This window comes from Brevundimonas mediterranea, assembly GCF_014196125.1.
Taxonomy (GTDB): Bacteria; Pseudomonadota; Alphaproteobacteria; order Caulobacterales; family Caulobacteraceae; genus Brevundimonas; species Brevundimonas mediterranea.
Map to the genome: position 1 here is coordinate 54856 of NZ_JACIDA010000004.1, position 57073 is coordinate 111928.

Consider the following 57073-nt stretch of genomic DNA (forward strand, 5'->3'; position numbering starts at 1 on the left):
GGCGGGCTCGCCGGTCTTCTGGGCGCGGTTGTTGCGCCGGTCACGGCCCTGTTCGCCTTCGTCGATCCGGGTCTGGCCGAGGATGCGAACTGCGGCCGGTTGATCGCCGGGGCGCGATAAATCTGCGAAGGGTCTGGGCCGAACGAGGGGCGACGACGTATTGGAAGCCATGGACTGTATCGCATGACCCGGCGCGGCCTTTTGGCTCCTATTGCGGGGCTGATGACCGCCGCCTGTTCGCCCCTGGGCCTGCTCAACAGTCTGGGGCCGAGGGACGGGGGCGTGCGACGGGTGGCGCGCGACATCGCCTATGGCGACGATCCCCGCCAGAGGCTGGACCTGTACGCCCCCACTGTGTCGGGGACCTATCCGATCCTCGTTTTCTTCTACGGCGGCGGCTGGGATTCAGGGTCGCGCGACCTCTATGGCTGGGCGGCCCAGGCCCTGGCCGCCCAAGGGTTCGTCGTGGCCCTGCCCGACTACCGCGTCGTGCCCCAGGTGGTCTTTCCCGCCTTCATCGAAGACGCCGCCGTCGCCACGGCCAAGGCGGCGGATGTCGCCGCAGCCTATGGCGGCGATCCGGAACGGCTGGGGGTGTTGGGCCATTCGGCCGGCGCCCATCTGGCCCTGATGATCGCCCTGGACCGCCGCTACATGCAGGCGGTCGGCCGTCCTGGCCTGATCAAGGCGGCGGCGGGTCTGGCGGGGCCCTATGATTTCCTGCCGTTCGATGTGAGTTCGTCCCGGAACGCCTTCGGCCGCGCCCCCGATCCGACCCTGACCCAGCCCGTCACCTTCGTTCGCGCCGACGCGCCGCCCATCTGGCTGGGTCATGGCACGGCCGACGTCGTGGTCCACGCCGAGGACACGACCATTCTGGACCAGAGAATGAAAGCGGTCGGCGGTCGGTCCGAGGCGAAGCTCTATCCTGGTCTGGACCACGCCGACCTGATTGCGACCTTCTCGCCCCTGTTCCGCAAGAAGGCGACGATTCTGGCCGATGTGACGGGCTTTTTTCACCGCGAACTGGGCTGATCGCCCGGCGGGCACTTTTCAAGAATGCGACTTAATGCCAATATGTCGGCTGGTCGGATTTTAGTATTCGTACCGATCATTCACGGCCCGTTCCGAACCTGTCTGGCTCCGGCGCCCACGCGTGCCGAACCTGCTGGCTCCGGGGCGGGCCGTCTTCGTTTCCGCGCCATATAGCGGCGGGAAGACTCACCGACAGGAAGGATGGTGCGGGCGGCCGGGGTCGAACCGGCACTCCTTTCGGAACTGGATTTTGAGTCCAGCGCGTCTACCAATTCCACCACGCCCGCAGCGGAGCCGGTCTCATGCCACAAGGGCATGAGCCGGGTCCAGAGGGTCTTCACCGTATCATGAAGTTTAGGCGGACGGCCGTCCTGTGCGGGTCGCAGCCTGAGCGCCGCAGGCGGATTTCGGGATCGTTGCAATGATGGGCCCCGATCAGGCCACCACCTCAACATGGCTGTCGGTCCCGCCGGCCAGCACCCGTCGGGCGCGGATGTACATCTCGACCCGCTGCAGGACGATCAGTCCCATGGCGAAGACCAGGAAGGCGTCGGTGACGGCCATGGCGTTCAGGCGCCAGTCGGCAGCGTGGGTCTCGATCAGGTCGCGTAGGCCGGCGCGGCCCGCGAACAGCACGACCAGCAGGATCAGGCCCAGCGGCGAAGCCTGGGCCATCAGCGAACCGTCCGGCTCCTTCTCTATGGTGACGGTCTTGCCCCGATACCAGCCGGCCAGGCCGCCCAGGACGGCGCCGACGGCCAGCACGGCCCAGGCGTCGGGGCCGAACGGCGCGTGGACGGCGCGAGGACTATAGGTCGAGCCCCAGACGCCGAGCCCGATCAGGGGCACGACGATGGCCGGCATGATCCACAGGAACTGCGGCTTCAACGGCCGCTTGCGCCGGTTCTTCAGCAGCACCAGGACCAGCACGACCGGGAAGACTAGCAGCGGTATGAGTTTCTCGGGCGGCATGTCGTCCTCCAGGCCTCCCCCGAGGCCGACATCGGTCAATCTAGCGTGGTCAGGCGCCGTGCGAAAGCGGCTCCACCGTCTGTTCGATGGCGCCGAAGATCGAACGATGCTGGTCGTCCATCATCTCGATCCGGACCGTGTCGCCATGGGCCAGGAAGGGGGTCTCGGCGGCGCCGCGCAGGATCGTCTCGACCGTGCGGACCTCGGCGATGCAGGAATAGCCCAGGCCGCCCTCGGCGACCGGCTTGCCGGGGCCGCCGTCGGCGTCGCGGTTCGACACCGTGCCCGAGCCGATGATCGTCCCGGCCGACAGGGACCGGGTCTTGGCCAGATGGGCGATCAGGGTTCCGAAGTCGAAGGTCATGTCCACCCCGGCGTCGGCCTTGCCGAAGTCAGCGCCGTTCAGCTGGACCGTCAGTGCGCCATGCAGCTTGCCGTCGCGCCAGCGGTCGCCCAGGGCCTCGGGCGTGACGAAGACGGGCGACAGGGCGCTGGCGGGCTTGGACTGGACGAAGCCGAAGCCCTTGGCCAGTTCGGCCGGGATCAGGTTGCGAAGCGACACGTCGTTGACTAGGCCGACCAGGCGGATGGCGGCCAGGGCTTCGTCGCGCGTCGCGCCCTGGGCCACGTCGCCGACGACCACGACGACCTCGGCCTCCAGGTCGCAGCCCCAGGCGGGGTCGGCGAGGGGGATGGGATCGCGGGGCGCCAGGAAGCCGTCGGAGCCGCCCTGGTACATCAGGGGATCGGTCCAGAAGCTGGCGGGCATCTCGGCGCCCCGGGCGCGGCGCACCAGCTCGACATGGTTCACATAGGCCGAGCCGTCGGCCCACTGATAGGCGCGGGGCAGGGGCGAGGCGGCGTCGCGTTCGTGGAAGCGGCCGCGCGGCACGGCCTCATGCTCGAGGCTTTCGGCCAGGGCCAGGAGCCGGGGTCCGCAGCGGTCCCAGTCGTCCAGCGCGGCCTGGAGGGTGGGGGCGATCAGGAAGGCGTCGGTGAACCAGTGCAGGTCCTGCGAGACGACCACGAGGCGGCCGTCGCGGCCGTGCTTGAGCGAGGCGAGTTTCATGCCCCAGAGGTAGACCGATTTCGCGGCGGGGGGAACAGACGCGCGATCAGGAACGGGCGCCGCCGCCGTGTCCCGACGCTTGGCCGCCGGGCCGAGGCGTCGACAGCTGGCGGTGGGCGGCGCGCAGTTCGCGGATCCGCTCGTCGCGGCGGCACCAGTGGTCGTTGAACTGGGCCACGGCTTCGCGCAGGGCGGCGAGCTGCTCCGGCTTGGTCATGTCGCGCTCGACCTCCTTGTCCGCCGGCTTGTCGGGCGCCGGGTGAGGGGCGGGCTTGGGCGGATGGGGGGCGTAGGCGGGCTTGTCCAGCACCTCGACCCCGTGATCCTTGTGGGCGTCCGGGGCGCCGTGTTCGACGCGGTCGCCCTTGATGACGACGTGGCTGTTGGAGACGACGGTCACATTGGCGGGGATGGCGAGGTGGCGGTGGTCCGGGCGCGGGGGTTCGCCGTGGCCGGGCTTGGCGCCGTGGTCATGAACGGGCTCGTCCTTGGGCTTCACGGCCTCCTTGATCCGGCCCTTCAGGGCGTGGTCGACGGCTTTCAGCGGTTTCGACGGTCCCTCGGCCAGGACAACGACGGCGCCCAGGCAGTCGTCCACCGTGGCGCGCAGGGTCTTGGCGGCGCCGGTCAGGGCGTCGCTGTTGGCGGTCATGGCCGCCTGGCAGGCCCGGTCGATGGCGCGCCAGATCGATTCGGCGGCGTCGGGTTGGGCGGTCGAGGCCCCCTTGCCCGCCCGGTAGGCCAGGACCATCAGGCCCAGGGCCAGGGCCGCCAACAGCAGGAGCAGTAGCGGATGGACGCCCAGAAACAGCGCAGAATCAACGGGCTCGAACCCTGCCGGATCGGCCGGTTGGAAGTCCTGCGGATAGTTGGTGACGCTCGCCGACATGCCGCACCCTGCCTGACCCGTTGTTCGCGCCCGCATGATGCCGCAGCGGCGAAGCTGGGCCAAGTGAAAGGTTAACGATGTTCGGTGAGCAGGGCCTTCGCCTCCGCTCCGGCGCGGGCGGCGGGATCGCGCACCTCGACTTCGACCACCACCCCGCCTGCGGGTTCGACCGCCCACAGATAGCGGCGCTCGACCTCGACCTCGCGGCCGGACGGCGCGAAGCCGACATAGGAGTCGCCCCAGGGGGTGATCTTCTTCAGCTCGACGAAGGGCATGGCGCAGGCGGCGTCCAGCTCTTCTTCGGCCATCACGGTCAGTTCGTCGTCGGGCGCGGGCATGGGTCAGTCTGAAAAAAAAAGGGGGGTATGAAACGTATGAATAGTCTGAAATCGGGGCTCAGGGTTCGTCGGCGTAGATCGCGACGCGCGCGGCGGCCGTCGAAGACACCGCCCCCCGATACATGCCCGAGGTGTTCATGGCGAAGGCCGGGGCGCCGGTCAGACCCATGACGATGACCCCGCCGTCGCCGCCGATGGAGCCGACGTCGGCGATCTCGGCGTCCGCCGCCGTCTGGACGGTCGCGCCGTCGGCGGTGCGGCGGCAGATGTCGCGGGCCACGGTGGAGCGGATGAAATACTCGCCCGAGCCGGTGGCCGAGACCGCGCAGCCGTCGGCGTTGGAGGCGTAGGTGCCGGCCCCGATGATCGGCACGTCGCCGACCCGGCCCCAGCGTTTGGCGGTCATGCCGCCGGTCGAGGTGGCGGCGGCGAGGCGCCCCTGGCTGTCCAGGGCCACGGCGCCGACGGTGCCGAACTTCTTCTCGTTCAGCGGCGGGGCCCCGCTGGCGTGGGGGGCGGCCGATTGATCGCTGGGCGCGGGGGCGCCGGCGGGGCGGGCGGGCAGGGGCAGGCCGGCCTCGGTCAGGGCCTTGATCAGGCCCTGCCAGCGGCGTTCGGTGAAGAAGAAGGATGGATCGACCTGTTCCAGCCCGGCCTGGGCGGCGAAGGCGTCGGCGCCGGGGCCGATCAGCATGACGTGCGGAGACTGTTCCATCACGGCGCGGGCGGCGGCGACCGGGTGGCGGGTGGTGGTCAGGCCGGCGACGGCGCCGGCGGTCAGGTCCGCGCCGTTCATGACGGCGGCGTCAAGCTCGTTGCGGCCGGCGGCGGTGAAGACAGCGCCGCGCCCGGCGTTGAACAGGGGATCATCCTCCATGACCTGGACGGCGGCCTGGACCGCGTCCAGCGCCGCGCCGTCGCGCGCCAGGACGGCCGATCCCGCTTCCAGCGCCCGTTGCAGGGCGGCGCGATAGGCGGCGTCCTGTTCCGGCGTCAGGCCGGCGCGCTCGATCACGCCCGCGCCGCCGTGGATGGCCAGGGACCAGCGGGGGGCGGCCGGCTCCTGGGCATGTCCCTGGGCATGGACGAGGCCGGCGACGATGGAAAAACAGAGTGTAGTTAGTGCAATTCGTCCAGATCGCATCATGGTCGGTCCCTCCGTCGGTGGATTGTAACCCGACCCCCGGCGATGTCAGGTCGATGGGTGCGACAATTTGAAAAGCCGTGCGTTTTCAAGCACGAGGTAGATGAAATTGTGCGGGGACAAGCCCGAGAGTGACGGGAGTGGGGGCAGACGCGGCCCATCACTCCCGATGGTGCAGCCGCTTCCACACCCGATAGGCGATGATGGGGGCGAAGCCGCAAATCAGGGCGGCGAGCAGGACCGTCCAGAACCCGCCGCCCAGCCAGAACTCCCCCGCCAGGGCGCCGGCGCCGGCCGCGAGGGCCGGGCCGAGCCAGGGCAGCCAGGTCGGCGGCCGCATCCGCATTCAGGCGTCGACCTTGATGACGCCGCGACGGATCTGGTCCAGTTCGATGGAGTCGAAAAGGGCCTGGAAATTGCCGTTGCCGAAACCCTCGTTGCCCTTGCGCTGGATGATCTCGAAGAAGATCGGACCGAAGGTGTCCTGGGTGAAGATCTGCAGCAGCAGGCCCTCTTCGTCCGAACCGTCGATCAGGATGCGGTTCTTGCGCATCCGCTCCACGTCCTCGCCATGGTTGGGCAGACGTTTGTCGATCAGTTCGAAATAGGTCTCGATCGTGTCCTGGAAATCGACGCCGCGGGCACGCATGGCCTCGACCGTCTCGAAGATGTTCTCGGTGGTCAGGGCGATGTGCTGGATGCCTTCGCCGTTGTAGCGGCGCAGGAATTCCTCGATCTGGGAATTGTCGTCCTGGCTTTCGTTCAGCGGGATGCGGATGGCGCGGTCGGGCGCGATCATGGCTTGCGAGAACAGGCCCGTCGCCTTGCCCTTGATGTCGAAATACTTCTGCTCTTCGAAGTTGAAGACCGAGCCGTAGAAGCCCGACCAGGTGCGCATCTGGCCGCGACGGACATTGTGGGTCAGGTGGTCCAGGATCTCGAGACCCATCGAATTCTTGCGCTCGGCCTCTTCCCAGCCCTCGATCTCGTCCCAGGCGTCGTACAGCGAGCCGGCGTCGCCGTACTGGTCGATGACGTACAGCAGCGAACCGCCGATGCCCTGGAGGATATAGGGATAGTCGCCCAGCGCCCCGCCGTTGGCATCGGTCGCGGCCACGGCGCCGCGTTCCAGCGCGCCCTCATAGGCGGCCTTGGCGTCATTGGTGCGGAAGGCCATGCCGTTGGCCGAGGGGCCGTGGTCGCCGGCGAAGGCCTGGGCCTGGCCCTTGGGCGTGCGGTGGACCAGGAAGGAGATGTCGCCCTGTTTCAGGCGCACCACGTCGGTCTTCGGGTTCACATGGGTCTGGGTGAAGCCCATCAGTTCAAGGCGCGCAATCATCGCCTTGGGTTCCGGGCCGGTGAATTCGACGAATTCGAATCCATCGACGCCGAGGGGGTTTTCCAGGTTGATCTGTTCAGCCTCGGATAGGGTCATGTCATTCATGGCGCGTCTCCCGCGTAGCTTTTGTGGCGGGCTTAACCGAAAGGGGCCGCCGATTGGGGCGGAACCTAGTCGCGGATGACGACAGAGCCAAGGCAGACCCACGGGGTCGTGATGGCGACAGCCCCGCCCGGCCTATGCGATCAGCGCAGCACGGTCTCCACATCCGCCAGGCGCACATCATGCATCTGGTCCAGATAGGCGTCGTAGTAGCCCTTGTGCGCCGCGCCGACGATGGTCAGCATCCGCGTGCCCGGATAACGGCCCAGCACGTCGCGCATGTTGGCGACCATGCGCAGGTTGCGGGTTTCCCAGAAGCCGACGTACCGGCGACCGAAACCTTGGGGCGACGGTTCCGTCAGAGCGGCGCCGAAGTCCGACTGGTAGACCAGCGCCGGCGCATCCGGGGCGTTATAAGTGCGATACATCTGAAGGACGCCGTCCGGTTCGGTCAAGGCGGCGCCGAGGCGGATATCCGTCGCCCTGCGGGCATGGCTGGCGGGATTGTCCCACGCGCTCATGATGGCCGCGCCATAGGCTTCCACTTCGGCGGGATCGGCGCCGTCCGGCGTGTCGGCGGAATGGTCGTCGACGCTCCACAGGCGTTCCAGGCCGAGTTGAGCCGCAAGGGGCGCCGCGATCAGATAGGTCTCGTTGTGCTGGCTCTTGATCCTGTTCAAGCGCGTGACCAGGGCCGCGTTCAGGCCGTCTTGCGCGATACGCTCCTCCGGCTGGAGGCGAAGCCACTGCACGAGCGCGGATCCGTTTTCTCCCGCCGCCATGAAGACCGCCGCCAGACGGCGTCGCTGGGCGGGCGTGGGTTGAGCGGGCCAATCCGCCAGAAGACGCTCGGCCTCAGCATTGGCGGCCGGCACGTCCAGGCTCAGGGCCGCATTGGCGGCGGTGGTGTCGTCGCAATAGGTCTTGACCGTCTCGGCATAGCGCGACGGGTAGCGACGCAGGCTGTCGCATTGCAGCCCCGACAAATCTTCCGTTGCGATGGCGGTGGGCCGCCAGGCGGCCAGGCGATCCATAAGCGGCGTCAGCAAGGCCGGCTGGAAGCCCTCGTCGAGGTTGGAAAGGTGCGGCGTGCCGAGCACCAGAACTTCATTCGGCGCCCCGGCGGGCGGTCCCTTCAGTTCGGACGGATGGAAAGAGGGACGAAAGGCGGGCGACGTCGCATCCTGGGCCATCACCGTCGATTCCGACACCAGGGCCAGGCAGACGGAAGACAGGATCAACGACAGGAAACGGCCGGAAGAATGGGACATGAGGCGCCTCGAAGCGAAAACCACATCGCTCCATAGCGACGCTGGTGTCTTCTTCCGACGAAACACAGTTCGGCGCCCGTTAAATTTCTGACATCCCGGGACGCGCTTCAGCCTGGCAGCCGCTGCGTCGAACATAAGCCCGGTGGTGCAACCAGGAATCATGATCTGTTCCATGGAACGCAGGGTTGATGCGACGGGGAATGCGATGAACAAGACGGAAACTCCCGACGGAATGGAGGAAGGGCCTGCTCCGTTGTGGGCGCTGTGGCGGCGGTTGAAGGCGCTGTTTCCGATCTGGAGCCTGATCCCGTCCAGCTTCTATACGCCCGGCGCCTGGGGCTATGCCGGGGTGGATTTCATCAGCGGGTTTCGCCGCAATCCGTCGACGCTGAAGACTTTCGCCCTGCTGGAAGGGGCGGACGCGGCAGAGTTCGAGGCCTTGTCGGCGCTGGCGAACCTGAACGCGCGGCGGCAGGACCAGATGTTCCGGTTCGTCGTCGTCTGCTACCTGACCATACCGCTTTCGATCCTGGCTCTGTTGGCCGAGCTGGCCGGCGATGGTCTTCTGAGCTTTACGCGGGACCATATGTCGTTGGTGGCCAGCACCTTCGTGCTCATGGGCCTGGGCCCTCTCGCCTATCTGATGAGCCAGTGGCGATCGCGTCAGATCATCGGCGTGCTGGACCTGATCCGGATCGAGCGGGGGCGGGCGACGGATCGCCGCGACGATTAGGGGTCAGCCCGGCAGCAGCCGCGTCGCCCATTCCGCGCCCAACAGCAGCCCGGTCGCCACCACGCCAAGGATGGTCAGCCAGGCCGTGGTCACCGCGGCGCCGGCGATGACGAACAGGCCGTCGCGTTGGATCAGGCCGACCGCCAGCAGGGCCAGGGCGACGGAGGGAATGGTGTTGGTCATCGGCAGGACGATGGTCAGGGTGGCCAGGATCATGAAGGCCGCCGCCAGCTTCTCGCCCGGTCCGTCGGCGAAGCGACGCAGGCGGGGGCGGGAGAACCGGTCGATCCAGCCCAGTTTCGACTCGGCGAAATCGGCCATGGCCTTGAGCCACGAGGCCTTGGCGCGCAGGTTCAGTAGCCAGCGCGGCAGCCAGGGTTCTTCGCGCCCGACCAGCATCTGGCCGGCGAGCAACAGGATAGCGACGCCGACGACCTGGGGCACACCGTAGAGGCCCGGCACCAGACAGGGTATCGACAGCAGCAGGATCAGCAGCCCATAGGCGCGCTCGTCCAGGCGGTCGCGAATTTCTTCCAGGGTCAGGCCGGCCTCGCCGCCGTCGTCGGACAGCCGACGCAACAGGCGAGCGATGTCGTGGCTGACGTCGTCGGCGTGGCCGGACGGAGAGGGGACGGTCATGCCGCCTCCTTTAGAGGCGTCGGGAACGGACGGCGAGGGCTGCGATGTCGCGGCGGGTGACGTCGGACGCAGGTCTTGCTAGGGCGTCGCGCCTGCTAGGGGATTTCAATGCTTCGCAAGCTCTATGACGGCGTCTTTGATCTGGCGCGGGGCCGCCACGCCACGCCCGCCCTGGCCGTTGTCGCCTTCGCCGAGAGTTCCTTCTTCCCCATCCCGCCCGACGTGATGCTGGCGCCGATGATCCTGGCCCGGCCGGAGAAGGCTTATTTTTACGCCGGAGTCTGCACCCTGGCGTCGGTTCTGGGCGGGATTCTCGGCTACGCCATCGGCTATTTCCTGACCGATCTCGGTCTCGCGATCCTCCGGGTTCTTGGCCATTCGGACGGTCTGGATCATTTCCGCCAGTGGTTCGCCCAGTGGGGCCTGTGGGTCATACTGATCAAGGGATTCACCCCCATTCCCTACAAGCTGGTGACCATCGCCTCGGGCCTGGCGGCCTTCAGCTTCCCGATCTTCATGGGGGCGTCGGTTGTGACCCGGGGCGGCCGGTTCTTCCTCGAGGCCTGGATCCTGAAACGCTGGGGGGCGGTCATGCTGGCCCAGGTCGAGAAACGCCTGGCGCTATGGTCCGGGATAGGCCTGGCGCTGTTGATCGCCTTGATCGTGGTGTTGAAGCTTCTGTAAGTCGACGGCGACGCCCGGGCGGGGTAAGACCGCTGCACGATGACAGACATCTATCGCCTGCTGACCCGTTGGTGGACCGCCTTCGCCCTGGCCGCGTCGCTGGTCATGCTGGGCGCGGCCCATGCCTTTGAGCGTTTCGCGGGCCTGGCGCCCTGCAACCTCTGCCTCAAACAGCGTGAGGTCTATTGGGGCGCGGTCGCCGTGGCGGTGGTGGCGACGGCCTGGACGATCCTGAGCGGCAGCCGGCGCGGCACGCCCCGGATCGCCGCCTTTCTGCTGGCCGCCGTCTTCGCCACCGGCGCCGTCACCGCCGTCTTCCATATGGGCGGCGAGTATAAATGGTGGAGCCTGCCCGCGACCTGCATGGGCGGAGGCTCCATCGATCTCGAAAGCCTGACCGCCCTGGCGCTCGGCACGGGTCCGGCCCCGCGGGTCGCCATGTGCGATTCCGTGGCCTGGAGCTGGCTGGGCCTGTCCATGGCGGGCTGGAACGCCGTCATCTCCCTGGCGTTGGCGGGGTTCAGTCTGCTGGCGGCCAAACGCCCCAAGGACGCCCGCGCCCCCCGGATCGAAAAGGCCTGACGCCATGACCGACGCCGCCCCTCATATCCCCCTGCCACGGCCTGGAATGGGGGCGAACAAGGCGCGGATGGGCGAGATCCTGCGGGTCGATCACGCCGGCGAATATGCGGCGGTCCTGATCTACCGCGCCCAGAAGGCGGTGTTCGAGGGTCGCAAGGCCCATGGAGACATGGCGCGCGATCTGGGCGAGATGCAGGACCAGGAAGCGGTGCATCTGGCGCGGTTCGAGCGGCTGCTGAACGCGCGTCGGGTGCGGCCCACACTGATGACCCCGGTCTGGCGGATCGCGGCCTCGGCCCTGGGGGCAGGCACCGCTCTGATGGGCGAGAAGGCGGCGCATGCCTGCACCGAGGCGGTCGAGAGCGTGATCGAGAAACACTATGCCGACCAGATCGCCGAGATCGGCGACCGCGACCCGGCCCTGGCCGCGGAGCTGAAACAGTTCCGCGACGAGGAGTTGGCCCACCACGACCACGCCATCGAACACGGCAGCCGCGAGGCGCCGGCCTATCGGCTGCTGAGCGGCGTCATCAAGGCGGGGTGTCGGGTGGCGATCAAGGTCAGCGAGAAGGTTTGATCCTGCGCCACCGTCACCCTCGGGCTTGACCCGAGGATGACGGAGTTTGGGTGGGAGCTCTTCAGAAGATCTCGAACAATCCCGCAGCCCCCATGCCGCCGCCGATGCACATGGTGACGACGCCGTATTTGGCGCCGCGCCGCTTGCCCTCGATCAGGACGTGGCCGGTCATGCGGGCGCCGGACATGCCGTAGGGGTGGCCGATGGAGATGGCGCCGCCCGAGACGTTCAGCAGCTCGTCCGGGATGCCCAGCTGGTCGCGGCAGTAGAGGACCTGGACGGCGAAGGCTTCGTTCAGTTCCCAGATGCCGATGTCGTCGACCGTCAGGCCGTGACGCTTCAGCAGTTTGGGCACGGCGTAGACCGGGCCGATGCCCATTTCGTCCGGCTCGACCCCCGCCACCGCCATGCCGCGATAGGCGCCGAGCGGCTGGAGATTGCGCTTCACCGCCTCGCCGGCCTCCATGATGACGCAGGCCGAGGCGCCGTCCGACAGCTGGGAGGCGTTGCCGGCGGTGATGAATTCGCCCTGCTGAATCTCTTCGCCGCTGCCGAAGACGGGTTTCAGCGCCTTCAAACCTTCGAGGGTGGTGTCGGGCCGGTTGCCCTCGTCCTTCGACAGGGTCACTTCCTTTGACGATGTCGCGCCGGTCGCCTTGTCCGTGACCAGCATGCTGGTGGTCATGGGCACGATCTCGGCATCCAGCCGGCCTGCCGCCTGGGCGGCCGCCGTGCGCTGCTGGGACTGAAGCGCGTATTCGTCCTGGCGGTCGCGGCTGATGTCATAGCGGCGGGCCACGACCTCGGCCGTTTCCAACATCGACATATACATGTGCGGCGCCAGTTTCAGCAGGGCCTCGTCCTTGCCCCGGTACAGGTTCATGTGCTGGTTCTGAACCAGGGAGATGCTTTCCAGCCCGCCGCCGACCGCCATCTTCTGCTGGTCGAACATCACCTGTTTGGCCGCCGTGGCGATGCCCATCAGGCCCGAGGCGCACTGGCGGTCCAGACTCATGCCCGGAACCGAAGAGGGCAGGCCGGCGGCGAGGGCGATCTGGCGGGCGACGTTCGTGCCTGTCGAGCCCTGCTGCAGGGCCGCACCCATGATCACGTCCTCGATCTCGGCAGGATCGACGCCGGCGCGCTGGACCGCGTGCTTCACCGCATGGGCGCCCAGCTGCTGGGCCTGGGTGTCGTTGAAGGCCCCGCGATAGGCCCGGCCGATGGGGGTGCGGGCGGTAGAGACGATGACGGCTTCGCGCATGACGGAGATCCTTCTGTGTTGGGCGGGCCTGTCGCGATTGGCGCGACTTGAGACCAGAACGGTTTCCTCTGCGAGGAACTTAGGCCCCTCACGCGGCGTCAACGCAAGCCGGGACACGTCACAAGCGGCGCTGTTTCCCGACCCTCGTTCGCCCATTGTGTTGAAACGGCGCCACAGTCGCCACATTCATCTCAGGCGGGCGGAACAACCGGCCAGCGATGCCGTTTGGCTCGGGAACGTCGGGCAACAGCTCGGCTTCAGGCATTTTACAGATTGAGGAAGCTATGAAGCTCAAACTTCTCGCCTCCGTCGCCGTCGCAGGGCTGTTCGCAGCTGGCGCGGCCTCGGCGGAACCGAACGGCTGGTACGGCGCGATCGACGCCGGTTACCACATGATCGACGACATCAACGCTGAATCGTCGACGACGGGCGCCAACTGGAACTATGAAGTGAACGACGGCTGGGCGGCTTTCGCCCGTCTCGGCTATCGCTTCAACCCGAACTGGCGCGTTGAACTCGAGGGCGGCTACCGCTCAGGCGACATCGGCACCGTGCGCGCCGTCTCCGGCACCCAGGGCCTGTGCAACCTGACCCCGGCGACCGGCGGCTGCTTCTCTCCGGAAGGCGACATCAAGTCCGCCACCCTGATGGCCAATGTCATCTATGACTTCGGCTATGAAGCCTGGGGCATCCGTCCCTTCGTCGGCCTCGGCGCCGGCGTGAACCGCGTCACCACCGACACGACAGGCAACCTGCGCGCCAACCGCGGCGCCACCTTCACGGCCGATGACGACTCGACCAAGTTCGCCGCTCAGGCGATCGCCGGTCTGGCCTGGGCCGTGGGCGACCGCACCAACATCGACCTGACCTACCGCTATCTGACGGGCGACGCCTCGTTCGCCTCGACCACGGTGGGCGGGACTTCGTTCGGCGAATGGGACGGCGACTACGATCAGTCGCACACCGTGACCCTGGGTCTGCGTTACAGCTTCGGCGCTGAAGAAGCTGCACCGCCCCCGCCTCCCCCGCCGCCTCCGCCCCCCCCGCCTCCCCCGCCCCCGCCGCCTCCGGCTCCGGTGGCCCAGGCTCCGGTCGCCCGCCAGTTCGTGGTCTACTTCGACTGGGATCGCTCGGACCTGACGACGGAGGCCCGTTCGGTGGTCAGCCAGGCCGCCACCTACGCCAAGTCGGGTCGTCCGACGCGCGTCCTGATCGTCGGCTACACCGACACCTCGGGCTCGGCCGCCTATAACCTCGGCCTGTCGAACCGTCGTTCGCGCACCGTCGCGGACGCCCTGGTCGCTCAAGGCGTCAACGGCGGCGTCATCGCCCTGGACGCCAAGGGTGAAACCGCCCTGGCCAAGCCGACCGCTGACGGCGTTCGTGAGCCGCTCAACCGTCGCGCGACGATCGACATCAACTTCTAAGACCCAGGACTTCCGGCCCGACGAAAGTCGGGTCGGGGGTCACGGATCTTTGAGGTGCGTCTATCGACGGATCAAAAACCGCCGTCTTCGTTCGAGGATGGCGGTTTTCTATGTGGAGAGACGGTAACGGTTGGTCGAAATCGCGCCGCATTATGGAATTTGGGTTGATCCGACCTTTGTGGCGAGCGAGATAAAACCCAATGGTCACAGTCTCCGCTAAACGCCCCGATTGCATCGGCGAAGAGTCGTTCCTTGACCCGCCTCCCCGCTTTAAGCGCACTGGGGATCTGTAAAATGGTTGATCTTCGCCAGTCGCATCGACAGGTCACGGGACGCCGGCGGCGGCGGTACCGGCTTCGGGCGGACAGCCCCCCGACCGTCCAATCGCGGCTTCGCGCACCGCCGCCGACGCCTGCTTACGGCGGCGATGTGACCGTCTTGCCTGTCGGCGGCCGCCACCACAGTCAAAGCCTGTCCGGCCGACGGTTCCTGATCGTGTCGGCGCCGTTCGGCGGATTCGGCGTCGCTCTGGCGCGGACATTGGAGGCGCGGGGCGCGACGGTTCGGCGGATGATCTTCAACGCCGGCGACGCCATGAATTGGCGCCGCGCCGGCGGCGTGGTGTTCAAGGCCGCAGCCGAAGTCTGGGCCGAAAGGTTGGCGGAGGTGGCGGCCGACTTCACCGATCTCCTCCTGTTTGGCGAAGGCGGTCCCTATAATCGCGCGGTCCTGTCGGCGACCGAAGGGCTAGACGCCCGCGTCTGGGTGCTGGAGAATGGATATTTCCGCCCCGACTGGGTCACGGTCGAGCTCAACGGCGTCAATGCGTCCAGCGGCCTTCCCCGGTTTCGCGACGGCTATCCCGCGCCGGAACCCGTCCTTCCCGAACCCATTCCCGTGGGTCGGATCCTGCCTCACCATGTGGTCAACATAACCGCCTATCATGTGGCCCAGACCTTGGGCGCCTTCCTGTTTCCACGGCACGCCAACCATTATACGGCCTCGCCGCTGAGCCAGTGCCTGGGCCATGTCCGGCGTTATCTGGGCCTGGCGACGCGGCGTCCGTCGGAGAACGACGTCGATGTCATCGCCGCACGGGGCGAATTCTTCATCGTCTGTCTGCAGCGTGAAGGCGACGCGCAACTGCTTCGCTATTCGCGGTACGCCGACAACACGGCCTTCCTCGCCGAGGTCATGACCAGTTTTGCGGCCCGAGCGCCCCGGAACGCGCGGCTGGTGGTGAAGAACCATCCGCTGGATCCGGGTCTGATCGATCTTCCGGCGGTGACGCGGCGTCTCGTCATAGAGCGCGGTCTGCAAGGCCGGGTCGATTTCATCGACGGCGGAAATCTGGCCCAGTTGTGTCGCGCCTCTCAGGGCATGGTGGTGAACAATTCCAGCGCCGCCCTCTCCGCCCTGGGCTTCCATACGCCGGTCAAGGTTCTGGGCGACGCCTTCTTCGACTTCGACGGACTGACCGACCAGCAGGCGCTGGACGACTTCTGGACCGCGCCCCAGGCGCCGGACACGGCCCTGTTCACCCGGTTCCGCGCCCATGTGATCGCCCAGAGCCAGGTGAACGGCAATTTCCATGAACCCCGGGCGATCGGGCGGACCGCGCATGGCGTCGCCGACATGTTTGAGCGGATTTTCTAAGCAATCCTCCGTAGCACAGCATGAATGTTGCGACAGGGCCACAGCTGGGCTCTGTCATATCGTTGTCATATAACTGTCGCCTGACATTGCAACACCAGACGTAGATGGGGCCAGATTTCGACAGGCGACCCCGCTTGTCGCCTTTAGGGGCCCGTCCGGCCTTCATCTGGGGATAGATGCAATGATCAACCGCAAGCGCCTCTTCTGGGCGACCACCGCCATCGTCGGCACGCTGGCCGGCGCCGGCGCCGCCTCCGCACAATCGACCGGCACGGAAGCCGCCGAACTGGGCGATATCATCGTCACCGGTCAGCGCGGTCCGCGCAACATCGACGGCGCCATTGTGGCTGAAACCGTGTCCAAGTCGCGGGCCTCCGTGACCGAAGAATATATTTCGACCCAAGCTCCTGGCCAAACGATCCTGAACTCGATCAACCTGCTGCCCGGCGTGAACTTCACCAACAATGACGCCTTCGGTTCGTCCGGCGGCGATCTGACGATCCGCGGTTTCGATTCGGCGCGCATTTCGCTGACCCAGGACGGCGTTCCGCTGAACGACACCGGCAACTACGCCATCTATTCGAACCAGCAGCTGGATCCGGAACTGATCAGCCGCGCGACGGTCAACCTCGGCACGACCGACGTTGACAGCCCGACTGCTTCGGCGACGGGCGGCACCGTGAACTATTCGACGCGCCGTCCAGAAGAGAAGTTCGGCTTCATACTGCAGCCCTCGATTGGCGAAACCGGCTATCGTCGTTTCTTCGGGCTGGTGGACACCGGCGCTTTCGGGCCCTGGGGCACGACTGCCTGGTTTTCGGCGTCGAAAACCCAATATGACCACTTCATCGGCGCCGGCGGCGTCGACAAGACCCAGTACAACGGCCGTATTTACCAGGCGCTTGGCGACAACGGCGACTTCCTGTCGCTGACCGCCAACTACAATGAGAACCGCAACAGCTTCATCGCCCGTAAAACGCTGCAACAGTTCAACGACGGCGTCGCTTACGACTCGGGCAATTCGCTTCCGGCGACCCTGACGGGCATCAACCCCTCGAACACGGGCAACATCCGTGGCGCCTCGCGGTTCACGCTGCGTGACAATCTGGTTCTGACGATCGACCCGTCCTTCCAGTACGTCCTGGCCCACGGCGGCGGCACTCAGACCATGAGCGAGACCGACGCGCAACTGCGGGGCTCCTCTTCGGCTGCCGGCGTTGACCTGAACGGCGACGGCGTGATCAACGGCGCGACCCGCGTGACCCTGTTCCGCCCTAACATCACCAACACCCACCGTTACGCCCTGACATCCTCGCTGATCTGGGATCTGAACGAAAACAATCGCCTGCGGGTCGCCTACACCTACGACAACGGTCGTCACCGCCAGACGGGTCAGTTCGGCTACATCGACGCCAACGGCAAGCCGGAAGACGCCTTCGCCGGCCGTAATGGAACCCCGGTGGCGCTCCCGGATGGCACCATCCTGCGTCGTCGCGACCGACTATCCTACGCTAAGCTGAACCAGATCGCCGCCGAATATCGCGGCAACTTCTTCAACGACGCGATCAGCCTGGACCTGGGCGTTCGCGCCCCTTACTTCGACCGCGAGTTGAACAACTATTGCTACCAGCGCGATACTTTCAACGCCTACTGCACCACCCAGGTCGGAACGCCGGTGGCCGGAACGGATCTGGTGACCTTCCCGGTTTCGTCGATGAACAGCAGCGCATCGAATCGCTACGGCAAGCCGCGTTCGTTCAGCAAGAGCTATGACGCTGTTCTGCCGAACGGCGGCGTGACCTGGCGCTTCGCCGACCACAACTCGGTCTATGCCAGCTACGCTGAGGGCTTCTCTGCGCCGCGGACGGACGACCTTTATGACGTGGTCGATGTGAACCCCGAGCCCGAGCGCACCAAATCTTACGACATCGGCTATCGCTACCAAGCGCCTGGCCTGCTCGGCTCGATCGCCGTGTGGAAAACGGACTATTCGAACCGCATCGTGCGCACCTTTGATGAGGCAGCGAACCTGTTCCTGACCCGCAACGTCGGCGATGTGACGCTTCAGGGCTTCGACGGCCAACTCGGCTGGTCGCCGTTCGAGAAGTTCAACATCACCGGCTCGGTGACCTACACTGACAGTGAAGTTAAGAGCAACCTGCCCAACGGCGTCGTCAACGGCGTGCCGGTCTTCATTCAAACCGCCGGCAATCAACTGGTTGAAACGCCGGAGTGGCAGTATGGCATGCGGGTCGCCTATACTGTCGGTCCGTTCGATCTGGGGCTGCAAGGCAAGCGCGTGGGCGACCGCTTCTCGAACGACGTCAACACCGAAGTGGCTCCCGGCTACACGACCTTCGATCTCGACGTCCGCTACAACCTGGCGAGCGTCGGCAACGGGTCTTCGTACATCCAGTTCAACGTGATCAACCTGTTCGACACGGAATACCTGGCTGACATCTCCACGTCGACCACCGGCGCGGCCAGCTATCAGCTGGGCGCCCCGCGCACGGCGATGGTGACCCTGCGCGCCGCCTTCTAAGGCGGTCCGTTAATCGAAACGACGAAGGGCGGTCCGTTCGCGGGCCGCCCTTTTTCTTTGTGCGAGAACCCCGGCCGCCCCGACGCGCCGTTGAAGTCGGGGGCGGTTGGGGCCATATGGCGCGGCTCGCGGCTCGCGGGTCGCGAGCCCGCTCCGTTGGACCCTGGACAGGACCTGCCCGCCGATGACCGCTCCCATCTCCGCCGCCATCCCCGCCGAATGGGCTCCGCACCGCGCCATGTGGCTGGGTTGGCCCAGCCATGCGGAATACTGGTTCGAGGCGCTGGAGCAGGCGCAGGACGAGGTCGAGGGGCTGGTGCGGGCTCTGGCCGGGCCGGGGCGTGAACAGGTCAGGCTGATGGTCGGCAAGGCCGAGGTGCTGGCGGACGCCCGGGCGCGTTTCGCCGGGATCGAGAATGTCGAGGTGGTTGCCGGGAAGTTCGGCGACATCTGGCTGCGCGACACCGGGCCGATCTTCGGCGCGGGATCGAAGACGGCGGCGGCGTTCCGGTTCAACGGCTGGGGCGGCAAGTACGACATGCCGGGCGACGACCTCGTTGCGGGCCAGATCGGCGAACATTCGGGCGTGTCCCTGACGTGGAACGACTTCGTCATGGAGGGCGGGTCGCTGGATCACGACGGGGAGGGGACGGTTCTGACCACGCGCCAGTGCCTGCTGAACCCGAACCGCAATCCGGCCTGGAACCAGGACGAGGCGGTCGCGACCGCCGCGCTGGAGGCCGCCATTGGCGCCAAGGCCGTGCTGTGGCTGGGCGACGGCCTGCTGAACGATCACACCGACGGACACGTCGACAACCTGGCCCGTTTCGTCGCGCCGGGCGTCGTGGCCTGTCCCATCGCCTGGGGACGAAACGACCCCAACGCCGAGGTCTATGACGCCACGGCGCGCGATCTGTCGGGCATGACCGACGCGGCGGGGCGTAAGCTCCGTGTGCTGAGAATCCCGTCTCCGGGCCTGGTGCTGGACGAGGACGAACGCCCGATTCCGGCCAGCCACATGAACTTCTTGATCGCCAACGGCGCCGTGGTGGTGCCCACCTACGGCGACGACGCTGCAGCCGATATGGCGTGCAAGGCGTTGAAGGACGCCTTCCCTGATCGCGAGATCATTCCGCTGCCGTCCAAGGCCATCCTGACCGGCGGTGGCTCGTTCCACTGCATCTCCCAGCAGGAGCCCGCATGACCCGCACAATCACCGTCGCCGGCATTCAGACCTCGTATGGCGAGGACATGCAGGCGAACATCGCCAAGACCATCGACTTCGTGCGCGAGGCGGCGGGCAAGGGCGCCCAGGTGATCCTGCCGTCGGAACTGTTCCAGGGGCCTTATTTCTGCGTGTCGCAGGAGGAGCACTGGTTCAGCCAGGCCTATGAATGGCGCGAGCATCCGTGCGTCACGGCCATGGCGCCCGTGGCCAAGGAATTGGGCGTGGCCATTCCGGTCTCGATCTTCGAGAAGGACGGGCCGCAGTATTACAACTCGATGGTCATGCTGGACGCGGACGGCGAGGCCCTGGGGATCTATCGCAAGAGCCATATCCCCGATGGTCCCGGCTATCAGGAGAAGTATTATTTCCGGCCGGGGGATACGGGCTTCAAGGTCTGGAAGACACGCTTCGGCAAGGTCGGGGTCGGCATCTGCTGGGACCAGTGGTTCCCGGAAGCCGCGCGGGCGATGATGTTGATGGGCGCCGACGTGCTGATGTATCCGACCGCCATCGGCACGGAGCCGCACGACGCGACCCTGCACACGGCCCAGCCGTGGCGGCGCGCCATGCAGGGGCACGCCGTGTCCAACGCGGTTCCCGTCGTCGGCGCCAATCGCATCGGGCATGAGACGGTGACCGAGGTCGGCCAGACCTTCTACGGCCATTCCTTCATCGCCGATCAGCAGGGCGATCTGGTCGAGAGCCTGGGCGCCGAGGAGGAGGGGGTGCTGGTGCACCGCTTCGACCTGGATGAACTGGACAAGTATCGCGCGGCCTGGGGCTTCTTCCGGGATCGGCGGACGGATCTGTATGGTGCGCTGACGGGCGCGAAATAGGTTTCTTTCGTCATTCTCCGGCGAGCGTGGCGAGACCGGGGGACCCAGCGGCGCGCGAAAGCGCGAACCTTTCGCGGACAAGGTTTTGCGATCGTGCGGCGGACGCATCGCCTTCGGCGCCTCCCCCGGTCCCGCTGCGCGGGCCGGAAGAAAACGAGGGGTCCCCCGGTCTGCGCCGCGAAGACGCGGCTTGCCGGAGGATGACGAAGGGTTGGTCTTTAGCCCCGCATCCCCTCCACCGCCGCGACCAGTCGGTCGAGGTCGGCGGGCGTGGACAGCCGGTGGTCGCCGCCTTCGATCAGGTCCAGGCGGACGTCGCCGCCCGTCAGCCGCTCGATCAGTTCGACCTGGTGACGCCAGGGAACCACGTCGTCGGCGCGGCCTTGCAGGATATGGACCGGGGCGGCGATGTCGATGACGCCGTCCAGCAGCAGCCAGTCGCGCGCCTCCTCGAACATGCGACGGGTCAGGACATATTCGCCAAGGCCCGCCTCGACGATCAGGGTCTCGCCCTCGCGCAGGATGGCCTGGCGTTCGTGATCGGCCAGGCCGGGCCACATCAGCCGTTCGGTGAAGTCCTGGGCCGGATTGACCAGGACCAGGCCCTTGATCCGTTCCGGCCGCGCCAGGGTCGCCAGCAGCGAGACCCAGCCGCCCATCGAGGAGCCGATCGGGATGACCGGGCCGGACAGGCTGTCGATCAGGGCGACCGCATCCTCACGCCAGCGGCCGATGGTGGCCTGGCGCCAGTCGCCCGAAGACTGGCCGTGGGCGAAATGGTCGTAGCGGACGTAGTTCCAGCCGCGTTCGCGCGCCGCCGCGTCCAGGGACAGAGCCTTGGTCCCCTCCATGTCGGAGCGGAAGCCGCCGACCCAGACGAGGGTCGGGCCGCCGCCCTCGATGCGTTTGAAGGCCAGGGTTTCGCCGTCGGGGCGGGACAGGTGCTGGATGTCGGTCATGGGGGCGTTCTGCCCGGACTTTCCTTCGCCGTCACCCTTGACCGCGCCGCGCGATGGCGGAACACAGGCCCATGTCCGCACCCCAGGTCCTTTTTGTCACCTCCAACCGCATCGGCGACTGCGTCATCTCCTCGGGCGTGATCCGCGAGATTTCACGTCAGGTTCCGGGCGCGCAGATCACCGTCGCCTGCGGCCGGCCGCCCGCGCCCTTCTTCCGCAATGCGCCCGGCGTCGTGCGCACCATCGTGCTCGACAAGAAGAAGAGGGCCGGACACTGGGTCGATCTGTGGAAACAGGTGCGTTCGACCCGCTGGGATATGGTCGTCGACATCCGGGGCTCGGCCCTGGCCTATCTGATCCCGGCGAAACGGCGCGTCGTCTATAACCGCTCGTGGGAGACGGGGCTGCGCAAGGTCGAGATGGTGTCGCGGCTGATGGGATCGCCGACGCCGCTGGACCCTGGAATCTTCCTGGACGACCAGGCGCGGGCCGAAGCCGCCGCCGTCATCGATCCGCAACTGGCCGGCGGCGCCGGTCCCGGTCGCATCATCGCCCTGGCCCCCATCGCGCACCAGCCGGGCAAGAGTTGGCCCGCCGACCGCTGGGGCGCCCTGGTCGAGAAGCTGAAGGCCGAGCCGCGTTTCGACGGCTGGCGCTTCATGCCCGTGGGCGGGCCGGGCGACCGGCCGCCGGCGACGCCGGCGTTGGAGGCGGCCGGGGCTCGGGCCATCGACTTCGTGGGCAAGGGCGACATCCTGGCCTCGGCAGCCGCCATCGACCGGGCCGATCTGTTCGTCGGCAATGACTCCGGCCTGATGCACGTGTCGGCGGCGCTGGGGCGACCGACGCTGGGCCTGTTCGGGCCGACGGAGTGGTGGCTGTACGGTCCCTGGGGGCCGAAGACGCGCACGGCGGCCTCGAACGAGACGCGCGGGGAGTTCGCCCCCATCGAGGCTCTGAGCGTCGATCATGTCTTCGAAGCGGTGCTGGCGCTGCACGACGCCTATATCGCCGAAACGCCCGCCAAGCCTTGAAAAACCGGGCTTCTGGGCGCATATTGCCGTCATGAGGGGAGCGTGGCGACAGCCGCGTGCATTCGCTCATCACGACACACGCCTTCTTTGACCACATAAGGAAACGACGCCCATTCGCCGTCCCATGCAAGCGCCACCCGTGAAAGACGGGCCGCGTATGAACCAGGATATCCGCGCCCCTCGCGTTCTGCTCATTGATCAGAACGGTGAGAAACAGGGCGTCATGCCCACCTCTTCCGCGCTCGAAGCCGCCGAAGAAGCCGGGATGGACCTGGTCGAGATCGTCTCCACCTCCGAACCGCCGGTGGCCAAGATCCTCGATTACGGCAAGCACCGTTTCCAGGAACAGAAGAAGAAGGCCGAACAGCGCAAGCGCCAGAAGGTCGTCGAGCTCAAGGAAATCAAGCTCCGTCCGAACATCGACACCCACGATTATGAGGTGAAGGCCAAGGCCATGCACCGCTTCTTCGACGAGGGCGACAAGGTCAAGGTCACGCTGCGCTTCCGCGGCCGTGAAATGGCCCACCCCGAACTGGGCATGAAGCTGCTGAACAAGGTCCAGGCCGATTTCGACGAAATCGCCAAGGTCGAGTTCGCGCCCAAGATGGAAGGCCGCCAGATGATCATGATCCTGGCGCCGCGCTAAGGCTTCCGCCTTGGAGTGAGATTATAACGCCCGCGCCTTGTGGTTGCGGGCGTTATGCATTCTGAATAACGGTGTGTGATCTGGATCTCTTCGATTCGAGGATTTGACGCCGTGAATGTTTCTAAATCGATCGTGTGGGCCTTTGCTGGAGCGTTGGCCTTCGGATGTGTTTCTGCCAAAGGTCAGGACGCTTCCGGCATTCCGGCGCCATCATCCGTTCGTGAAGCGGTGACGCCAGCCCCGCTGGAGCTATATGGTCGCCTACCTGCGTTCTCCAGTCCGCGGCTTTCGCCAGACGGGACCAAGTTGGCTCACTTGGTCAGTGTGGGCGCCGGTCAGGCTCTGGTGATAGTCGACCTGTCAAATCTTCAGGTGATCGGCGGCTTGCGGGAGATAGAGAACAAGGTCCGCGATCTGTCTTGGGTCGGGAATGGCTACGTCCTGATTTCGACGTCCACAGCCGCCAAGCTGCCCTTTTCGACAGAAAAGGGAGAGTACACGCAAGGTTTGATCTACACGCTTTCGACGCATGCGGTTCAAACAGTTTTCGCTCGTAATCCCGAGCTCGCCCGGATCATGGTCAGCGGCGCAATCATACGCGACACGCCGACCGGTCCCGCCATCTATTCTCAAGCGTTTGATGCGCGCGATGGGACGGCGGACCTATACCGTGTGGATCCTGCCACCAATCGTGCGACACGGATCGCTCGTGGCCGGAATGTCGAAAACTATCTGTTGGATAGCGATGGTGAGCCGGTGGCGCGGTCCACCTATTATACGGAAACCGGCACCTGGAGCGTAGATGTCAAACGAGATGGGGGGTGGCCTCGTGTCTGGTCGACAAAGGCCTTGCTCGATCAGCCCTCGCTGGTCGGCTTCGGCCTGTCGACCGGCTCCGTGATCGTCCAGGCCAAGCTTGACGGTGATGAAGAGCCCAAATATCGCGAACTGTCGCTCGAAACCGGTCAATGGGTGGATCTTGGTTTTGACACTCAGCCGGACAGGCTGATCTATCATCCGGTCACCAAGCTCTTGATCGGAACCGTCAGAACCAGTGACCGGGGACCGATCTACGACATCACCGATCCAGCTGCAGCCAGAACTTGGCGTGCAGTCAATACCGCGTTCAAGGATCGTCATCCGTCGATCCAGACTTGGGCGGCGACCATGAGATCGTTGATCGTCGAAACGGACGGCAACGGCGATTCGGGCACGTATAACCTGGTGGATCTGGATCGGGGCGTCGCTGAAATCGTCGGTCAATCATACCCCGGCATCGCCGCCGATCAGGTGGGGGAGATACGGCCGATCTCTTACAAGGCGGCGGACGGAATGACGATCCCAGGCTATCTGACCCTGCCGCCTGGTGTTCATGAGCCGCGCAATCTCCCGATGGTGCTGCTGCCGCATGGCGGGCCGGCGGCTCGCGACACCTTCGGGTTTGACTGGTGGGCCCAGGCGCTGGCGGCTCAAGGCTATGCCGTCCTGCAACCGAATTTTCGAGGCTCGGACGGTTTGGGCGAAGCGCACCTAAGCGCTGGTTATGGCCAGTGGGGCCGGAAGATGCAGACCGATCTTTCAGACGGCGTGCGATGGTTGGCGTCGGAGGGGATCATCGATCCCAAGCGCGTGTGCATAGTGGGCGCGAGCTATGGGGGGTATGCCGCCATGGCGGGTCCGACGCTCGATCCTGGCGTCTATCGCTGTGCTGTATCCGTAGCGGGCGTGTCCGACCTGAATGAAATGATACATTGGTCGGGCGGAGGCGAGAGAGGGCGCGAGAGCCCTGTCGTTCGATACTGGATGCGTTTCATGGGGGCGGACAAGTTTGGCGATCCAGCTTTGGACGCCCTGTCGCCCGCCTTCATGGCTGATCGCGCCGACGCCCCGATTCTGCTGATCCATGGTCGAGACGACACTGTCGTCCCCTATGACCAATCTGTCCGGCTCTATAATGCGCTGCGGCGGGCAGGAAAGTCGGTCGAGCTCCTGCCGCTCGACGACGAGGACCATTGGCTTTCAACCGCAGCCACGCGTCAGCGAATGTTGGATGAAACCGTGCGTTTCCTAAAGGCGAACAATCCGGTCAACTGATCCAGGCTCAGTGATCGTCAAGCTTCTCGCGGACCGAGCGTCGCGCTAAGCCTGACGCATGATCCAGACGCCTTCGCCCCCCAAGGTTCGCGCGCCCGCCCTGGCCGTGCTGTTCTCCGTGGTGTTCATCAATCTGGTCGGGTTCGGCCTGGTGGTGCCGCTGCTGCCCTTCTTCGCCCAGAGCCTGAAGGCCGAGGCGTGGCAGATCACCCTGATGTTCTCGGCCTATTCGCTGGGCCAGTTCTTCGCCGAACCCTTCTGGGGGCGGTTGTCGGACCGGATCGGGCGCAAGCCCGTGCTGCTGATCACCCTGATCGCCAATGCGCTTGGCTATCTGATGCTGGCCTTTGTGCCCAACATCTGGCTGGCCATCGCCGTGCGGCTGTTCACCGGACTGGGGGCCGGCAATATCTCGACGGTCCAGGGTTATGTGGCTGACGTCACTCCGCCGGCGCAGCGGGCGGGGCGGATGGGGCTGATCGGCGCGGCCTTCGGCCTGGGCTTCATCGTCGGGCCGGGCCTGGGCGGACTGCTGACCCAGCCGCAGCTGGGCCGGCTGGGCTATCAGCTGCCGATCTTCCTGGCGGCGGCGCTGGCGGCCCTGGCGGCGGTGGGGGTGATCGTCTTCCTGCGCGAGAGCCGGGCCAAGGCCGATCCCACGGCGGCGCGTCCGCCCTTCCTGGCGGGACTGAAGGACGCGCGGACCAACCCGGTGGTCTCGCGGGTCTTGGTCGTGACCCTGATCTATATGGCCGGGTTTTCGGCGATGGAGAGCGTGTTCGGCCTGTGGTCCGAGAGCCGCTACGCCTGGGGCGCGCGAGAGGTGGGGCTCAGCTTCATGATCGTCGGCGTGGTGTCGACGCTGAACCAAGGCTTCTTCGCCGGGCGCCTGGCGCGGCGGTTCGGCGAGGCGCGGGTGCTGGCGACGGGGATGCTGCTGTTCGGGGCCTCGCTGGTGCTTCAGGTCCTGTCCCCGGTCGCCTGGTTCCCCGCGACCCGGCTGGAGCTGGGCGCCCTGTCGATCCCCCTGGTCCAGGGCTGGGTCATTCCCCTGGTCATGGCCGTCGGCGCCTGTGGCATGTCCCTGGCCATGCCCAATATCTCGGCCATGATCAGCCGCGCCTCGCCGCCGGACCAGCAGGGCGCGATGCTGGGGCTGAACATGGCCTCCAGCTCGGTGGCGCGCATCTTCGGACCCATGGTGGCCGGGGCGCTGTTCTCGGGCCTGGGGCACGACTGGCCCTTCCTAGTCGGGGCCTTGCTGACCGTTCCGGCGGCGGTGATGGCGTTGAACGCCGGGCGGGCGATACGGCGAGGTCAGGGCGCGGCGAATGCGCCCGCCAAGTCCTTGTCCTGACTCATCTTGCGTCGCGGGGCGTCTTCGCTTACAAGCCGCGCCTTCGCGTACCGAACCGCCGGGCGAACAGGCATGCCTAGGCGGTTCTTAAACTCTGAGGAACACCACCCCACGGCTCAAGTAGCCCGAAGGGCGGTAGCCCCTCAAAAAGGAGATCGAAATGCCGAAACTGAAGACGAAGTCGGGCGCCAAGAAGCGCTTCAAATTCACGGCCACTGGCAAGGTGAAGGCCGGGGTTGCGGGCAAGCGTCACCGCTTGATCAGCCACAACTCGAAATACATCCGCCAGAACCGCGGCACCTCGGTCATGGCCGATGCCGACGCCAAGAAGATCAAGTCCTACATGCCGTACGCCTGATCGGCGCGCGCTGTACGACAGATCTCAACCCAAAGAATTTGAAGGAATAGCGACATGGCTCGCGTTAAACGTGGCGTAACTTCGCACGCCAAGCACAAGAAGGTTCTGGAGCAGGCCAAGGGCTTCTCCGGCCGCCGCAAGAATACGATCCGCACGGCCAAGGCCGCCGTCGACCGCGCCGGGCAATACGCCTATCGCGACCGTCGCGCCAAGAAGCGCAACTTCCGCGCCCTGTGGATCCAGCGCATCAACGCCGCCGCGCGTATCGAAGGCTTCACCTACAGCCAGTTCATCAACGGCCTGAACAAGGCCGGCATCGAACTGGACCGCAAGGTCCTGGCCTCGATCGCCGCCGACGGGGCCGGCTTCAAGGCCGTCGCCGACAAGGTTCGCGCCGCCCTGGCCTAAGGGCGTCGGGCCCAGGTCCGTCCGCGTTCGATAAAGATCAACGCCCGCTCCGGTCTCCCGGGGCGGGCGTTCTTCGTTTCAGGCCCCCAAGCCAGGTTCGGGCCGGACTCAGGCGGCTTGCGGCACGGGGGCGGTCTGAGCCGCCGCCAGCACCAGGCGGATGGCGTTCAGCAGGGCGTCGGGCTGGATCGGCTTCTGGGCCACGCCGTTCATGCCGGCGGCGATATAGTCCAGCTCGTCCCCCTCCTCGGCGTTGGCGGTCAGGGCCAGGATCGGCAGGCGCGAGGCCGGGCCGGACAGGGCGCGAATGGCGCGGGTGGCGGCGACCCCGTCCATGACCGGCATCTTGATGTCCATCAGGGCGAGGTCGAACCGGCGGACCTGGACGGCGTCCAGCGCCTCCTGGCCGTTCTCGGCCATTTCGGCGGTGCAGCCGAACATCTCCAGCAGCTTGGCGGCGACGAAGCGGTTGGTGGCGTTGTCGTCGACCACCAGCACATGCAGGGTGTCGTGTGGCGTCGGCTCGGCCATGACCGGACCGACGGCCCCTTCGTCGGCGGCGCAGGCGGTCAGCGGCAGCAGCACTTGGAACCGCGCCCCGCCCAAAGGCGAGACGCCCAGGCCGATGCTCCCCCCCATCCGTTCGGCGATCTGGCGGCAGATGGCCAGACCCAGTCCGGCGCCGGCGCCTTCGCGTCCGGCCTTGCCGATATTGAAGGGGTCGAAGATGGTCGCCGCCGCCGCCTCGGGCACGCCGGGGCCGCTGTCGTCCACGGCCAGTTCCACGTTTAGACCCGTGTCGGACCTGCGGCTGACCAGGGTGGCGACCACGCCGCCGGTCTGGGTGAATTTCAGGGCGTTGCCGACCAGGTTGTTCAGCAGCTGTTTCACCCGCATCCCGTCCGCCCGGACCCAGGGACCGGCCTCAAGATCGGTGCGGACGGTCAGGTTCAGGCCCTTCTCCTCGGCGCGCGGCCGCCACAGGGCGTCGATGTCGAAGGCGACGGCGCTCAGGTCCAGCGGTTCTTCCTCCAGGGTCAGCATCCCGGCCGAGGCGCGCGACATGTCCAGGGCGTCGGTCAGCAGGCGCAGCAGGCTCTGGCCGGAATCGATGACGGTGCGGACATAGGGGCGAAGCTCCTCCTGTTCGAGCTTCCGCTCCATCAGGGCTGCGACGCCCAGGACCCCGTTCAACGGCGTGCGGATTTCATGGCTCATGACGGCCAGGAATTCGGACTTGGCGCGGCTGGAGGCGACGGCTTCGGCCTCGGCTATGGCCAGGTCCCGGGCCAGGGCCCCCATTTCCTCGGCGCGCTGGCGGTGCAGGGCGGCGCCGGCCTGGACGACCTGAAGAGCCGTGCCGACGCCGACATAACGTCCCTCGGCCACGACGATGAAGCCGCTCAGCAGGGCGCCCAGTTCCGCCGCGCCATAGGCCTGGAAGAAGGTCTCTGCGCTGGTCCCGGCCTCCGCAATGGGGGCGTTGCGGTCCATCAGGCTTTCGGCCGGCTTCTTGGCGTACAGGGCGCGCCCGAACTCGGCCGCCATGCGCAGGGTGAAGGCGTTGCGCTCGATGATGCCGACCGGGCGCCCGTCATCGTTCACGACGGCCAGGGCCAGGGTGTTCGGCTCGGTCTGGAAGCGTTCGAATACCTCGGCGCCCGGCGTGGACGGAGCCACCGGCGCGATCAAGTCAACGAAATCACCGATCAGCGGCATTCGGCCCCCCTTATGTCCACGAAGGCGGGCTTAACCGGTGATATTTAACAACGGCTTTGCCGATCATGAACCTTTCACGGCGCGTTGCGGACAGTTGATCCGAAGGCGGATGATAACAGCGCCGGTTCCCATGCGCGGAAGTCCGGACTAGTCTGGACGCATGGGGATACGTGTCCTGATCTGCGGTCTTGCGGCGGTCGCCGCCCTGGCCTTCCCGGCGGCCGCACAGGACCGCCGGGTCGCCGTGACCTTCGACGACCTGCCCTATCAGGCGTCGGAGGCGGCGCTGTGCGAACCCGCCGAACTGATGCGGCTGACCACGGATTTCGTGGCCATGCTGAAGCCGCTCGACACCCAGGGGACGGCCTTCGTCAACGAGGGCAAGGTCTGCGAGCCTGTCCGGGCCACGGCCCTCCCGGCTGCGCTGAACGTCTGGCTGGACGGCGGGCTTGACCTGGGCAACCACAGCTTCAGCCACATCAACATCCACCGCACGACGGCTGAGGCCTATCTGGCCGATGTGGACGCCGGGGCCCCCAACACGCGCGCGGTGCTGGAGGCGCGCGGCCGGACCCTGCGCTGGTTCCGTCATCCCTATCTGTTCACCGGCGAGACCCCGGAAAAGCATGACGCCATCGCCGCCGGCCTGGCCCAGCGCGGCTATACGGTCGCCCCCGTCACGATCGACAACAACGACTGGATGTTCGGCGACGTCTACCGCAAGGCCGAGCAACTGGGCGACGAGGCGCTGAAGCGGCGGATCGGCGAGGCCTATGTGGCCCATATGACCACGGTGCTGGACTTCTTTGAACCCTATAGCGCCGAACTGACCGGGGGGCGCGAGCCGGCCCAGGTCCTGCTGCTGCACGCCAACAGCCTGAACCAGGACTGGTACCCGCAGATCCACGCCCTCTATCTGGTGCGCGGCTATAGCTTCGTGACGCTTGAGGAGGCCCTGTCCGACCCTCTCTACGCCCATGCCGACACCTATGTTCGGGCCAACGGGATCTCCTGGCTGCACCGCTGGACCAGGACCGACGGCCGGCCGATCCGCTGGGAGCCGGAACCGCCCGCCTGGATCGTCGCGGCCAACAAGGCGCCGGCCGACCAGCTTGTCGCCATCGCCTCCGCGCCCTGATCAGGCCCACCACACGCCTTCAAGGGTGACGAAACCGCTTCGGCCCGCTAAGGCACGGGCCAAATGACCGATCTCGCCACACTCGAACTCGACCTGATCAACGCCATCGGCGGCGCGGAAACCGTCGCCGCCCTCGAAGAGGTGCGCGTCGCCGCCCTGGGCAAGTCCGGCTCCGTCTCCGGCCTACTGAAGGGGATGGGGGCCATGAGCCCCGACGAACGCCGCGAACAGGGGCCGATGATCAACGGCCTGCGCGACCGCGTGTCCGCCGCCATCGCCGCCAAGAAGGCCGAGCTGGAGGCCGCCGAACTGGACGCCCGGCTTCAGGCCGAGCGCGTCGATCTGACCCTGCCGGCCCGGCCGCGTCGCAAGGGCGGGGTCCACCCGACCATGCAGGTGATGGACGAGATGATCGCCCTGTTCGCCGAGATGGGCTTTGCGGTCGCGGAAGGCCCGGACATCGAGGACGACTTCCACAATTTCACCGCCCTGAACTTCCCGCCGAAACATCCGGCGCGGGAAATGCACGACACCTTCTTCCTGAAGCCCGACCCCGAGACGGGCGAGCGCAAGGTGCTGCGCACCCACACCTCGCCGGTGCAGGTCCGCACTATGATGTCCCAGAAGCCGCCGATCCGCATCATCGCGCCGGGCCGCACCTTCCGTAAGGATTCGGACGCCACCCACACGCCGATGTTCCACCAGATCGAAGGCCTGGTGATCGACCGAGACATCCATATGGGCCATCTGAAGACGACGCTTCAGACCTTCATCGCCCGCTTCTTCGAGCTGGACGTGGTTCAGGCGCGGTTCCGTCCGCACCATTTCCCCTTCACCGAACCCTCGGCCGAGATGGACATCCGCTGCGACCGCTCCGGCGGGAAACTGGTGTTCAACACCGGCGACGACTGGCTGGAGATTCTGGGCTGCGGGATGGTGCATCCCAATGTGCTGAAGAACTGCGGCATCGACCCGAACGAATATCAGGGCTTCGCCTTCGGTATGGGGGTGGATCGGCTGGCCATGCTGAAATACGGCGTGCCCGACCTGCGCCCCATGTTCGACGCCGATACGCGCTGGCTGGCCCACTACGGCTTTTCGGCCTTCGCCGCCCCCAACCCGGCCTCGGGCCTGAGCTGAACCCATGACGACTGTAAATCTGCCCTTCCCGCCCGAGTTCGCCCGCCAACAGGTGTTTGAAGATATCCAGATCCCGCTGGCGACCTTCTTCCGTCAGTTGGCGATGACTAACATCTCGATCGTGGAGGGGCGCGCCTTTCGTCGATGCAAGATCGAGGGACCAGCCGTGATGCTGATTCTCGACGGCGTGGCGTTCGATGGTTGCAACATGGGGTTTGACGGGGGGGATGTGCGCAATCTGCTGCTGCGTCCGATGGGTTCCAAGGTGATCGGATCGGTTCCATTCGCCATGTGCCTGTTCGAAGACTGCTCATTCAACGCTGTGGGTTTCACGGGTGAGGATCGGCATCTTCAGGCGTTCCAATCGGCTCTGGGCGGCGTCGCATGAAATTCACCCTCTCCTGGCTGAAGGACCACCTCGAAACGGAGGCCGACGTCCATCAGATCGCCGAGGCCATGACCATGGCCGGGCTGGAGGTCGAAGAGGTTCTCGACCCCGCCGCCAAGCTGGCGCCCTTTACTGTGGCCAAGATCCTGTCGGCCGAGCGTCACCCCAACGCCGACCGGCTTCAGGTCTGCCAGGTCGAGACGGTCGATGGCGTGAAAGAGATCGTCTGCGGCGCGCCGAACGCGCGGGCGGGCCTGACCACCATCTACGCCCCCATCGGCGCCTATGTGCCCGGCCTGGGCGTGACCCTGGTCGAGAAGCCGGTGCGCGGCGTGGTGTCCAACGGCATGTTGTGCTCGGCCTCCGAGCTGGAGCTGGCGGACGAAAGCGACGGCATCCAGGAACTGCCGCCGGAGATCCCGGTGGGGACGCCCGTCGCCGGCCTGTTCGGCGCGGAACCCGTCATCGACTTCGAAGTGACGCCGAACCGGCCCGACTGGCTGGGCGTCGCCGGCATCGCCCGCGATCTGGCCGCCGCCAGCGTCGGCAAGCTGAAGCATTTCGACATCGCCGTGGTGCGCGGGGCCTTCCCGTCGCCGATCACCGTCCGTCTGGACGCGCCGAACATGTGTCCGGTCTTCGCCGGTCGCGTGATCCGGGGCGTCAAGAACGGCCCGTCGCCGGCCTGGCTGCAGAAACGCCTGACCGCCATCGGCCTGCGCTCGATCAACCGCCTGGTCGATGTGACCAATCTGATCGCCTACGACCGCGCCCGGCCGCTGCACGTCTATGACGTGGCCAAGCTGGTCGGGACCGAGATCGTGGTGCGCGGCGGGCAGGTTTCGGCCGGGACGGCCCATATCGAGGGCGGCGAGCCCGAGCATCTGATCGCCCTGGACGGCAAGACCTATGCGGCCGCCGCGACCGACTGCGTCATCGCCGACGCCGGGGGCGAGCGCCCCATCGGCCTGGGCGGCGTCATGGGCGGCGAGAGCACCGGCTGCGACGAGACCACGACTGACGTCTTCATCGAAAGCGCCTGGTTCGACCCGCTGGTCATCGCCCAGACGGGCCGCGCGCTGGGCGTCCATTCCGACGCCCAGTACCGGTTCGCGCGCGGCGTCGATCCGGTCTCGGTCACGCCGGGGCTGGAGCTGGCCACCCGCCTGATCCTGGACCTGTGCGGCGGCGAGCCGTCCGAGATCGTCTTCGTCGGCGAACCCCCGGCCAGCCCGGCGCCCTTCGCCTTCGACCCCGCCTATGTGAAGCGCCTGACGGGCATGGACCTGGACGACGACCGGATCGGCACGATTCTCGGCCAGCTCGGCTTCCTCGTCACGGCCGCCCCGGCCGGTCAGGCCGAGCCCTGGATCGTGACCCCGCCGTCGTGGCGGCGCGACGTCGAGGGCCGGGCTGATCTGGTGGAAGAGGTGGCGCGGATCGAGGGCTTCGACAGCCTGCCCGATACGCCCCTGCCCGAGGTCGCCCGGCCCGCCGGCGGGGTGCTGAGCCCCCGCCAGGCCCGCGTCCGAACGGCGCGCCGGGCCCTGGCCGCCCTGGGCTATGCCGAGGCCGTCACCTGGTCCTTCACCAAGCAATCCACGGCGACCCTGTTCGGCGGCGGGGATGACCGGCTGGTGCTGGAGAACCCGATTGCGGCCGATCTGGACTGCATGCGGCCCTCGGCCCTGCCGAACCTGATTCAGGCGGCGGCGAGGAACGCCGCGCGCGGCTTCGACGACGCCGCCCTGTTCGAGATCGGCCCCATCTATCTGGGCGACGGCCCGAAGGATCAGCGCACGGTCATCGCCGCCCTGGTCGCCCCCCACGCCGCCCGCCACTGGGCCGGCGCCGGCGAGGACGCCCTGTTCGCTCTGAAGGCCGATCTGACCACCCTGCTGGAAGAGATCGGCGCGCCGGTCGGTTCGCTGCAACTGGTCCAGGGTCAGAACCGCGACTGGTGGCACCCCGGCCGTTCGGCCCGGCTGCAACTGGGCCCCAAGAATGTGATGGTCGAGTTTGGCGAACTGCACCCGCGCGTGCTGAAGGCGCTGGACGCCGACGGCCCGATGCTGGGCTTCGAGATCGTGCTGGACGCTGTGCCTGAGCCGCGCGGCAAGTCGGGCAAGGCGCGGGGATCGGCGGACCTGTCGGCCTTCATGCCCCTGAGCCGCGACTTCGCCTTCGTGGTCGAGGACGCCAAGCCGGTCGGCGATCTGGTCCGGGCGGCGGCCGGCGCCGACAAGGCCCTGATCGCCGAGGTCCGGGTGTTCGACGTCTATCGCGGCAAGGGCGTGGACGACGGCTTCAAGTCCGTCGCCCTGGAAGTCGTGATCCAGCCGCGCGAGGCGACCTTGGCCGAGGCGGAGATCGAGGCCCTGACCGCCAAGATCGTGGCGGCGGTGGAGAAACAGGGCGGCAGGCTACGGGGCTGACGGGGCCCTCTCCGTCACGGCGCTCTGCGCCGCGCCACCTCCCCACAAGGGGAGGATTTCGGTCATCGCCGTCCGCATTTCTCCCCCTTGTGGGGAGGGGGACCGCCGCGCCTCTTCGCGCGGTGGTGGAGGGGGCCTGACACGGATGTCGGTGTTGTGGGCCCGATAGATGTCGCAGCCAGCCGTACCCCCTCCGTCACGGCCCTGCGGGCCGCGCCACCTCCCTCAGAGGGGGAGGAGTAAGTCCCCGTTAACCTTGAAGCCGCAAGGCTGCCGCAAAGGTCGGGAACGGTGACATGAAGCCCGGCGTCCCCGCCGGCTGTCCCCCGCCGCCCCTCGGAGCTCCCATGCATCGTCGCCAATTGATCCTCTCCGGCCTGGCCACCGCCGCCGGCGCCTCGTCCGTCGGGGCCTGCGCCACGGCTCCGGCCAACCCGAATTATCCGATCCGTTCGGACAATACGGCGCCGGCCTACAGCTTCGACGAACTGGTTGCGGCCGGGTCCAAGGAACTGGGCATTGCGGCCGAGGTCGTGGGTGGGGCCATCGAGCGGGTCTTCGCCGACCAGGGCGACCGCCCCACCGCCTATATAGCGGGCGAAGAGGGCTCCGGCGCCGTGGTCGTGGGCGCGCGTTATGGGCGCGGCGCTTTGCACATGAAGGACCTGTCGGCCTCGCAGGAGGTGTTCTGGCAGGGGGCCTCGATCGGCTGGGACTGGGGCGGCAACGCCAGCCGGGTCTTCACCCTGGTGTACGGCCTGTATCACCCGGACATGATCTATCGTCGCTATCCGGGCGTCGAAGGTTCGGCCTATCTGATCGCCGGCCTGGGCGTGAACTATCAGCAGGCCGACGGCATCGTCCTGGCCCCCATCCGCACCGGCGTCGGCCTGCGCCTGGGCGCCAATATCGGCACCATGAGCTACAGTCGTCAGCGCAATCTTCTGCCGTTCTGATCTTTTCTTTCGTCATCCTCGGGTTCGACCCGAGGATGAGGCGGCGTGATCAACCCACCAATCGCAACGGCGGCGGCGTCTCCAGCATCGTCGCCAGCCCCTCGCGCCAGGTCGGATATTTCGGACGCCAGCCCAGTTCCGCCTTGGCCAGGGCGTTCGAGACCCGTTTGGAATCCAGATAGAAGCGCCGCATGGCCTCGCTGACGCTGTCGTCGGTCCAGTCGATCTCGGGCGGGCGCGGCAGGCCCATCCTTTCGGCGGCCCATTCCACCACCACATCGGCCGGGGCGGGTTCGTCGTCGGTCAGATTATAGGCGGCGCCGGGCCGGGGCCGGTCCATCGAGGCGAACAGGGCCGAGACCACATCGTCCACATGGATGCGGTTGAAGACCTGGCCCGGCTTGCGCACCAGTCTGGCCGTCCCGTCGCGCAGTCGCTCGACCACGCTGCGACCGGGGCCATAGAAGCCCGGCAGGCGGAAGATCTGCACCGTCAGCCCCATGCCCTGACCGCCGTCAAGCCAGTCGCGCTCGACCCGCACCCGCCGCGCGCCCTCCAGGCTGGCGGCGTTCAGCGGTCCGTCCTCGAACACCCAGCCCCCGGCCCGGTCGCCATAGACGCTGGTCGAGGAGACGTATCCGATCCAGTCGGGCCAGGCCTGGGACGCCACCGGCCCCAGGGCGCGCAGACCGGGGCAGCCGTGGGCGTCGGGCGCGGCCGTGACCAGAACCGCCGTGGCGGCCTCCAGCGCGGTCTTCAGGGCCTCGGGATCGGCGGGGTCGATCGTCGTGATCCCCTCGGCCGACAAGGCCCGGCGGCGTTCGGCGTCGCGCGAGGTGGCGACGGCCCGCCCGCCGCGCCGGATCGCCTCCAGCGCCGCCGCCCGGCCCAGATAGCCGCCGCCGAAGACCAGCAGGCACGGCTCGCGGCCGGACGAAGGAGCGGGGGCGGCGTCGGGCATCGATCTACTCAGGCGGTCAGGACTTGGGGCGGCGCATACGGCCGCGCTTCATTTTCCAGCGCCTCGGCCCGGCGTTGGTTCCAGGCGGAGACACAGGGCACCCGCGTCAGGTCGGCCCGGTCGGCGTAGTGGCGGGCGATCTCGGTCACTTCGTCCATCAGGCCCTGGGCCAGGGTGATGGGCTTCAGCCCCAGGTCGCGAAACTGGTCGTTGGCGACGACCAGGTCGTTCTCGTCGGCCTCCTGGCGCGGATTGGCGACGTTGTGGACCACGGCGCCGGTCTTGTCGGCGATCATGGCGGCCAGGTCGCGGACCCGGCGGCTTTCGGTCATCTGGTTCAGGATCTTGACCCGGTCGCCACGCTTGGGCGGGTTCTTCAGCGCCAGTTCGACGCAGCGCACCGTGTCCTGAATATGGATGAAGGCCCGCGTCTGGCCGCCCGATCCGTGGACCGTCAGCGGATAACCGACCGCCGCCTGCATCAGGAACCGGTTCAGCACCGTGCCATAGTCGCCGTCATAGTCGAACCGGTTGATCAGCCGCTCGTCCAGCTTGGTCTCGACCGTCTGCGTGCCCCAGACGATGCCCTGGTGCAGGTCGGTGATCCTCAAGGCGTCGTTGCGGGCGTAGAACTGGAACAGCAGGGCGTCCTGCGTCTTGGTCATGTGATAGATGCTGCCCGGATTGGGCGGGAACAGGATCTCCTGCTCGGCGGGGCCGTGGTCGGTGTCCACCGTCACCTTCAGATAGCCCTCGGGGATGCGCAGGCCGGCGGTGCCGTAGCCATAGACACCCATGGTGCCCAGGTGCGCCAGGTGCACGTCCAGCCCGCTCTCGACGATGGCGGCCAGCAGATGGTTGGTGGCGTTGATGTTGTTGTCGACGGTGTAGAGCTTGTGCCGCGCCGACTTCATCGAATAGGGGGCCGCCCGCTGTTCGGCGAAATGCACCACGCTGTCGGGCGCCAGGTCGCGGATCAGGGCGACCAGCCGGTCGAACTCCTTGCCGACCGTCATGTTGACGAAGCCGATGTCGCGGCCCGACACCGCTTTCCAGGCCTTGATTCGCTCGCCCATGGTGCGGATCGGCGTCAGCGACTGGACCTCCAGCTCGTTGTCGATGTTGCGCCGGCTCAGGTTGTCGACGACGGTCACGTCCCAACCTTTGGCCGACAGGTGCAGGGCCGTCGGCCAGCCGCAGAAACCGTCGCCGCCCAGAACCAGAACGCGCATGGAAAAAGCCTCGTCGTCGTCGCAAAGGTCATGCCTAGCCCAGCGGGGGGCCATCAGCAAAGCGGGGCTGTTAAGCGCGTGATGCGACGCTTTGACGAAAACCCCTTGGAAAGGGACGGCGCACAGGTTAAGTCTCCGTCGTCTCCCACTCAAACGCAGCTTTACGGGCCTCTATCCGGCTGTTCGCGCTTGAGCCGATCATGACGGTCGGTCCCGCAAGGACCGGCGCACCATGCGGGCGACAAGGCATTCCGACAGATCGACAATCGGGGATCGGCCCCGAGCGAAACGGAACCACGAAACGGACGGAACCGGCCGACGGCCTGGGCTCCATCCCTGCACACGGTAGCGCGAATGAGAGATTTCAAGGGCATGAAGCGTCAGCGCGGACGCAATCGGAACAAGGCGGGCGCCTCAAACGCCAACAGCGCCAATCCGAATCGTTCGTGGGACTCGCAAGGCCCCGAAAACATCAAGGTCCGGGGCAACGCCCAGACCGTGTATGAGCGCTATCAGCAGCTCGCCCGCGACGCCTCGTCCGGCGGCGACCGGGTGCTGGCCGAAAACTACCAGCAGCACGCCGAACACTATTACCGCGTCCTGCGCGCCCTTCAGCCGCAACGGTCCTTCTCGGACATCGCGGCGCGCGAGCAGTCGAACCAGGGCTTCGACATCGATTTCGAGGACGAATCCGGCGCCCAGGCCGCCGCCTTCGTCGCCGCCCAGCAGGCCGCCGACCGGCAGGCCGCCGACCGACAAAGCCAGGACGGCGCCGAGCGCGACCAGACCCAGAACCGCGACCGCAACGACCGCGACCAAAACCGGGATCGCGATTTCAACCGCGACCGCGACCCATCCCAGAATCGCGACCGGGATCGTGATCGTGACCGGGATCAGACCCAAAACCGCGATCAGAACCGTGATCGCGATCGCGACCAGAACCGCGACGCTCAGCCGCCGCGTGAACCCCGCGAGCCGCGCGAAGACGGCGAGGCCCGCGCCGAGGGCGAGGGCGGTCGCCGCGAGAGCCGCCGCGAACGCTGGGAGCGTCGCCGCGAGGAACGCAACCGTCGCTTCGAAGGCCAGGAGAATGCAGGTTCGGACGAAGCCGCCGACGGCGTCCAGCAGGACGCCGCGCCCGTGGCCGAGCGCGCCGAGCCGGTGGTCGAATCGCCTGCCGTCGAGGGTCCGGCCGCAGAGGAGCGGCCCGCTCGCCGCACCCGTCGTCCGGCCGTCGCCGCAGCAGCCTCGGATGACGACGCCCCGACCGCCCTGCCGGGCTTCCTGACCCGTTCGTCCGCCCCCGCGCCCGCCGTCGAGGCGGCTGCAGACGCCGAACCCGCGCCGCGTCGTCGCGCCCCGCGCCGCAAGGTCGAGGCTGTCGCCGACGGCGAAGACTGAGGCGCGCCCTGATCCGATGGGCGTGCGGCCTTGACGGCGGCCGCCCATACGGCGCCTAAAGGGACGACTTCGCCATAAGGCTCGGCCCTACAGAGCGTCGGGCCCGACCAGCGTTAAGGGAAGCTTTGATGCGTCAGTTCGTTCAGTCTCGCCCGACCGTCCGCACCCTCGTCCGGGGTCTTGCCCTGACCGCCGTGGTCGCCGTCGCGGCCTGCGCCTCGACCCCGCCGCCTCCACCGCCGCCGCCGCCGCCCGGCGGCTCCGGCGCGGTGCTGATGGACTGGCGCGGGGTCATCACCGCGGCGGACCGCGACCGGTATCAGCGTCGCGACGCCGCCTGGACCCTGGCCCTGCAACAGGCGGGTCGCCAGCGTGGATCCGGCGATCTGACCAGTCTGGGCGATCTTATCGACCCCAGGGCCGGCCGCGCCGACGTGGCGCCGCCGCCCGGAAACTACCGCTGCCGCACCGTCAAACTGGGCTCCCAGGGCGGCGAGGATGGTCTGGGCTATGTGATCTACGGCTGGTTCGCCTGCCGGATCGAACAGACCTCGCGCGGCCTGAAGTTCACCAAATTGACAGGGTCGCAGCGTCCGTCGGGTCTGTTGTTCCCCGAGAACGACCGCCACATGCTGCTGCTCGGCTCCATGGCCCTGGCCCAGGAACCGGCCGCCAACTCCTACGGCCGCAATCCCGACCGCGACATGGTCGCCGTGCTGGAACGGATCGGCGAGGCGCGCTGGCGGCTGGTCCTGCCCTGGCCGCAGTATGAGTCCAATCTGGATCTGATCGAACTGGTCCCCGCCAGCGGCGGCTGACTGAACCTTGCGGCGGCTCGGCCGTTAGGGGGGCGTATCCTACGGAAGCTCGATCATGCGCCGCACCTCGCTCGTCTTCGCCCTCGCCGCCACCGCCGCCCTTGCAGCCTGTGGTGAAAACAGCCCGAACAGCGCGGCTGAGATTTCCCCCGCCGTGTCCGAACCCGCCGCCGGCGTGCCGGCCCGCGCCGCGGCGCCCGCCCGGGCGACGCCCGAACAGCAGGCGGCGACCCCGACCGGCGGGGTCCAGGGCGGGACCGACAACTGGCGCAGCGTCGCCACGCCCGGGGACGCCAGCCTGCTGGGGCGGCTCGATCAGGCCTGGCGCATGAGCCGCGCCGAGGCGGAAACGGCCGGCTTCGCCCGTCAGGTCGAGGCCCTGGGGCCTCTGGTCGATCCCAACGCCGCCCAGGCCGGTCAGCTTCAGCCCGCGCCCGGCGACTATCGCTGTCGCACGATCAAGCTGGGACGCCACGCCGAGGGCCAGGGCGCCGCCTTTGTCGAACAGCCCTGGGCCGCCTGTTCGGTGGAGATGACCCCCGGCGGCGATCTGATCCTGGCCAAGACCGGCGGGCCGCAGCGGATGCGCGGCCTGCTTTATCCGGATACGGATCGTCGCCTGGTCTATGTCGGAGCCCAGGCCGTGGGCGAGGCTCAAAAGACCGTCCCCGCCTATGGCCAAGACACCGCGCGCGACCAGGTCGGGGTGCTGGAACGGGTCGGCCAGAACCGCTGGCGGCTGGTCCTGCCCTGGCCCAAGCAGGACGCCAAACTGGAACTGCTGGAGATTGTGCGCTGACCGGCTAGACCCGGGTCAGCTTCAGATCCTGATAGTCGTAGGAGAAGTCGATGTCGGGCGACACGCCCTTCATCGTCGCCGTGGCCGGCTTGGCGGTCTGGATGCTGAAGGTGACGAAGGCGTCCTCCTCGCGCTTGTCCGGGAACCGGGTGCGGAAGGTCTCGCCGTCATAGGGTTCCAGCCAGCCCTTCAGCGCCGGGGTGTGGGTGAAGCTCAGCCACAGGCCGGTCTTGCGATTTCGGCCCCGCCCCTCGATCTTCCGTTCAATGGTGATGTCGCCGTACCAGGGGTCGCGCCAGGTTCCGACATAGGCGTCCAGCGGCATGGACGGCGCCGCGCCCGCCGCCTGTTTGGCGTCGATCTCGGCGGCGGCGGCGATGGATTTCGCACTGCCCTCGGCCTCCAGCCGTTTGGAGTCCGCGATCCAGTCCACATCGACCTTGCCCATGCACAGGTCGGCGATGCCCGCGCGCAGGGCGCGCAGCAGGAAGCTTTCCTCGGCGTTTGAGAAGATGCTGAAACCGGTCTTGCGGCCGGGGATCAGCACCGTTGCCGAAATCCCGCCGGGCGAGCCGCCGCCGTGGCTGATCAGCCGCTCGCCGCGATAGTCCTGAACCTGCAGCCCCATGGCGTAGGTCGAGGCGATGGCTCGGTTCGGCAGTTCCGCCGTCGGTCCGGGCGAGCTGCCGACGATGATGTTCGGCTTGAACATCTCGCGCGCCGCCGCCTCCGAGAACAGCCGCGTCCCGTCGGGCAGCAGGCCGTCGTTCAGCCGCACGGCGATCCACTTGGCCCAGTCGGTCGGGGTGGTGCAGATCCCGCCCGCCGCCGCCGCCGAATCCCAGTTCCACACCTCGACGATGGAGGCCGCGATCGGCGTCATCGCCCCCTGATAGCGCAGCGGCGGTCCGACCCGGCCATGGGGCAGGGCGGACCTGGCCGGATCGGCCAGCCGCGCCAGCGGCACGGTCTCGCTCATGCCGACGCGGTCCAGGATGCGGGTCTGGATGAAGTCTTCCCAGGTCAGGCCCGACACCGCCTCGATCACCGCACCGGCGACCACGAACATCAGGTTGCAATAGTGATAGCGCGCCCGGAACCCGTCCTCGATCGGCACGAAGGCGGCCTGGGCCAGGACCTCGGCGCGGGTCCGGTCGCTGTTGGGCCAGAACAGCAGGTCGCCGGCGCCCAGGCCGAACCCGGCGCGGTGGCTCAGGGTGTCGCGCACCGTGATGTGTTCGCCGATATAGGGGTCCGACAGGGTGAAGCCGGGCAGATAGGTGCGAACGGGCGCGTCCCACGCCACCTTGCCCTCGTCGACCAGGATGGCCAGGGCGGCGGCGGTGACGTTCTTGGTGTTCGACGCGATGGCGAACAGGGTGTGTTCGTCCGCCCGGGCGGGTTTGCCCTGAAGCTTCACGCCGTAACCGCGCGTCAGCACCGGCGTTCCGTCCTTGACCACGGCGATCCCCAAAGCCGGCTGGTCGGGCCAGGCCGCCATGGCCTGGGTCACATAGGCGTCCACCGCCTCGGCCAGACCCGCATCGTCATTGGCCGCCTGCGCCCAGACCGGAGCGCCGACGGCTTGGGCCGCCAGCGCCGCCGCGCCACCGGAAGCGAACAGGGAACGGCGCGACAGACGAAGGGACATCAGGAAAGGCTCCGGCGAAGACTGGCGTGACGCTAACGCGCCTTTCTCCTCTAGGCCAGCCGCCAGGCCTGCAGATGGTCCAGCACGTCGGCGACGATCTGCTGGCGGGTGAAGCCCGTCACATCGCGCGGCCGGGTCCCCTCGCCGGTCTGGGCCGTCATGCGCCATTCGATGGCGCGGCGTCCTTCCGGCGCATCCAGCGGGGTGATGGCCGGCAGGGGTCGCGACCGGGCGCCCAGTCGGTACAGGAAGTCGCGGCCCTCGGCGTGGGGCACGACCAGCCAGACCGCCTGTTCGTCCGCCTCGACCCGGCTCTGGTCCAGGCCCTCGGCGACCAGGGCCTCGCGCACTTCGGCCAGGGCGGGGGCGCCGTGACGCTGCATCTGGCGGCCGATGTCGCGGCGGCTGGCCGGGGCGAAGATCCGCTTCAACCGCTCGCCCAGCGGCGGGGTCTCGGTCTCGACCGTCTCGCCCTTCAGGTCGGCGTTCATCTGCCGGATCAGGGCCAGGCATAGCAGGATGATGATGACGGTGAAGGGCAGGGCGGCCAGCAGGGTGGCGGCCTGAAGCGCGCTCAGACCCCCGGCCAGCAACAGGGCCGCCGCCGTCAGCCCCTCCAGCGTGCACCAGTAGACCCGCTGCCAGCGCGGCGTGTCGTCCGCCCCGCCCGAGGCGATGGTGTCGATCACCAGCGACCCGCTGTCGGCCGAGGTGACGAAGAAGACCGCCACCAGCAGCACCGCCAGGGTCGAGGTGATCGCGGCCCCCGGCAGGTTCTCCAGGAAGTGGAAGATGGCGGTCGACAGGTCGGCCTGCACCGCTTGCGAAATCGCGCCGGCAGCCTGGCCCATGTCCAGGCTGATGGCCGTGTTTCCGAACACCGTCATCCACAGGAAGGTGAAGCCGGTCGGGACCAGCAGCACGCCGATGATGAACTGCCGCACCGTTCGGCCGCGCGAGATCCGGGCGATGAACATGCCCACGAACGGCGACCAGGCGATCCACCAGGCCCAGTAGAACAGGGTCCAGTTGGCCATCCAGCCGCGCGGCTCATAGGCGTACAGGTTGAAGGTGCGGATGAAGAAATGGTCCAGGTACAGGCCGAAATTCTGCACCAGGGCCTTCAGCAGAAAGCCCGTCGGCCCGACCACCAGCACGAACAGCATCAGCAGCACGGCCAGGACCAGGTTCAACTCGGACAGTCGCCGCACCCCCTTGTCCAGTCCGGTCAGGACCGAGGCGGTCGCCGCCGCCATGACCAGGGCGATCAGCCCCACCTGCATCCAGGGCGTATTGGGCAGGCCGGTCAGATAGTTCAGACCGCTGTTGATCTGGGACACGCCCAGGCCCAGCGAGGTGGCGATGCCGAACAGGGTGCCGCAGATGGCGAAGATGTCGACGGCGTCGCCGATCGGCCCGTTGATCCGCTTGCCCAGCAGGGGCGACAGCCCGGACCGCAGCGTCAGCGGCAACCCCTTGCGGTGCGCGAAATAGGCCAGGCTCAGCCCCACCATGGCATAGACGGCCCAGGCGTGGACGCCCCAGTGGGTGAAGGTGATGACCATGGCCTCGCGCGCGGCGTCCAGGGTGCCGGGCGCGGCCTCGGGCGGGGCGGCGTAATGCTGGATCGGTTCGGCGACGGCGAAATACATCAGGCCGACGCCCATGCCGGCGGCGAACAGCATGGCCAGCCAGGAGACATAGGGGAAGTCGGGCTCGGCGTCGTCGGGCCCCAGCTTCAGCCGGCCCGTCGGCCCCAGGGCCAGATAGGCCGCCACCGCCAGGAACCCTGCGACCGAGGAGACATAGAACCAGCCGAAGGTGTCGATCACCCAAGCCTGGGCGCGGCCGAAGAACAGGTCCGAGGCGCCGGGCGCGACCAGGGCCACCAGCAGCAGGGCCCCGGCTATGGCGCTCGCGCCCCAGAAGACGCGGGGGTTCATCTTGGATTTCAGCATCGGCTGAAAGCGTATGGCGAAGCTGGAGGTTCCAGCCCCGCCACGCGGAAGGCCGCCGGCGGCGACCGCCCCGCGATTGGACCCGCCCCCCGACGCGGCCTAGAGATCGCACTGGAGGCTTGAATGGAATTTCTGACGAACAGTCCAGTCGATCCGGGGGTCATACTGCCGTTTTTGGCGGCGGTCGTCCTGATCGAGCTGACGCCCGGTCCCAATATGGGCTGGCTGGCGCTGGTGTCCCTGTCGCAGGGGCGGACGGCGGGGCTGGCGGCCGTCGCGGGCATCACCCTGGGGCTGATGCTGTGGATGCTGGCCGCCGCCTTCGGCCTGACCGAGATCGTGCTGGCCTGGCCGGCCCTGTATCAGGCCATTCGCTGGGCGGGCGTGGGGTTCCTGCTCTGGCTCGCCTGGGAAGCCTGGAAGGGCGAGGGCGATCCGGCCCGCCCGGCGCCCGAGACGCGTGATCGTCGTCGTGCGCTTTTCCTGCGGGGCCTGACCGCCAATCTGCTGAACCCGAAAGCGGCGGTGTTCTATATCGCCCTGCTGCCGGGCTTCATGCGCCCGGACTACGGCCCGGCTTTGCCCCAGGCGCTGACCCTGGGCGGGATCCATGTGGCGGTCAGCGTGGCGATTCACGGTCTGATCGTCGTCACCGCAGCCCGCGTGAGCCGTCTGGGCGCCGTCAGCCAGGGCGCAAGCGTGCGCGCGCTGATGGCGGGCGGCCTGGTGCTGATTGCGGGCTGGACGGCCTGGGAGACGCGACTCTAGGCCGGGGCGCGTCTGCGGCCCGGCCGACGGCCAGGGACGACAGACGGCGCCGTCGCAATTGATTCCGGTCAAGGCGAACCGTCGACCGTCGGGGGCACTTGTGTGGCCTGATCAACACACCCACTTCCATCAGCGAACGGACGCGTCGCTTGTCCCAAAGGGCGCGTCGGACCATTTCCGCCTTCCGAGGGGACACGACACGATGAATCTCGATCTCTACTCCGACCGCGCCAAACAGGCCGTCCAGTCCGCCCAGTCGCTGGCCCTGGCCCGCCGTCACCAGCAGTTCGCCCCCGAACACCTGCTCAAGGTGCTGCTCGAGGAACGCGACGGCCTGGCGCGCAATCTGATCACCGCCGCCGGCGGCGACGCCAAACGCGCCGAGGCCGACACCGAGACCGCGCTGAAGAAGCGCGCCCAGGTCACGGGCGGCTCGGGCCAGCTCTATCTGGACGGCGACACCGCCCGCGTCTTCGCCGCCGCCGAGGAGGCCTCCAAGACCGCCGGCGACGCCTTCGTCACCACCGAACGCCTGCTGGCCGCCCTGGCGCGCGAGGGCGGGGTCGCGGCCGAGGTGCTGAAAGCCTCGGGCGCCAGCGCCGACAAGCTGGACGCCGCCATCGCCGAGGTGCGCAAGGGCAAGACCGCCGACAGCGCCGGCGCCGAGGACGGCTATGACGCCCTGAAACGCTACGCCCGCGACCTGACCCTGGCCGCCCGCGACGGCAAGATCGACCCGGTCATCGGCCGCGACGAAGAGATCCGCCGCACCATCCAGGTCCTGGCCCGTCGCACCAAGAACAACCCTGTCCTGATCGGCGAGCCCGGCGTGGGCAAGACCGCCATCGTCGAGGGCCTGGCCCTGCGCATCGTCAACGGCGACGTGCCCGAGAGCCTGCGCGACAAGACCGTCATGGCGCTCGACATGGGCTCCCTGATCGCCGGCGCCAAATACCGCGGCGAGTTCGAGGAGCGGCTGAAGGCCGTCCTGAACGAGGTCTCGGCGGCCGAGGGCGGCATCGTCCTGTTCATCGACGAGATGCACACCCTGGTCGGCGCCGGAAAGGGCGACGGCGCTATGGACGCCTCCAACCTGCTGAAACCCGCCCTGGCGCGCGGCGAACTGCACTGCGTCGGCGCCACCACGCTGGATGAATACCGCAAACACGTCGAGAAGGACGCCGCCCTGGCCCGCCGCTTCCAGCCGGTCTTCGTCGCCGAACCGACCGTCGAGGACACGGTCTCCATCCTGCGCGGCCTGAAGGAGAAGTACGAGGTCCACCACGGGGTCCGCATCAGCGACAGCGCCATCGTCGCCGCCGCCACCCTGTCGAACCGCTACATCACCGACCGCTTCCTGCCGGACAAGGCCATCGACCTGATCGACGAGGCCGCCAGCCGCGTCCGCATGGCCGTGGACTCCAAGCCCGAGGCCCTGGACGAGATCGACCGCCGCCTGGTCCAGCTCAAGATCGAACGCGAGGCCCTGAAGAAGGAGACCGACCAGGCGTCCCAGCACCGGCTGGAAAAGCTGGAGGACGAGATCGCCGATCTGGAAGGCCAGTCCGACGACCTGACCACCCAGTGGAAGGCCGAAAAGGACAAGGTCGGCCAGGGCGCCCAGCTGCGTGAAACCCTGGACCGCCTGCGCCTCGAACTGACCAACGCCCAGCGCGCCGGCGACCTGGGCCGCGCGTCCGAAATCGCCTACGGCCAGATCCCCCAGATCGAAAAACAACTGGCCGAGGCCGAGGCCAACGAGACCAGCGGAAAGGGTCCCCTGACCCCCGAGGTCGTCGACGCCGAACAGATCGCCGCCGTCGTCAGCCGCTGGACCGGCGTCCCGGTCGACAAGATGCTGGAGGGCGAGCGCGAGAAGCTGCTGAAGATGGAAGAGGCCCTGGGCGGCCGCGTCGTGGGTCAGGACGAGGCCCTGGCCGCCGTCTCCGACGCCGTGCGCCGCGCCCGCGCCGGCCTGAACGACCCCAACCGACCGCTGGGCAGTTTCCTGTTCCTGGGCCCGACCGGCGTGGGCAAGACCGAACTGACCAAGGCCCTGGCCGAGTTCCTGTTCGACGACGAAGCGGCCATCACCCGGCTCGACATGTCCGAATATATGGAGAAGCACAGCGTCTCCCGCCTGATCGGCGCCCCTCCCGGCTATGTCGGCTATGACGAGGGCGGCGCCCTGACCGAGGCCGTGCGCCGCCGCCCCTATCAGGTCGTCCTGTTCGACGAGGTCGAAAAGGCCCACCCCGACGTCTTCAACGTCCTGCTCCAGGTGCTGGACGACGGCCGCCTGACCGACGGCCAGGGCCGCACCATCGACTTCCGCAACACCCTGATCATCATGACCTCCAACCTGGGCAGCCAGTATCTGGCCGAACAGGGCGAGGGCGACGACGTCGAAGCCGTCCGCCCCTTCGTCATGGACGCCGTCCGCGCCCACTTCCGGCCCGAGTTCCTGAACCGGATCGACGAGATCATCCTGTTCCACCGCCTGGGCCGCGAACAGATGGGCGGCATCGTGCGGATCCAGCTGTCACGCTTCGAGAAACTGCTGGCCGACCGCCGGTTGAACCTGTCCCTCGACGACGCGGCTTTGGCCTGGCTGGCCGACCGCGGCTACGACCCGGCCTATGGCGCGCGGCCGCTGAAGCGGGTGATCCAGAAGGAACTGGTGGACCCGATCGCGCGCAAGCTGCTGGCCGGCGAGATCGAGGACGGCGGGGTGATTGCGGTGACGGCCGGCGAGGGCGGGTTGGAGATCGGGAAGGCGCAGGTGCATTAGGGGCGAGATGCTCCATAACGGGTAGGTCGAGGAAAGCGTCTTGCTAGAATTTGCTACAATTCGACGCCCGGGCTTAACGCGCGGAAACTATGATGTTGGCCGAATATTGGAATCCCTTCTTTACTACAGAAGGGTTCACCTTGTTTTGGACATGCAGTCTTTCTCCGGTCTGGCGATGGCTCTTGGTCTAAAGAGACTTCAGACGCTTCTCAAACACGACGACATCACTGCAACGTTCACCGGCGAGTTCCCCGCCGTGGTCGCTAATTCGAAAGGAACGATGAAGACGCATCGTTCGGTGTTTGGGAAGCTCCTTGGAGATGACCCTAATGATGAGAGGCCACTCAAACTCGCTTTCAATATGCTGAAAAGCCAAGAGAGGTTTCAGGGTCTAAAGATCAGAGATTTGCAGCCCATCCTTAGTCGCGTCTCGGTAGCCAACTACGATAAAATGTTGGGAGGACAAAAATACGTTGACGAGAGATTCGGTTCTCTAGCCACGGACACTCAAACGCTCCGGATCGCTTTAGCCATGGAGGCAGAGTTATCTGCCCGAGAATATGATCAATCCGCAATCGCCAACCTGAAAATCGAGGCTCACAATTTCGATGGCGAAATACTCATCCTTTCGGACATTGAGCCTCACATTTTGATCGGGCGCGATCCAGATTTCGGTTGGGGAAATGTCCTCAGTACGCTGCAAGACTATGTAATCGATGCGACCATATCCCAGCGGCAATCAACAGATTTAGTCGGGTCATCAGAAATTAGAGATCTCGCGATCCACAGGATTGATTTGTCGCTCCAAAGGGCACATCGCAGCGCTGAGCAGATTGAAGGTTTCCAAACTGTCGTTTTCGAAGGCGCCGGAGGCTTGGCCGATGCCTACAATAGGGGAGCAATCTCGTTTGAGGACGCGCTGCGGCTAATTGATCGATCAACCAAATTTCGGGAATGGCTTGTAGGTCTCTCTCCAGACGCGGATGTTCTCACAGAATATCATGCGGCGATCGCGAAAGACGCCATTACTGATAAGCTTCCCGTTGCAACTGTTCGGTTTGCGTTTTTCACTGCTTCCGGCGCTGGGATCGACGCGTTAACCGGCGGTAGCGGCATAGGCACGGCGGCAGGTGTGGGGCTCTCGGCCTTTGATACGTTCGTAATCGACAGGCTTCTGAAGGGATGGCGGCCCAACATGTTTGTCGAGGCCGCAAAACGTAGCTTTGATTAGTAGATGCGGGAGGAGGTGGCGGCGAAGCGGACGGATGAGCGCTTCGTCCGTTATTGGCGGCTGATGCAACGTCCGCCATGCTCTGTGCGGACTTGTGGGCCCTCCGGACGCGCCGGAGGGTGACGGGCTGGTGATGCGGTTTAGAACCCCTCCGTCACGCCGCTTCGCGTCGCGCCACCTCCCCATTTCATGGGGAGGAGAAAGGCAAGGGCCGTCGCACCGTCTCCTCCCCGCCTGCGGGGAGGGGGACCGCCGCGCCGCTTGCGCGGGGGTGGAGGGGCTCTGGACGCCGCACCGGCGCCCGCGCACCTAATTCCGCCGACGAACCCGTTCGTTTTCAACGCCCTGACGCATAATCACGCCCTCTTCCCTCCCAGGGTCCGAAACCATGAGATGATGACGCCGCTCGTCGGCATCGGACCAGCGGCGTCATCGGAGAGGGCGGATTTCAGACAATTCATACGATTCAGACACTGTTTTTTTCGTCCAGAGTCTGAAACCGGCGTCAGGGGTTGATCACCACCTTGATGCAGCCGTCCGCCTTCCCCTGGAAGGTCTTGTAGGCGTCCGGCCCGTCTTCCAGCCCGATCTTGTGGGTGATCAGGAAGCTGGGGTCGATCTGGCCGTCGACCACCTTCTGCATCAGGGGTTCCAGGTATTTCTGCACATGGGTCTGGCCGGTCTTCAGCGTCAGCCCCTTGGCCACGAAGGCGCCCATCATGGTCGGCACGCCGCCCACGAAGACGCCGGGCAGGCTGATGGTCCCGCCGGGGCGGCAGGCGATGATGGCCTCGTTCAGGGCGTAGGGGCGCTCCATCTTGCCGGCCACCGTCTCCTGGACCTTTTCAAGCAGGCTGCCGGAGCCGTGGCTTTCCAGGCCGACGGCCTCGATCACCGCGTCCGGGCCGACGCCGTGGGTCATGTCCTTGATCCGCGCCTGCAGATCGCCTTCCGAGAAGTCGAGGGTCTCGGCCCCGGCGTCGCGGGCCATCTGCAGCCGTTCGGCCACCTGGTCGATGGCGATGACCCGTTCGGCGCCCATCATGAAGGCGCTGCGGATGGCGAACTGGCCGACGGGGCCGCAGCCGAACACCAGCACCGTCTGGCCGGGCTGGATATTGGCGTTCTCGGCGGCCATCCAGCCGGTCGGGAAGATGTCGGACAGGAACAGGACCTGGTCGTCGGTCAGGCCCTCGGGCACCTTGATCGGGCCGACGTCGGCATAGGGGACGCGCAGATATTCGGCCTGGCCCCCGGCGAACCCGCCGTACATCTCGCTGTAGCCGAACAGGCCGGCGGTGGGATAGCCGATCATCTTGGCCTGTTCCGCGCCGTTCGGATTGGACCGCGCGCACAGGGAATAGAGGCCGCGCCGGCAGTAGTCGCAGTCGCCGCAGCTGATTGTGAAGGGCACCACGACGCGGTCGCCGACCTTGAGTTTTTGGTTGTCCTTGCCGACGGCGACGACCTCGCCCATCGTCTCATGGCCCATGACGTCGCCGGACTTCATGCCGGGCACGAAGCCGCCGTACAGGTGCAGGTCCGAGCCGCAGATGGCGCAGCTCGTCACCCGAATGACGACGTCGCGGCCGTCCTCGATCGTGGGGTCGGGCACCTCCTCGCAACGGATGTCGCCCTTGCCGTGCCAGCACAACGCCTTCATGTCGGATCTCCCTTTCTGAGGGGGATCAATCCGGCGGCGGGGCGGGAGTTCCTAGCGCAAAGCTTTGTAAATCAAAGCCTTGCCGTGGGCGATCACTCCTGCGGGATCGGATTGGTGCGGGGGTCCGGGCCGTTGGTGACGACGCGGTCGCGTTCGCCCAGGTCCTTGATCACCTTGACGTCGGCGAAGCCCTGGGCCTCGAACAGGGCCTTGACCTGGGGGCCCTGGTCCCAGCCGATCTCGACGGCGAAGACGCCGCCGGGCTTGAGGATCCGTTTCACCTCGGGCGCCAGGTCGCGATAGGCCTGAAGCCCGTCGGGGCCGCCGTCCAGGGCCAGGTGCGGGTCGTGGTCGCGGACCTCGGGGTCCAGGGTCGGGATGTGGTCGGTCGGGATATAGGGCGGGTTGGACACCACCAGGTCGAAGCCGGCGTCGCCGAAGCCCGCCGCCCATTCGGTCCTCAGGAAGGCGGCGCGCTCGTTCAGGTCCAGGTTGGCGGCGTTCTCCTTGGCCACGGCCAGGGCCTCGGTCGAGATGTCGGTGCCGACCCCCTGGGCCGCCGGCCGCTCGGCCAGCAGGGCCAGCAGGATGGCGCCCGAGCCGGTGCCTAGGTCGGCGATGCTGAAGGCCTGGGTCTTGGCGAAGGCCAGCAGGGCGATGTCGAGGATGGTCTCGGTGTCGGGGCGGGGGCTGAGGACGTCGGGGGTGACGTTCAGCATGATCTTCCAGAAGCCCTTCTTGCCGACGATCCGCGACACCGGCTCGCGGCGCAGGCGGCGGTCGACCATGGCCTCGTACTCGGCCTGCTGCTCGGGCGTGACGACGCGATAGGGATCGGTCAGAATGTCCATACGGCTGGCGCCGGCGGCGGCCTCCAGCAGCAGGCGGGCGTCGATGGCCGGGCTGTCGATGCGTCCGCCCTTCAGGCGGGCCTGGGCGGCCTTCCACACGGTCAGCAGGGTGGCGGCGCCGTCGGACGGCTTGGGGGAGAGGGGCTCGGTGGTCATGCCGGGTGATTGGCCCTTCGCGGCCGGGATTTCAAGCCGGGCCGAGGGAACGCGGCGCCAGCTTGGCCGTTGGCGTGGTGATGTCCAAGCCCAAACCGCCTTTCCGCAACCGCCGCCCCGCGATCCAAAGACCCCAGGCGCGGCGCGGGCGCGCAGCGGCCGGGGGACTGGACCGCCTGTGGAAGTTCGTCGCCGCGACGGCGGGCGGCCTGGCCGCCGGCGCCGGGGCCGCGCATCTGCTCTACACCCAGGGCCACAAGGTCGGGCTGGAGCTGCGGCCGCCCCGTCCCGAACCCCTGCCGCCCAAACCCCCGACGCCCGAGGACTACGACCTCAAGGAGCCCGGTCGCGGCCGCCTGGCCAAACGGCCCGAACAGATTCCGCACAAGGGCTGGAGCGACATCCTGTGGCGCACGGGGGGCTCCTACTTCGGCGACCGGGTCGGCTTCGTCGCCGGGGGCGTGACCTTCTTCACCCTGCTGTCGCTGTTTCCCCTGCTGGGGACGTTCGTCACCCTGTACGGCCTGTTTGCCGATCCGGCCGACGCCTGGAGCAGGCTTCAGTTCCTGTACGGCGTCATGCCCAGCAGCATCGCCGCCTTCCTGGGCGGCGAGATGGAGCGGTTGGCCCAGAACTCGAACGGCCAGCTGACCTTCACCCTGATCTGGACCCTGGCCCTGTCGCTGTGGACCGCCAATGGCGCGGTCAAGGTGCTCTTCTACGGGCTGAACATCGCCTATCACGAGGTCGAGCGGCGCAATATCGTCCGCTACAACCTGCTGTGCATGGGCTTCACCCTGGGGGCCGTGGCCGCCGTCCTGTTCAGCTCGCTGCTGGTGGTCGGGGTGCCGGTGGTGGTGGGGCTGTTCGGACTGCAGGAGGAATGGGGCCTGCTGGCCCTGTTGCGCTGGCCCCTGCTGCTGGTCGGCTATGTCGCCGCCCTGACCCTGATCTACCGTTTCGGGCCGTGCCGGCAGAAGGCGCGCTGGCGCTGGCTGACGCCGGGGGCGATCTTCGCGGCGGTGGTCAGCCTGACGGTCTCCTTCGTGTTCAGCTGGTATCTGACCAACTTCGTCCGCACCGACTCCTATGGCCCGCTGGCGGCCATGATGGGCTTCCTGCTGTGGACCTGGCTGTCGGTCCAGGTGATCCTGATGGGGGCCGAGCTGAACGCCGAGATCGAGCATCAGACGGCCCTGGACACCACCACGGGCAAGGCCATGCCGATCGGCGAGCGGGGCGCCAAGGTGGCCGACAGCATCGGCGCCAAGCGGGGCAATCCCGCCGCCCTGGCCTTCACCCAGCGCCACGCCGAGGCGGTCGCCGACCGGCTGATGCGCCGCCGGGACCGCCGCGAGCGCGAGGCCGCCGCTAAAGAATGAACCGGCTCAGATCGACGTCCTTGGTCAGGAGGCTCAGCTTGTCGCGCACCGCCGCCCCGTCGAAGTTCACGGTCTGGCCCGCCAGGTCCGAGGCCTTGAAACTGGTCTCCTCCAGCACCCGCTCCAGCACGGTCTGAAGCCGCCGCGCCCCGATGTTCTCGACGGCCGAGTTGGCCGCCACCGCCGCATCGGCCAGGGCCTCGACCGCGTCGTCGGTGAAGGTCAGGGTCACGTCCTCGGTCGCCAGCAGGGCTTGGTTCTGACGGATCAGATTGGCCTCGGGCTCGGTCAGGATCCGCTTGAAGTCGTCGCGCGTCAGGGCCTTCAGCTCGACCCGGATCGGCAGCCGCCCCTGAAGCTCGGGCAGCAGGTCCGACGGCTTGGCCACATGGAAGGCGCCCGAGGCGATGAACAGGACGTGGTCGGTCTTCACCGGCCCGTATTTGGTCGAGACGGTGGTCCCCTCAATCAGGGGCAGCAGGTCGCGCTGCACGCCCTCGCGCGACACGTCGGCGCCGGATGCGCCCTGACGGGCCGCCACCTTGTCGATCTCGTCCAGGAAGACGATGCCCTCGTTCTCGGCCAGGATCAGCGCCTCCTTGGTCAGGCTGTCCTGATCCAGCAGCTTGTCGCCCTCTTCGGCGATCAGGGGGCCGGTGGCGTCGCGGACGGTCAGCTTGACCGTCTTGGTGCGGCCGCCGCCCATCTTGCCCAGCATCTCCGACAGGTTCAGCAGGCCCACGGCCCCGCCGCCGGGGATGTCCAGCCCCTGGATCGGCGAGGCGGTGTCGGCCAGGGCGATCTCGATCTCCTTGTCGTCCAGTTCCCCGGCCCGCAGCTTCTTCCTGAAGCTGTCGCGCGTCGCCGGGCCGGCGCCGGGACCGACCAGGGCGTCCAGGATCCGGTCCTCGGCCGCACCCTCGGCCCGCGCCCGCACCTCGCCGCGTCGGCGGTCGCGCACCATGACCAGGGCGCTCTCGACCAGGTCGCGCATGATCTGATCGACGTCGCGGCCGACATAGCCGACCTCGGTGAACTTGGTCGCCTCGACCTTCAGAAAGGGCGAACCGGCCAGCCGCGCCAGCCGCCGGGCGATCTCGGTCTTGCCGACGCCGGTCGGGCCGATCATCAGGATGTTCTTGGGCGTCACCTCGTCACGCAGATCCTCGGGCACGCGCTTGCGACGCCAGCGATTGCGCAGGGCCACGGCCACGGCGCGCTTGGCGTCGTCCTGGCCGACGATATAGCGATCCAGTTCGGAGACGATTTCGCGGGGGGAGAGGTCAGTCATGGGATGCAGATAGGGGGTCGGGAAGCCGAGCGGGAGGGGGCGGGGCCGACGGGGCGTTCCGGAGCGAGACCAGACTCCATCCCCCTTCGTCGATTGTCCCGGAGGCGGCGGAGGATTTCAGACTGTGCGGCGAAAAAACAGCGTCTGAATAGTATGAATTGTCTGAAATCGGGGCGGGGGAAATCGCACTACGCCCGCGATAACCGTGCAGTGTGTACGATGGTGCAATGAACGGGCCTCCCTTTCGCTACGGACGGCCGGGAGTATAGACCCGCTGGAACGGGCGGGTGGTTGGGGGCTGAATTTCAAGTCAGGCGGTTGTTTTACCGACAGCATATTTTCGGAATTAGGATGGCTGGCGTCTTCGCCGACGTGCGAGCACGGCGGAGGCCCGAAACGCCTCGTGCGCGTCGAGCCCCTGCGATTGGCTGGTGTCATTAAGGCAAAGGTCCGCAACGGGCCGACGCCGGCCAAAGGCGTCACGCCCGGAAGCCGACATCGGCGCCAAGAGCGGAATATCGTCTTTCAGACAGGTCGGGCGTGACCGGTCCCGGCGCTTGCCGGACCTTTTCCGCCGGATGCCGATCCGCTTCCCTCCGAACAGTGATTATCCCGCCGTCCGCGTGCAGCGGCGCTGATGAGCGATGCCCTTGAGAAAGCCGCGGCGGACCAGGCCTGCACGGATCGCCGCCTGAACCTCCCGGTCATGGGCCGCCGCGCCCGACAGGCGACGCACCCAGCTCCTCAGCGGGATGAAATCCGTGGCGGTGTCGCGAACCATGTCGAGCGCGGCATTGGCGGCCTGGTCGCCCGTGCCGGTCGCCGGCGTCGGCTGATCGACATCCGGGCCGAGGGCCTCGTCCAGGGCGTCGATCTGGGCGACGACGGCCGAGCAACGCTGAAGGCCCGCCGTCGCATAGGGGGCGCGGCGCGCGGTGATCAGAACCTCCGGCACCTCCTGTCGCCGCAGGTTGAGATCGTCCAGTGGAGCCGTCGCCGCCTGGCCCACGCCCTCGCCAAAAGTCTTTCCGCCTTGGGACGCTTGATCCCGGTTCAGCTCGACGCCCGATAGGCCAGGCATGGAGGCGCAGGCCCCAAGGCCGGATAGGCCCAAGGCCAGGATTGGCGCGACGACGAGGGGACAGGCGAATTTCAAAGGACCATTCCAAGCGTGACTATAGAAGACACAGCGTTCTGATCGCACGACAGTTCCGGCGGCCGCCTTGATCAGGCGCAAACCAGGCCTGTCGAATGGCCGTGGGGGGGCGGTTCCCGATGTCTGCTTCGGGTCGGACCACGACATCGACACCCGCGCGAAAAGCGGACATCAGCCGCACAGCCCAAAAGCGGACGCGCCGAACTGCCGCTAGGGGTGGGGGACGGACATTGACTTCGCGGCACCTTCGGCCACCATCGGGTTATGGTCCCGCCTTGGAAAAAGCACCCCGAGATACCGCTTGGCTCTATCGGCTGGCGAATGGGCTATGGCGAAGACTACTGGATTTCCTTCGACGACTGGTTCGAGCGGAAAAGCGAAGCTCACAAGCAAACCTACGCGGCGCAGCACCCTGAACCCACGGGTTGGGAAGGCTTCTGGCTCCGCAAAGGGGTCGCCGTTTAGGTCCGCAACGGGTCGATTTCAGTCCTGGGCTTCGACGCCAAAGGCGGGCGGATACGCCGAGCTTCGGCTAGGGTGATAGCCGGATCAACCACCAGCTACGGTTTCAATGGCAAAGGCAGAACTGATGAGACGCAAAGGCAACCTTGGCAGCCGGATGCTTTTAGTGGCGGCTACCCTATGGCTCGCATCATGCGTCCCCACCGTGACATACAGTCCGTTGCCGAGCAGCTTTGAATCGGCGCACCGCGCTCTTGCTGCGGAACAGACGCTAACCCACCCGCAAACGGTGGCCAGTCGGAGGAGCAATCCAGATATTGCGCCGTTGAGCTTCTGCACTGCGGAGGGCTTGCTGGTAGAGATCCCGAAACCCCGGGTTACCGAAAACGGCATCTGCGGACAACGCGTTCACTGGCTTCCGACTGCGGTTTCGGCAACTGTCGATCCGGAACGGTGCTGGTCCTACGCCGAGATCAGCACCATCGGCCAACCAAGAGACGCCACGACCGTCGGCTACTACGCCGTCCGAGGGTATCTCCGCTGCCCAAACGGTTGACGCAGCGATAGTGCAACTCGGAAAATCACAAGGGCGAAAGTCCGCAACGGGTCGGGAGCGGCTATCCGCACCTCCGCAGAAACCGGACGCGCCCGATGACGCCGAGGGGTGGGAAGCTGACCTACGCGCTTGCTAATTGTCGCAGCCAGAACTCGGCTTGCTTGGGCTCACCTGGGTCGTTCTGACCAGCTCTGCCACGCGCGGCTTCGAACTCTTGATGGAGTTGGAATGGGCCATCGCCAATCCGTTCGCGTAGCCGATCAATGGTGCGCGCGAGTGCCCGCAGTTCATTAAGCTCTGGTGGCGGTCTCATTGAGCCGGTGTGGTCGTTATGACCGAAAAGACCCCATCGACCCGCCGCGCAGTCCGTAAGCGCCCTTTCAAGGCAAGAGCGATACTCGCGCTCCAAACCGTCCAGTTGCTGCGCCAATCGTTCCGCTTTCGCCATGTGGACATGGTAGCCGGGTGTGCAATGTCCGCAATGGGTCGGTTTGCGAAATCGACGGCAGGTCGGAAAGCAGACCTTGGCGCGCGCCCGTCTCCTTCGGGCGGGAGGAGATCCATGGGCCTGGCCTAAGCGAGCGCGAGGGCAGGCGTGGCGGGGGGAAGGGGAGGGGCTGGGCGTCGCAGATGCGCCGGTCTTGCGGTCGCGCCCCCTCCGTCACGGCGATGGAGAAGCGCCGCGCCACCTCCCCCGGAGGGGGAGGAGACGAGAGCCTGGATCAGGCGGCCTTGCCGGCCTTCTTGGCGGCCAGCTTGTCCTGGTGGGCCTGCATGCCCTTGGCGATCATTTCGGCGGCCTCGCCGGCGTCGCCCCAGCCCTTGACCGTGACCGACTTGCCCTTCTCCAGATCCTTGTAGTGGGTGAAGAAGTGTTCGATCTGCTCGATCAGGATGGCCGGCAGCTGACGATAGCTGGCGACGTCGGTGTAATAGGGGTTCAGCTTGTCGACCGGCACGGCCAGGATCTTCTCGTCGCCGCCGGCC

At 67.0% G+C, this 57073-nt stretch carries 50 protein-coding genes and 1 tRNA gene (2 of these 51 running past the window's edge); 29 read left to right on the forward strand and 22 right to left on the reverse strand.

From position 1 onward, the window contains the following. Both GGR11_RS15855 and GGR11_RS15860 read left to right on the forward strand, forming a co-directional pair. Nucleotides 1-120: the end of an AsmA family protein gene (locus GGR11_RS15855; protein ID WP_246331968.1), read on the forward strand. The gene continues 1917 nt to the left of window position 1, outside the view; the window shows 120 of its 2037 coding nt (coding positions 1918-2037); its start codon lies off the left edge, out of view; it ends in the stop codon at nucleotides 118-120. Nucleotides 121-183: 63 nt separating this feature from the next. Next, on the forward strand, nucleotides 184-1035 hold the full coding sequence (locus GGR11_RS15860) for an alpha/beta hydrolase (protein ID WP_183198631.1): 852 nt from the start codon (nucleotides 184-186) through the stop codon (nucleotides 1033-1035). A 202-nt stretch (nucleotides 1036-1237) separates the two neighbouring features. Here the strand turns inward: GGR11_RS15860 and GGR11_RS15865 are convergent. From GGR11_RS15865 to GGR11_RS15905, 9 genes are all read right to left on the reverse strand, one after another. Beyond that, a tRNA-Leu gene (locus GGR11_RS15865) sits at nucleotides 1238-1322 on the reverse strand. Nucleotides 1323-1470: 148 nt separating this feature from the next. Beyond that, a complete protein-coding gene (locus GGR11_RS15870; RefSeq protein WP_183198633.1) occupies nucleotides 1471-2007 on the reverse strand; it encodes a CcdC protein domain-containing protein in 537 nt (178 codons plus the stop codon). A gap of 49 nt (nucleotides 2008-2056) precedes the next feature. Further along, a complete protein-coding gene (locus GGR11_RS15875; RefSeq protein WP_183198635.1) occupies nucleotides 2057-3076 on the reverse strand; it encodes a fumarylacetoacetate hydrolase family protein in 1020 nt (339 codons plus the stop codon). Between the two features lie 46 nt (nucleotides 3077-3122). Next, nucleotides 3123-3965, reverse strand: coding sequence for a hypothetical protein (locus tag GGR11_RS15880; RefSeq protein WP_183198637.1), 843 nt, complete (start codon nucleotides 3963-3965; stop codon nucleotides 3123-3125). 71 nt (nucleotides 3966-4036) lie between these two features. Beyond that, complete coding sequence (locus tag GGR11_RS15885) at nucleotides 4037-4303, reverse strand: hypothetical protein (RefSeq protein ID WP_008263954.1); 267 nt, start codon at nucleotides 4301-4303, stop codon at nucleotides 4037-4039. 58 nt (nucleotides 4304-4361) lie between these two features. Further along, nucleotides 4362-5450, reverse strand: coding sequence for an isoaspartyl peptidase/L-asparaginase family protein (locus GGR11_RS15890; protein ID WP_183198639.1), 1089 nt, complete (start codon nucleotides 5448-5450; stop codon nucleotides 4362-4364). 157 nt (nucleotides 5451-5607) lie between these two features. After that, nucleotides 5608-5793, reverse strand: a complete 186-nt coding sequence (locus GGR11_RS15895) for a hypothetical protein (RefSeq protein ID WP_183198641.1) — start codon at nucleotides 5791-5793, stop codon at nucleotides 5608-5610. Beyond that, nucleotides 5794-6891 carry a 4-hydroxyphenylpyruvate dioxygenase gene (gene hppD, locus GGR11_RS15900; protein WP_183198642.1) on the reverse strand — a complete coding sequence of 366 codons (1098 nt, stop codon included), beginning with the start codon at nucleotides 6889-6891 and terminating at the stop codon, nucleotides 5794-5796. 140 nt (nucleotides 6892-7031) lie between these two features. After that, entirely contained in the window at nucleotides 7032-8159 is a 1128-nt protein-coding gene (locus GGR11_RS15905) for a DUF5694 domain-containing protein (protein ID WP_246331954.1), read from the reverse strand. A gap of 205 nt (nucleotides 8160-8364) precedes the next feature. Here GGR11_RS15905 and GGR11_RS15910 point away from each other — a divergent pair, with 205 nt between their 5' ends. Next, complete coding sequence (locus GGR11_RS15910) at nucleotides 8365-8892, forward strand: hypothetical protein (protein ID WP_183198644.1); 528 nt, start codon at nucleotides 8365-8367, stop codon at nucleotides 8890-8892. 3 nt (nucleotides 8893-8895) lie between these two features. Here the strand turns inward: GGR11_RS15910 and GGR11_RS15915 are convergent, their stop codons facing one another. Continuing rightward, nucleotides 8896-9531, reverse strand: coding sequence for an exopolysaccharide biosynthesis protein (locus GGR11_RS15915; protein ID WP_183198646.1), 636 nt, complete (start codon nucleotides 9529-9531; stop codon nucleotides 8896-8898). Nucleotides 9532-9639: 108 nt separating this feature from the next. On the opposite strand from GGR11_RS15915, the gene GGR11_RS15920 reads away from it, so the two are divergent. From GGR11_RS15920 to GGR11_RS15930, 3 genes are read left to right on the forward strand one after another with little or no spacing between them, the layout of a single operon-like run. Further along, a complete protein-coding gene (locus GGR11_RS15920; protein WP_183198647.1) occupies nucleotides 9640-10215 on the forward strand; it encodes a YqaA family protein in 576 nt (191 codons plus the stop codon). A 39-nt stretch (nucleotides 10216-10254) separates the two neighbouring features. Beyond that, nucleotides 10255-10797 (forward strand): disulfide bond formation protein B, encoded by a 543-nt coding sequence (locus GGR11_RS15925; protein WP_183198649.1) that lies wholly within the window; start codon nucleotides 10255-10257, stop codon nucleotides 10795-10797. 4 nt (nucleotides 10798-10801) lie between these two features. Further along, the gene (locus GGR11_RS15930) at nucleotides 10802-11374 is read left to right on the forward strand and encodes a demethoxyubiquinone hydroxylase family protein (protein ID WP_183198651.1); all 573 of its coding nucleotides are present in this window, start codon (nucleotides 10802-10804) and stop codon (nucleotides 11372-11374) included. 61 nt (nucleotides 11375-11435) lie between these two features. Here GGR11_RS15930 and GGR11_RS15935 read toward each other — a convergent pair whose 3' ends face one another. After that, the gene (locus GGR11_RS15935; protein ID WP_183198653.1) at nucleotides 11436-12638 is read right to left on the reverse strand and encodes an acetyl-CoA C-acyltransferase; all 1203 of its coding nucleotides are present in this window, start codon (nucleotides 12636-12638) and stop codon (nucleotides 11436-11438) included. Nucleotides 12639-12922: 284 nt separating this feature from the next. On the opposite strand from GGR11_RS15935, the gene GGR11_RS15940 reads away from it, so the two are divergent. The 5 genes from GGR11_RS15940 (at nucleotide 12923) to aguB (ending at nucleotide 20327) form a co-directional block, all read left to right on the forward strand. Beyond that, entirely contained in the window at nucleotides 12923-14065 is a 1143-nt protein-coding gene (locus GGR11_RS15940; RefSeq protein WP_183198655.1) for an OmpA family protein, read from the forward strand. Between the two features lie 429 nt (nucleotides 14066-14494). After that, complete coding sequence (locus GGR11_RS15945; RefSeq protein WP_183198657.1) at nucleotides 14495-15721, forward strand: capsular polysaccharide export protein, LipB/KpsS family; 1227 nt, start codon at nucleotides 14495-14497, stop codon at nucleotides 15719-15721. A gap of 181 nt (nucleotides 15722-15902) precedes the next feature. Continuing rightward, the gene (locus GGR11_RS15950) at nucleotides 15903-18263 is read left to right on the forward strand and encodes a TonB-dependent receptor (RefSeq protein ID WP_183198659.1); all 2361 of its coding nucleotides are present in this window, start codon (nucleotides 15903-15905) and stop codon (nucleotides 18261-18263) included. Between the two features lie 184 nt (nucleotides 18264-18447). After that, on the forward strand, nucleotides 18448-19467 hold the full coding sequence (locus tag GGR11_RS15955) for an agmatine deiminase family protein (RefSeq protein ID WP_183198661.1): 1020 nt from the start codon (nucleotides 18448-18450) through the stop codon (nucleotides 19465-19467). Beyond that, on the forward strand, nucleotides 19464-20327 hold the full coding sequence (aguB, locus tag GGR11_RS15960) for an N-carbamoylputrescine amidase (protein ID WP_183198663.1): 864 nt from the start codon (nucleotides 19464-19466) through the stop codon (nucleotides 20325-20327). Before GGR11_RS15955 ends, aguB begins: the two co-directional genes overlap by 4 nt. A gap of 218 nt (nucleotides 20328-20545) precedes the next feature. Here the strand turns inward: aguB and GGR11_RS15965 are convergent, their stop codons facing one another. Beyond that, nucleotides 20546-21286, reverse strand: a complete 741-nt coding sequence (locus GGR11_RS15965) for an alpha/beta fold hydrolase (protein WP_183198665.1) — start codon at nucleotides 21284-21286, stop codon at nucleotides 20546-20548. A 71-nt stretch (nucleotides 21287-21357) separates the two neighbouring features. Here GGR11_RS15965 and GGR11_RS15970 point away from each other — a divergent pair, with 71 nt between their 5' ends. From GGR11_RS15970 to rplT, 6 genes are all read left to right on the forward strand, one after another. Further along, nucleotides 21358-22320 carry a glycosyltransferase family 9 protein gene (locus GGR11_RS15970; RefSeq protein WP_183198667.1) on the forward strand — a complete coding sequence of 321 codons (963 nt, stop codon included), beginning with the start codon at nucleotides 21358-21360 and terminating at the stop codon, nucleotides 22318-22320. A gap of 124 nt (nucleotides 22321-22444) precedes the next feature. After that, nucleotides 22445-22966 (forward strand): translation initiation factor IF-3, encoded by a 522-nt coding sequence (gene infC, locus GGR11_RS15975; protein ID WP_035309352.1) that lies wholly within the window; start codon nucleotides 22445-22447, stop codon nucleotides 22964-22966. A 111-nt stretch (nucleotides 22967-23077) separates the two neighbouring features. Continuing rightward, nucleotides 23078-25060: an alpha/beta fold hydrolase gene (locus tag GGR11_RS16965; protein ID WP_183198669.1), complete on the forward strand. Its 1983-nt coding sequence runs from the start codon at nucleotides 23078-23080 to the stop codon at nucleotides 25058-25060. 58 nt (nucleotides 25061-25118) lie between these two features. Further along, on the forward strand, nucleotides 25119-26417 hold the full coding sequence (locus GGR11_RS15985) for an MFS transporter (protein ID WP_183198671.1): 1299 nt from the start codon (nucleotides 25119-25121) through the stop codon (nucleotides 26415-26417). A gap of 160 nt (nucleotides 26418-26577) precedes the next feature. Beyond that, complete coding sequence (gene rpmI, locus GGR11_RS15990; protein ID WP_003166435.1) at nucleotides 26578-26775, forward strand: 50S ribosomal protein L35; 198 nt, start codon at nucleotides 26578-26580, stop codon at nucleotides 26773-26775. Between the two features lie 54 nt (nucleotides 26776-26829). Further along, a complete protein-coding gene (rplT, locus tag GGR11_RS15995; protein WP_008258832.1) occupies nucleotides 26830-27183 on the forward strand; it encodes a 50S ribosomal protein L20 in 354 nt (117 codons plus the stop codon). A 108-nt stretch (nucleotides 27184-27291) separates the two neighbouring features. On the opposite strand, the gene GGR11_RS16000 is transcribed toward rplT, so the two are convergent. Further along, nucleotides 27292-28902 (reverse strand): response regulator, encoded by a 1611-nt coding sequence (locus tag GGR11_RS16000; protein WP_183198673.1) that lies wholly within the window; start codon nucleotides 28900-28902, stop codon nucleotides 27292-27294. 160 nt (nucleotides 28903-29062) lie between these two features. Between GGR11_RS16000 and GGR11_RS16005 the strand changes: the two genes are divergently transcribed. The 5 genes from GGR11_RS16005 (at nucleotide 29063) to GGR11_RS16025 (ending at nucleotide 34959) form a co-directional block, all read left to right on the forward strand. Then, on the forward strand, nucleotides 29063-30040 hold the full coding sequence (locus GGR11_RS16005) for a polysaccharide deacetylase family protein (protein WP_183198675.1): 978 nt from the start codon (nucleotides 29063-29065) through the stop codon (nucleotides 30038-30040). 63 nt (nucleotides 30041-30103) lie between these two features. Further along, the gene (pheS, locus tag GGR11_RS16010) at nucleotides 30104-31180 is read left to right on the forward strand and encodes a phenylalanine--tRNA ligase subunit alpha (RefSeq protein WP_183198677.1); all 1077 of its coding nucleotides are present in this window, start codon (nucleotides 30104-30106) and stop codon (nucleotides 31178-31180) included. Nucleotides 31181-31184: 4 nt separating this feature from the next. Next, nucleotides 31185-31568 (forward strand): hypothetical protein, encoded by a 384-nt coding sequence (locus tag GGR11_RS16015; RefSeq protein WP_183198679.1) that lies wholly within the window; start codon nucleotides 31185-31187, stop codon nucleotides 31566-31568. Further along, nucleotides 31565-34003, forward strand: coding sequence for a phenylalanine--tRNA ligase subunit beta (pheT, locus tag GGR11_RS16020; protein ID WP_183198682.1), 2439 nt, complete (start codon nucleotides 31565-31567; stop codon nucleotides 34001-34003). Before GGR11_RS16015 ends, pheT begins: the two co-directional genes overlap by 4 nt. 347 nt (nucleotides 34004-34350) lie before the next feature. Continuing rightward, a complete protein-coding gene (locus GGR11_RS16025; protein ID WP_008260390.1) occupies nucleotides 34351-34959 on the forward strand; it encodes a DUF1134 domain-containing protein in 609 nt (202 codons plus the stop codon). Nucleotides 34960-35008: 49 nt separating this feature from the next. Here the strand turns inward: GGR11_RS16025 and GGR11_RS16030 are convergent, their stop codons facing one another. Both GGR11_RS16030 and GGR11_RS16035 read right to left on the reverse strand, forming a co-directional pair. Beyond that, complete coding sequence (locus GGR11_RS16030; RefSeq protein WP_183198684.1) at nucleotides 35009-35920, reverse strand: Rossmann-fold NAD(P)-binding domain-containing protein; 912 nt, start codon at nucleotides 35918-35920, stop codon at nucleotides 35009-35011. 8 nt (nucleotides 35921-35928) lie between these two features. Next, nucleotides 35929-37152, reverse strand: a complete 1224-nt coding sequence (locus tag GGR11_RS16035) for an NAD-dependent epimerase/dehydratase family protein (protein WP_183198686.1) — start codon at nucleotides 37150-37152, stop codon at nucleotides 35929-35931. A 354-nt stretch (nucleotides 37153-37506) separates the two neighbouring features. On the opposite strand from GGR11_RS16035, the gene GGR11_RS16040 reads away from it, so the two are divergent. The 3 genes from GGR11_RS16040 to GGR11_RS16050 all read left to right on the forward strand — a co-directional run bounded on the left by GGR11_RS16040 (nucleotide 37507) and on the right by GGR11_RS16050 (nucleotide 40170). Further along, nucleotides 37507-38553, forward strand: coding sequence for a DUF4167 domain-containing protein (locus GGR11_RS16040; protein ID WP_183198688.1), 1047 nt, complete (start codon nucleotides 37507-37509; stop codon nucleotides 38551-38553). A 128-nt stretch (nucleotides 38554-38681) separates the two neighbouring features. Beyond that, entirely contained in the window at nucleotides 38682-39371 is a 690-nt protein-coding gene (locus GGR11_RS16045) for a DUF4893 domain-containing protein (RefSeq protein WP_183198690.1), read from the forward strand. A gap of 55 nt (nucleotides 39372-39426) precedes the next feature. Then, a complete protein-coding gene (locus GGR11_RS16050; protein ID WP_183198692.1) occupies nucleotides 39427-40170 on the forward strand; it encodes a DUF4893 domain-containing protein in 744 nt (247 codons plus the stop codon). Nucleotides 40171-40174: 4 nt separating this feature from the next. On the opposite strand, the gene GGR11_RS16055 is transcribed toward GGR11_RS16050, so the two are convergent. Both GGR11_RS16055 and GGR11_RS16060 read right to left on the reverse strand, forming a co-directional pair. Further along, on the reverse strand, nucleotides 40175-41821 hold the full coding sequence (locus GGR11_RS16055) for a serine hydrolase (protein ID WP_183198694.1): 1647 nt from the start codon (nucleotides 41819-41821) through the stop codon (nucleotides 40175-40177). 50 nt (nucleotides 41822-41871) lie between these two features. After that, on the reverse strand, nucleotides 41872-43764 hold the full coding sequence (locus tag GGR11_RS16060; protein WP_246331955.1) for a BCCT family transporter: 1893 nt from the start codon (nucleotides 43762-43764) through the stop codon (nucleotides 41872-41874). A gap of 138 nt (nucleotides 43765-43902) precedes the next feature. Between GGR11_RS16060 and GGR11_RS16065 the strand changes: the two genes are divergently transcribed. From GGR11_RS16065 to GGR11_RS16075, 3 genes are all read left to right on the forward strand, one after another. After that, nucleotides 43903-44547, forward strand: coding sequence for a LysE family translocator (locus tag GGR11_RS16065; protein ID WP_183198698.1), 645 nt, complete (start codon nucleotides 43903-43905; stop codon nucleotides 44545-44547). Between the two features lie 202 nt (nucleotides 44548-44749). Beyond that, entirely contained in the window at nucleotides 44750-47338 is a 2589-nt protein-coding gene (gene clpB, locus GGR11_RS16070) for an ATP-dependent chaperone ClpB (protein WP_183198700.1), read from the forward strand. A 151-nt stretch (nucleotides 47339-47489) separates the two neighbouring features. Continuing rightward, entirely contained in the window at nucleotides 47490-48569 is a 1080-nt protein-coding gene (locus tag GGR11_RS16075) for a hypothetical protein (RefSeq protein WP_183198702.1), read from the forward strand. A 505-nt stretch (nucleotides 48570-49074) separates the two neighbouring features. Here GGR11_RS16075 and GGR11_RS16080 read toward each other — a convergent pair. Both GGR11_RS16080 and prmC read right to left on the reverse strand, forming a co-directional pair. After that, nucleotides 49075-50232: a zinc-dependent alcohol dehydrogenase gene (locus GGR11_RS16080; protein WP_183198703.1), complete on the reverse strand. Its 1158-nt coding sequence runs from the start codon at nucleotides 50230-50232 to the stop codon at nucleotides 49075-49077. 92 nt (nucleotides 50233-50324) lie between these two features. After that, entirely contained in the window at nucleotides 50325-51239 is a 915-nt protein-coding gene (gene prmC / locus GGR11_RS16085) for a peptide chain release factor N(5)-glutamine methyltransferase (RefSeq protein WP_183198706.1), read from the reverse strand. 80 nt (nucleotides 51240-51319) lie between these two features. On the opposite strand from prmC, the gene GGR11_RS16090 reads away from it, so the two are divergent. After that, a complete protein-coding gene (locus GGR11_RS16090) occupies nucleotides 51320-52621 on the forward strand; it encodes a YihY/virulence factor BrkB family protein (protein ID WP_221205364.1) in 1302 nt (433 codons plus the stop codon). Here GGR11_RS16090 and hslU read toward each other — a convergent pair. From hslU to ppa, 3 genes are all read right to left on the reverse strand, one after another. After that, nucleotides 52611-53912, reverse strand: a complete 1302-nt coding sequence (gene hslU / locus GGR11_RS16095) for an ATP-dependent protease ATPase subunit HslU (RefSeq protein WP_183198708.1) — start codon at nucleotides 53910-53912, stop codon at nucleotides 52611-52613. The genes GGR11_RS16090 and hslU overlap by 11 nt on opposite strands. A gap of 607 nt (nucleotides 53913-54519) precedes the next feature. Then, entirely contained in the window at nucleotides 54520-55068 is a 549-nt protein-coding gene (locus tag GGR11_RS16100; protein ID WP_246331958.1) for a hypothetical protein, read from the reverse strand. Between the two features lie 1740 nt (nucleotides 55069-56808). Next, nucleotides 56809-57073, reverse strand: partial view of an inorganic diphosphatase gene (ppa, locus tag GGR11_RS16105; RefSeq protein ID WP_183198712.1) — the 3' end only. The gene runs 296 nt beyond the window's last position; only the last 265 of its 561 coding nucleotides appear in the window; its start codon lies beyond the right edge, outside the window; it ends in the stop codon at nucleotides 56809-56811.

Coding starts and splice junctions, on each gene's coding strand:
- GGR11_RS15860 (WP_183198631.1), top strand. CDS start 184: ATGACCCGGCGCGGCCTTTTGGCTCCTATTGCGGGGCTGATGACCGCC.
- GGR11_RS15870 (WP_183198633.1), bottom strand. CDS start 2,007: ATGCCGCCCGAGAAACTCATACCGCTGCTAGTCTTCCCGGTCGTGCTG.
- GGR11_RS15875 (WP_183198635.1), bottom strand. CDS start 3,076: ATGAAACTCGCCTCGCTCAAGCACGGCCGCGACGGCCGCCTCGTGGTC.
- GGR11_RS15880 (WP_183198637.1), bottom strand. CDS start 3,965: ATGTCGGCGAGCGTCACCAACTATCCGCAGGACTTCCAACCGGCCGAT.
- GGR11_RS15885 (WP_008263954.1), bottom strand. CDS start 4,303: ATGCCCGCGCCCGACGACGAACTGACCGTGATGGCCGAAGAAGAGCTG.
- GGR11_RS15890 (WP_183198639.1), bottom strand. CDS start 5,450: ATGATGCGATCTGGACGAATTGCACTAACTACACTCTGTTTTTCCATC.
- GGR11_RS15895 (WP_183198641.1), bottom strand. CDS start 5,793: ATGCGGATGCGGCCGCCGACCTGGCTGCCCTGGCTCGGCCCGGCCCTC.
- hppD (WP_183198642.1), bottom strand. CDS start 6,891: ATGAATGACATGACCCTATCCGAGGCTGAACAGATCAACCTGGAAAAC.
- GGR11_RS15905 (WP_246331954.1), bottom strand. CDS start 8,159: ATGTCCCATTCTTCCGGCCGTTTCCTGTCGTTGATCCTGTCTTCCGTC.
- GGR11_RS15910 (WP_183198644.1), top strand. CDS start 8,365: ATGAACAAGACGGAAACTCCCGACGGAATGGAGGAAGGGCCTGCTCCG.
- GGR11_RS15915 (WP_183198646.1), bottom strand. CDS start 9,531: ATGACCGTCCCCTCTCCGTCCGGCCACGCCGACGACGTCAGCCACGAC.
- GGR11_RS15920 (WP_183198647.1), top strand. CDS start 9,640: ATGCTTCGCAAGCTCTATGACGGCGTCTTTGATCTGGCGCGGGGCCGC.
- GGR11_RS15925 (WP_183198649.1), top strand. CDS start 10,255: ATGACAGACATCTATCGCCTGCTGACCCGTTGGTGGACCGCCTTCGCC.
- GGR11_RS15930 (WP_183198651.1), top strand. CDS start 10,802: ATGACCGACGCCGCCCCTCATATCCCCCTGCCACGGCCTGGAATGGGG.
- GGR11_RS15935 (WP_183198653.1), bottom strand. CDS start 12,638: ATGCGCGAAGCCGTCATCGTCTCTACCGCCCGCACCCCCATCGGCCGG.
- GGR11_RS15940 (WP_183198655.1), top strand. CDS start 12,923: ATGAAGCTCAAACTTCTCGCCTCCGTCGCCGTCGCAGGGCTGTTCGCA.
- GGR11_RS15950 (WP_183198659.1), top strand. CDS start 15,903: ATGATCAACCGCAAGCGCCTCTTCTGGGCGACCACCGCCATCGTCGGC.
- GGR11_RS15955 (WP_183198661.1), top strand. CDS start 18,448: ATGACCGCTCCCATCTCCGCCGCCATCCCCGCCGAATGGGCTCCGCAC.
- aguB (WP_183198663.1), top strand. CDS start 19,464: ATGACCCGCACAATCACCGTCGCCGGCATTCAGACCTCGTATGGCGAG.
- GGR11_RS15965 (WP_183198665.1), bottom strand. CDS start 21,286: ATGACCGACATCCAGCACCTGTCCCGCCCCGACGGCGAAACCCTGGCC.
- GGR11_RS15970 (WP_183198667.1), top strand. CDS start 21,358: ATGTCCGCACCCCAGGTCCTTTTTGTCACCTCCAACCGCATCGGCGAC.
- infC (WP_035309352.1), top strand. CDS start 22,445: ATGCAAGCGCCACCCGTGAAAGACGGGCCGCGTATGAACCAGGATATC.
- GGR11_RS15985 (WP_183198671.1), top strand. CDS start 25,119: ATGATCCAGACGCCTTCGCCCCCCAAGGTTCGCGCGCCCGCCCTGGCC.
- rpmI (WP_003166435.1), top strand. CDS start 26,578: ATGCCGAAACTGAAGACGAAGTCGGGCGCCAAGAAGCGCTTCAAATTC.
- rplT (WP_008258832.1), top strand. CDS start 26,830: ATGGCTCGCGTTAAACGTGGCGTAACTTCGCACGCCAAGCACAAGAAG.
- GGR11_RS16000 (WP_183198673.1), bottom strand. CDS start 28,902: ATGCCGCTGATCGGTGATTTCGTTGACTTGATCGCGCCGGTGGCTCCG.
- GGR11_RS16005 (WP_183198675.1), top strand. CDS start 29,063: ATGGGGATACGTGTCCTGATCTGCGGTCTTGCGGCGGTCGCCGCCCTG.
- pheS (WP_183198677.1), top strand. CDS start 30,104: ATGACCGATCTCGCCACACTCGAACTCGACCTGATCAACGCCATCGGC.
- GGR11_RS16015 (WP_183198679.1), top strand. CDS start 31,185: ATGACGACTGTAAATCTGCCCTTCCCGCCCGAGTTCGCCCGCCAACAG.
- pheT (WP_183198682.1), top strand. CDS start 31,565: ATGAAATTCACCCTCTCCTGGCTGAAGGACCACCTCGAAACGGAGGCC.
- GGR11_RS16025 (WP_008260390.1), top strand. CDS start 34,351: ATGCATCGTCGCCAATTGATCCTCTCCGGCCTGGCCACCGCCGCCGGC.
- GGR11_RS16030 (WP_183198684.1), bottom strand. CDS start 35,920: ATGCCCGACGCCGCCCCCGCTCCTTCGTCCGGCCGCGAGCCGTGCCTG.
- GGR11_RS16035 (WP_183198686.1), bottom strand. CDS start 37,152: ATGCGCGTTCTGGTTCTGGGCGGCGACGGTTTCTGCGGCTGGCCGACG.
- GGR11_RS16040 (WP_183198688.1), top strand. CDS start 37,507: ATGAGAGATTTCAAGGGCATGAAGCGTCAGCGCGGACGCAATCGGAAC.
- GGR11_RS16045 (WP_183198690.1), top strand. CDS start 38,682: ATGCGTCAGTTCGTTCAGTCTCGCCCGACCGTCCGCACCCTCGTCCGG.
- GGR11_RS16050 (WP_183198692.1), top strand. CDS start 39,427: ATGCGCCGCACCTCGCTCGTCTTCGCCCTCGCCGCCACCGCCGCCCTT.
- GGR11_RS16055 (WP_183198694.1), bottom strand. CDS start 41,821: ATGTCCCTTCGTCTGTCGCGCCGTTCCCTGTTCGCTTCCGGTGGCGCG.
- GGR11_RS16060 (WP_246331955.1), bottom strand. CDS start 43,764: ATGAACCCCCGCGTCTTCTGGGGCGCGAGCGCCATAGCCGGGGCCCTG.
- GGR11_RS16065 (WP_183198698.1), top strand. CDS start 43,903: ATGGAATTTCTGACGAACAGTCCAGTCGATCCGGGGGTCATACTGCCG.
- clpB (WP_183198700.1), top strand. CDS start 44,750: ATGAATCTCGATCTCTACTCCGACCGCGCCAAACAGGCCGTCCAGTCC.
- GGR11_RS16075 (WP_183198702.1), top strand. CDS start 47,490: ATGCAGTCTTTCTCCGGTCTGGCGATGGCTCTTGGTCTAAAGAGACTT.
- GGR11_RS16080 (WP_183198703.1), bottom strand. CDS start 50,232: ATGAAGGCGTTGTGCTGGCACGGCAAGGGCGACATCCGTTGCGAGGAG.
- prmC (WP_183198706.1), bottom strand. CDS start 51,239: ATGACCACCGAGCCCCTCTCCCCCAAGCCGTCCGACGGCGCCGCCACC.
- GGR11_RS16090 (WP_221205364.1), top strand. CDS start 51,320: ATGTCCAAGCCCAAACCGCCTTTCCGCAACCGCCGCCCCGCGATCCAA.
- hslU (WP_183198708.1), bottom strand. CDS start 53,912: ATGACTGACCTCTCCCCCCGCGAAATCGTCTCCGAACTGGATCGCTAT.